This is a genomic window from Paracraurococcus ruber, from assembly GCF_004353985.1.
Classification (GTDB): domain Bacteria; phylum Pseudomonadota; class Alphaproteobacteria; order Acetobacterales; family Acetobacteraceae; genus Paracraurococcus; species Paracraurococcus ruber.
The window spans coordinates 1-51,718 of record NZ_SMOA01000003.1 but is presented as its reverse complement, the minus strand read 5'-3'; the positions used below and the strand labels follow the sequence as shown (position 1 = coordinate 51,718).

General features: G+C 70.6%; 63 protein-coding genes (1 of these 63 cut by a window edge). 50 read left to right on the top strand and 13 right to left on the bottom strand.

Annotated features, from left to right (window positions below):
• The 28 genes from E2C05_RS01685 to E2C05_RS01560 form a co-directional block, all read left to right on the top strand.
• Positions 1-82, top strand: the final stretch of a protein-coding gene (locus E2C05_RS01685) for a GcrA family cell cycle regulator (RefSeq protein WP_133217864.1). 437 nt of this gene lie to the left of the window's left edge; only the last 82 of its 519 coding nucleotides appear in the window; its start codon lies beyond the left edge, outside the window; the stop codon is at positions 80-82.
• A gap of 20 nt (positions 83-102) precedes the next feature.
• On the top strand, positions 103-333 hold the full coding sequence (locus E2C05_RS01680; protein ID WP_158291880.1) for a hypothetical protein: 231 nt from the start codon (positions 103-105) through the stop codon (positions 331-333).
• 287 nt (positions 334-620) lie between these two features.
• Entirely contained in the window at positions 621-881 is a 261-nt protein-coding gene (locus E2C05_RS01675) for a hypothetical protein (protein ID WP_133217862.1), read from the top strand.
• A 4-nt stretch (positions 882-885) separates the two neighbouring features.
• Entirely contained in the window at positions 886-2,391 is a 1,506-nt protein-coding gene (locus E2C05_RS01670; protein WP_158291879.1) for a replicative DNA helicase, read from the top strand.
• On the top strand, positions 2,388-2,612 hold the full coding sequence (locus tag E2C05_RS01665) for a hypothetical protein (RefSeq protein ID WP_133217860.1): 225 nt from the start codon (positions 2,388-2,390) through the stop codon (positions 2,610-2,612). Before E2C05_RS01670 ends, E2C05_RS01665 begins: the two co-directional genes overlap by 4 nt.
• A complete protein-coding gene (locus E2C05_RS01660; protein ID WP_200305196.1) occupies positions 2,605-2,856 on the top strand; it encodes a hypothetical protein in 252 nt (83 codons plus the stop codon). Before E2C05_RS01665 ends, E2C05_RS01660 begins: the two co-directional genes overlap by 8 nt.
• Positions 2,857-2,881: 25 nt before the next feature.
• Positions 2,882-3,235, top strand: a complete 354-nt coding sequence (locus E2C05_RS01655; protein WP_133217859.1) for a hypothetical protein — start codon at positions 2,882-2,884, stop codon at positions 3,233-3,235.
• Positions 3,232-4,074, top strand: coding sequence for a hypothetical protein (locus E2C05_RS01650; protein ID WP_133217858.1), 843 nt, complete (start codon positions 3,232-3,234; stop codon positions 4,072-4,074). The genes E2C05_RS01655 and E2C05_RS01650 overlap by 4 nt, the downstream gene beginning before the upstream one ends.
• A 171-nt stretch (positions 4,075-4,245) precedes the next feature.
• Entirely contained in the window at positions 4,246-4,752 is a 507-nt protein-coding gene (gene nusG / locus E2C05_RS01645) for a transcription termination/antitermination protein NusG (RefSeq protein ID WP_158291877.1), read from the top strand.
• Complete coding sequence (locus E2C05_RS01640; protein WP_158291876.1) at positions 4,749-5,099, top strand: HNH endonuclease; 351 nt, start codon at positions 4,749-4,751, stop codon at positions 5,097-5,099. The genes nusG and E2C05_RS01640 overlap by 4 nt, the downstream gene beginning before the upstream one ends.
• A 169-nt stretch (positions 5,100-5,268) precedes the next feature.
• Positions 5,269-5,832, top strand: a complete 564-nt coding sequence (locus E2C05_RS01635) for a helix-turn-helix domain-containing protein (protein ID WP_133217855.1) — start codon at positions 5,269-5,271, stop codon at positions 5,830-5,832.
• Complete coding sequence (locus E2C05_RS01630; protein ID WP_133217854.1) at positions 5,829-7,514, top strand: terminase large subunit; 1,686 nt, start codon at positions 5,829-5,831, stop codon at positions 7,512-7,514. Before E2C05_RS01635 ends, E2C05_RS01630 begins: the two co-directional genes overlap by 4 nt.
• Before the next feature lie 9 nt (positions 7,515-7,523).
• Entirely contained in the window at positions 7,524-8,744 is a 1,221-nt protein-coding gene (locus E2C05_RS01625; RefSeq protein ID WP_133217853.1) for a phage portal protein, read from the top strand.
• A gap of 12 nt (positions 8,745-8,756) precedes the next feature.
• Positions 8,757-9,479: an HK97 family phage prohead protease gene (locus E2C05_RS01620; RefSeq protein ID WP_133217852.1), complete on the top strand. Its 723-nt coding sequence runs from the start codon at positions 8,757-8,759 to the stop codon at positions 9,477-9,479.
• A gap of 4 nt (positions 9,480-9,483) precedes the next feature.
• The gene (locus E2C05_RS01615; RefSeq protein WP_133217851.1) at positions 9,484-10,788 is read left to right on the top strand and encodes a phage major capsid protein; all 1,305 of its coding nucleotides are present in this window, start codon (positions 9,484-9,486) and stop codon (positions 10,786-10,788) included.
• 62 nt (positions 10,789-10,850) lie between these two features.
• Entirely contained in the window at positions 10,851-11,288 is a 438-nt protein-coding gene (locus E2C05_RS01610; RefSeq protein WP_133217850.1) for a hypothetical protein, read from the top strand.
• 2 nt (positions 11,289-11,290) lie between these two features.
• Complete coding sequence (locus E2C05_RS32725; protein WP_158291875.1) at positions 11,291-11,464, top strand: hypothetical protein; 174 nt, start codon at positions 11,291-11,293, stop codon at positions 11,462-11,464.
• A 10-nt stretch (positions 11,465-11,474) separates the two neighbouring features.
• The gene (locus tag E2C05_RS01605) at positions 11,475-12,083 is read left to right on the top strand and encodes a head-tail connector protein (RefSeq protein WP_158291874.1); all 609 of its coding nucleotides are present in this window, start codon (positions 11,475-11,477) and stop codon (positions 12,081-12,083) included.
• Entirely contained in the window at positions 12,083-12,403 is a 321-nt protein-coding gene (locus E2C05_RS01600) for a head-tail adaptor protein (protein ID WP_133217848.1), read from the top strand. The genes E2C05_RS01605 and E2C05_RS01600 overlap by 1 nt, the downstream gene beginning before the upstream one ends.
• The gene (locus E2C05_RS01595; RefSeq protein WP_133217847.1) at positions 12,400-12,999 is read left to right on the top strand and encodes a hypothetical protein; all 600 of its coding nucleotides are present in this window, start codon (positions 12,400-12,402) and stop codon (positions 12,997-12,999) included. Before E2C05_RS01600 ends, E2C05_RS01595 begins: the two co-directional genes overlap by 4 nt.
• Positions 13,000-13,002: 3 nt before the next feature.
• Complete coding sequence (locus E2C05_RS01590) at positions 13,003-13,440, top strand: phage tail terminator protein (RefSeq protein ID WP_133217846.1); 438 nt, start codon at positions 13,003-13,005, stop codon at positions 13,438-13,440.
• A 9-nt stretch (positions 13,441-13,449) separates the two neighbouring features.
• Entirely contained in the window at positions 13,450-14,400 is a 951-nt protein-coding gene (locus E2C05_RS01585; protein WP_133217845.1) for a phage tail tube protein, read from the top strand.
• Entirely contained in the window at positions 14,400-14,909 is a 510-nt protein-coding gene (locus E2C05_RS01580; RefSeq protein ID WP_133217844.1) for a hypothetical protein, read from the top strand. Before E2C05_RS01585 ends, E2C05_RS01580 begins: the two co-directional genes overlap by 1 nt.
• 116 nt (positions 14,910-15,025) lie before the next feature.
• Complete coding sequence (locus tag E2C05_RS32720) at positions 15,026-15,163, top strand: hypothetical protein (RefSeq protein ID WP_158291873.1); 138 nt, start codon at positions 15,026-15,028, stop codon at positions 15,161-15,163.
• Positions 15,160-17,061: a hypothetical protein gene (locus E2C05_RS34125; protein WP_200305194.1), complete on the top strand. Its 1,902-nt coding sequence runs from the start codon at positions 15,160-15,162 to the stop codon at positions 17,059-17,061. The genes E2C05_RS32720 and E2C05_RS34125 overlap by 4 nt, the downstream gene beginning before the upstream one ends.
• A 1-nt stretch (position 17,062) precedes the next feature.
• Entirely contained in the window at positions 17,063-18,253 is a 1,191-nt protein-coding gene (locus E2C05_RS01570; protein ID WP_133217843.1) for a phage head spike fiber domain-containing protein, read from the top strand.
• On the top strand, positions 18,253-18,849 hold the full coding sequence (locus tag E2C05_RS01565; protein WP_133217842.1) for a hypothetical protein: 597 nt from the start codon (positions 18,253-18,255) through the stop codon (positions 18,847-18,849). The genes E2C05_RS01570 and E2C05_RS01565 overlap by 1 nt, the downstream gene beginning before the upstream one ends.
• Complete coding sequence (locus E2C05_RS01560) at positions 18,846-19,277, top strand: DUF6950 family protein (RefSeq protein ID WP_133217841.1); 432 nt, start codon at positions 18,846-18,848, stop codon at positions 19,275-19,277. The genes E2C05_RS01565 and E2C05_RS01560 overlap by 4 nt, the downstream gene beginning before the upstream one ends.
• On the opposite strand, the gene E2C05_RS01555 is transcribed toward E2C05_RS01560, so the two are convergent.
• Positions 19,274-19,633, bottom strand: coding sequence for a hypothetical protein (locus E2C05_RS01555; protein ID WP_133217840.1), 360 nt, complete (start codon positions 19,631-19,633; stop codon positions 19,274-19,276). The two genes, E2C05_RS01560 and E2C05_RS01555, sit on opposite strands and share 4 nt — an antisense overlap.
• Positions 19,634-19,695: 62 nt before the next feature.
• Here E2C05_RS01555 and E2C05_RS01550 point away from each other — a divergent pair, with 62 nt between their 5' ends.
• The 10 genes from E2C05_RS01550 to E2C05_RS01505 are packed head-to-tail and all read left to right on the top strand — an operon-like array spanning position 19,696 to position 27,705.
• Positions 19,696-21,984 (top strand): phage tail protein, encoded by a 2,289-nt coding sequence (locus E2C05_RS01550; RefSeq protein WP_133217839.1) that lies wholly within the window; start codon positions 19,696-19,698, stop codon positions 21,982-21,984.
• Positions 21,984-22,223 (top strand): hypothetical protein, encoded by a 240-nt coding sequence (locus tag E2C05_RS01545; protein WP_133217838.1) that lies wholly within the window; start codon positions 21,984-21,986, stop codon positions 22,221-22,223. Before E2C05_RS01550 ends, E2C05_RS01545 begins: the two co-directional genes overlap by 1 nt.
• Complete coding sequence (locus E2C05_RS01540) at positions 22,220-22,801, top strand: hypothetical protein (protein ID WP_133217837.1); 582 nt, start codon at positions 22,220-22,222, stop codon at positions 22,799-22,801. The genes E2C05_RS01545 and E2C05_RS01540 overlap by 4 nt, the downstream gene beginning before the upstream one ends.
• Before the next feature lie 21 nt (positions 22,802-22,822).
• Positions 22,823-23,419, top strand: a complete 597-nt coding sequence (locus E2C05_RS01535) for a hypothetical protein (RefSeq protein ID WP_133217836.1) — start codon at positions 22,823-22,825, stop codon at positions 23,417-23,419.
• Positions 23,420-23,436: 17 nt separating this feature from the next.
• Positions 23,437-23,871 (top strand): hypothetical protein, encoded by a 435-nt coding sequence (locus E2C05_RS01530; RefSeq protein WP_133217835.1) that lies wholly within the window; start codon positions 23,437-23,439, stop codon positions 23,869-23,871.
• A gap of 3 nt (positions 23,872-23,874) precedes the next feature.
• Entirely contained in the window at positions 23,875-24,204 is a 330-nt protein-coding gene (locus E2C05_RS01525) for a hypothetical protein (protein ID WP_133217834.1), read from the top strand.
• Positions 24,205-24,216: 12 nt separating this feature from the next.
• Positions 24,217-25,020: a hypothetical protein gene (locus E2C05_RS32715; protein ID WP_158291872.1), complete on the top strand. Its 804-nt coding sequence runs from the start codon at positions 24,217-24,219 to the stop codon at positions 25,018-25,020.
• The gene (locus E2C05_RS01515; protein ID WP_133217833.1) at positions 25,017-25,616 is read left to right on the top strand and encodes a hypothetical protein; all 600 of its coding nucleotides are present in this window, start codon (positions 25,017-25,019) and stop codon (positions 25,614-25,616) included. The genes E2C05_RS32715 and E2C05_RS01515 overlap by 4 nt, the downstream gene beginning before the upstream one ends.
• Positions 25,617-25,624: 8 nt before the next feature.
• Positions 25,625-27,259 (top strand): hypothetical protein, encoded by a 1,635-nt coding sequence (locus E2C05_RS01510; RefSeq protein ID WP_133217832.1) that lies wholly within the window; start codon positions 25,625-25,627, stop codon positions 27,257-27,259.
• Positions 27,259-27,705 carry a hypothetical protein gene (locus E2C05_RS01505; protein WP_133217831.1) on the top strand — a complete coding sequence of 149 codons (447 nt, stop codon included), beginning with the start codon at positions 27,259-27,261 and terminating at the stop codon, positions 27,703-27,705. The genes E2C05_RS01510 and E2C05_RS01505 overlap by 1 nt, the downstream gene beginning before the upstream one ends.
• A gap of 181 nt (positions 27,706-27,886) precedes the next feature.
• On the opposite strand, the gene E2C05_RS01500 is transcribed toward E2C05_RS01505, so the two are convergent.
• From E2C05_RS01500 to E2C05_RS01490, 3 genes are all read right to left on the bottom strand, one after another.
• Positions 27,887-28,111 carry a hypothetical protein gene (locus tag E2C05_RS01500; protein ID WP_133217830.1) on the bottom strand — a complete coding sequence of 75 codons (225 nt, stop codon included), beginning with the start codon at positions 28,109-28,111 and terminating at the stop codon, positions 27,887-27,889.
• Positions 28,112-28,320: 209 nt separating this feature from the next.
• Positions 28,321-28,614, bottom strand: coding sequence for a helix-turn-helix domain-containing protein (locus E2C05_RS01495; RefSeq protein WP_133217829.1), 294 nt, complete (start codon positions 28,612-28,614; stop codon positions 28,321-28,323).
• Positions 28,615-28,850: 236 nt separating this feature from the next.
• Complete coding sequence (locus E2C05_RS01490) at positions 28,851-29,246, bottom strand: helix-turn-helix domain-containing protein (protein ID WP_133217828.1); 396 nt, start codon at positions 29,244-29,246, stop codon at positions 28,851-28,853.
• Between the two features lie 20 nt (positions 29,247-29,266).
• On the opposite strand from E2C05_RS01490, the gene E2C05_RS01485 reads away from it, so the two are divergent.
• From E2C05_RS01485 to E2C05_RS01465, 5 genes are all read left to right on the top strand, one after another.
• Complete coding sequence (locus E2C05_RS01485) at positions 29,267-29,527, top strand: hypothetical protein (protein ID WP_133217827.1); 261 nt, start codon at positions 29,267-29,269, stop codon at positions 29,525-29,527.
• Between the two features lie 632 nt (positions 29,528-30,159).
• On the top strand, positions 30,160-30,987 hold the full coding sequence (locus E2C05_RS01480) for a dienelactone hydrolase family protein (RefSeq protein WP_133217826.1): 828 nt from the start codon (positions 30,160-30,162) through the stop codon (positions 30,985-30,987).
• Between the two features lie 1,173 nt (positions 30,988-32,160).
• A complete protein-coding gene (locus tag E2C05_RS01475; protein ID WP_133217825.1) occupies positions 32,161-33,003 on the top strand; it encodes an IS5 family transposase in 843 nt (280 codons plus the stop codon).
• Between the two features lie 113 nt (positions 33,004-33,116).
• Positions 33,117-34,385, top strand: coding sequence for a sensor histidine kinase (locus E2C05_RS01470; RefSeq protein WP_133217824.1), 1,269 nt, complete (start codon positions 33,117-33,119; stop codon positions 34,383-34,385).
• A 651-nt stretch (positions 34,386-35,036) separates the two neighbouring features.
• On the top strand, positions 35,037-35,321 hold the full coding sequence (locus tag E2C05_RS01465; RefSeq protein WP_133217823.1) for a hypothetical protein: 285 nt from the start codon (positions 35,037-35,039) through the stop codon (positions 35,319-35,321).
• Positions 35,322-35,554: 233 nt separating this feature from the next.
• On the opposite strand, the gene E2C05_RS01460 is transcribed toward E2C05_RS01465, so the two are convergent.
• Positions 35,555-36,274 (bottom strand): response regulator transcription factor, encoded by a 720-nt coding sequence (locus tag E2C05_RS01460; RefSeq protein ID WP_133217822.1) that lies wholly within the window; start codon positions 36,272-36,274, stop codon positions 35,555-35,557.
• 294 nt (positions 36,275-36,568) lie between these two features.
• Here E2C05_RS01460 and E2C05_RS01455 point away from each other — a divergent pair, with 294 nt between their 5' ends.
• From E2C05_RS01455 to E2C05_RS01435, 5 genes are all read left to right on the top strand, one after another.
• The gene (locus E2C05_RS01455) at positions 36,569-37,825 is read left to right on the top strand and encodes a cation:proton antiporter (RefSeq protein WP_133217821.1); all 1,257 of its coding nucleotides are present in this window, start codon (positions 36,569-36,571) and stop codon (positions 37,823-37,825) included.
• Positions 37,826-37,881: 56 nt separating this feature from the next.
• Positions 37,882-38,478, top strand: a complete 597-nt coding sequence (locus E2C05_RS01450; RefSeq protein WP_133217820.1) for an HdeD family acid-resistance protein — start codon at positions 37,882-37,884, stop codon at positions 38,476-38,478.
• A gap of 98 nt (positions 38,479-38,576) precedes the next feature.
• A complete protein-coding gene (locus tag E2C05_RS01445) occupies positions 38,577-39,146 on the top strand; it encodes a chromate transporter (RefSeq protein ID WP_133217819.1) in 570 nt (189 codons plus the stop codon).
• A complete protein-coding gene (locus E2C05_RS01440; protein ID WP_133217818.1) occupies positions 39,143-39,667 on the top strand; it encodes a chromate transporter in 525 nt (174 codons plus the stop codon). The genes E2C05_RS01445 and E2C05_RS01440 overlap by 4 nt, the downstream gene beginning before the upstream one ends.
• Positions 39,668-40,364: 697 nt before the next feature.
• On the top strand, positions 40,365-41,363 hold the full coding sequence (locus E2C05_RS01435) for an aspartate-semialdehyde dehydrogenase (protein ID WP_133217817.1): 999 nt from the start codon (positions 40,365-40,367) through the stop codon (positions 41,361-41,363).
• Between the two features lie 52 nt (positions 41,364-41,415).
• On the opposite strand, the gene kdpC is transcribed toward E2C05_RS01435, so the two are convergent.
• The 4 genes from kdpC to kdpF all read right to left on the bottom strand — a co-directional run bounded on the left by kdpC (position 41,416) and on the right by kdpF (position 46,023).
• Positions 41,416-42,003, bottom strand: a complete 588-nt coding sequence (kdpC, locus tag E2C05_RS01430; protein WP_133217816.1) for a potassium-transporting ATPase subunit KdpC — start codon at positions 42,001-42,003, stop codon at positions 41,416-41,418.
• A 2-nt stretch (positions 42,004-42,005) separates the two neighbouring features.
• Positions 42,006-44,102, bottom strand: coding sequence for a potassium-transporting ATPase subunit KdpB (kdpB, locus tag E2C05_RS01425; protein WP_240046509.1), 2,097 nt, complete (start codon positions 44,100-44,102; stop codon positions 42,006-42,008).
• A gap of 132 nt (positions 44,103-44,234) precedes the next feature.
• Positions 44,235-45,932 carry a potassium-transporting ATPase subunit KdpA gene (kdpA, locus tag E2C05_RS01420; protein WP_133217815.1) on the bottom strand — a complete coding sequence of 566 codons (1,698 nt, stop codon included), beginning with the start codon at positions 45,930-45,932 and terminating at the stop codon, positions 44,235-44,237.
• Positions 45,933-45,936: 4 nt separating this feature from the next.
• Positions 45,937-46,023, bottom strand: a complete 87-nt coding sequence (gene kdpF / locus E2C05_RS01415; RefSeq protein ID WP_133217917.1) for a K(+)-transporting ATPase subunit F — start codon at positions 46,021-46,023, stop codon at positions 45,937-45,939.
• 224 nt (positions 46,024-46,247) lie between these two features.
• On the opposite strand from kdpF, the gene E2C05_RS01410 reads away from it, so the two are divergent.
• Positions 46,248-48,908 carry a sensor histidine kinase gene (locus E2C05_RS01410; RefSeq protein ID WP_133217814.1) on the top strand — a complete coding sequence of 887 codons (2,661 nt, stop codon included), beginning with the start codon at positions 46,248-46,250 and terminating at the stop codon, positions 48,906-48,908.
• Positions 48,905-49,603: a response regulator gene (locus tag E2C05_RS01405; RefSeq protein ID WP_133217813.1), complete on the top strand. Its 699-nt coding sequence runs from the start codon at positions 48,905-48,907 to the stop codon at positions 49,601-49,603. Before E2C05_RS01410 ends, E2C05_RS01405 begins: the two co-directional genes overlap by 4 nt.
• A 133-nt stretch (positions 49,604-49,736) precedes the next feature.
• Here E2C05_RS01405 and E2C05_RS01400 read toward each other — a convergent pair whose 3' ends face one another.
• From E2C05_RS01400 to E2C05_RS32710, 4 genes are all read right to left on the bottom strand, one after another.
• Positions 49,737-50,315, bottom strand: coding sequence for a hypothetical protein (locus tag E2C05_RS01400; RefSeq protein WP_133217812.1), 579 nt, complete (start codon positions 50,313-50,315; stop codon positions 49,737-49,739).
• A 256-nt stretch (positions 50,316-50,571) separates the two neighbouring features.
• Entirely contained in the window at positions 50,572-50,913 is a 342-nt protein-coding gene (locus E2C05_RS01395) for a hypothetical protein (protein WP_133217811.1), read from the bottom strand.
• A gap of 78 nt (positions 50,914-50,991) precedes the next feature.
• A complete protein-coding gene (locus E2C05_RS01390) occupies positions 50,992-51,426 on the bottom strand; it encodes a hypothetical protein (protein ID WP_133217810.1) in 435 nt (144 codons plus the stop codon).
• Between the two features lie 74 nt (positions 51,427-51,500).
• A partial coding sequence (locus E2C05_RS32710) for a hypothetical protein (RefSeq protein ID WP_158291870.1) occupies positions 51,501-51,718 on the bottom strand: 218 nt, incomplete at its 5' end.

The following is a 51,718-nucleotide window of genomic DNA, read 5'->3' as shown; positions in this document are numbered from 1 at the left end:
CGCGCCGCGGGTAGAAGGCCGCCCCTACTGCGCGGCCTGTTGCGACCTGGCGTATCCGTTCTGGCGGGCCCGCGCGGCATGAGCGGCGCGCCGGATCCCGCCGTGTTGCGCGCGGTCGGCAAGGCCCTGGCACCGCTGATGCGCCAGCACCCGCCGATGGAGGTGGTGCGCGCCCTCGCCTGGACCCTTGGCGGCTGCATGACCGTCCCCGTGCGCGGCGGTGTCATCGGCGCCGATGCGGTGACGGAATGCGTCGCCGAGATGATCGAAGGCGGCATGTGCGCCGAGGTGGTGACGCATCTGGCCGGCCAGGCGCCGGCGGGGCACGCCTGATGGACTCGCTCTTCTCCCAGACACGTCGCGCGGCCCCTGCCCCCGCGCGGCGTGGGGTGTCGCCCGGCCCGCGCAACGCGGGCGGCACCTCAGGCGGCCGGCCTTCCTCCTCGGGGCCGGCCGCCTCCCTCTTCGCCCCGCAAGGGGCACAGCAGCTCGGGCGCGCAGGTGCCCGGGACGGTGCGCCGGCCGTTTCTCCGGCGTCCTTGGACGTTTCCTCCCTAGACTGCGCCGCCGGGGTCAGTTCGCCGGCCTCGGCGGCGGCTTTTTCCGGGGCAGAGACGTACATGCCCTGGCCGCTGCCGCCGCTGCTGCGCGTGGCGATCGCCGGCTGGGCCGCGGCGGCTGCCGCCGGTGACCATGTCGTCTACCTGCGCGGCGACGCCGCCACGCTGCAGCGCCTGGCGGTGTGGAACGCCCTGCTGCCGCTGGAAGCCCTGATGCTGGCCAATGCGGCCGAAGCGCAGGCCTTGGCCGATACCGGCACGCTGCGCCTGCTGCGCCGCCGGGTTTGGGGCGCGACCGAATACGTCGCGGTCCGGGTCTAGGGCGATGGACGGCTACCGCCCCGGCCAGGCGCCAGTCAGCATCGCCATGCGTGCCATGCCGGCGAACCTGCAGGCGGAGCAATCGCTGCTCGGCGGCCTGATGGTGAACAACAAGGCTCTGGACGGGGTCGCGGAGTTCCTGGCGGCGGACCACTTCGCCGATCCCGTGCACGCCGCGATCTATGCCGCGATCCAACGGCGAGTGGAGGCCGGGCAGACCGCCGACGTCATCACCCTGCGGCCGGAGTTCGAGGCAGCGGGCACCCTCTCCCCGGCCGGCGGCGTCGCCTATCTGGCCGAGCTGCTGGTGCACAATGTCAGCGTCCGCAACGTGCCGGCCTATGCCCGGCTGGTGCATGATGCCTGGCTGCGGCGGCAGCTGGCGCGGGCCTGCGATTCCGCCATCTCCCAGGCTCTGGGCGAGGGCGGCGAGATTACCGCGCCGGAGGTGCTGGACGGCCTCGAGGAATCGTTGACCGCGCTGGCGGACAAGCGGCAGGGGCGGGAGGCGTCGGCGGGCGGCGACGTCGCCACCCAGGTGATCGAGGAGATGTTCGGCGCCATCGCTCGCCGCGGCGGCCTGGCCGGTATCACCACCGGCTATCGCGGCCTGGACCGCATGACGGGCGGGCTGCGCGGCGGCCAGATGGTGATCCTCGGCGCGCGGCCGGCCATGGGCAAGACGGCGCTGCTGGCCGGCATCGCGGCGCGAGCCGCGGCGGCCGGCGCCCGGGTCTATTTCTGGGGCGGCGAGATGCTCGCCTCCGCCGTCATGGCGCGGCTGGTGGCGGCCGCCGCAGACCTGCCGCTGGAAGCGGTGACGCGCGGCGCCATGCCGGAAGGCGAGAGCCTGCGGCCGCTGCGGACGGAAGACGAGGAAACCTACCGGCTGCGGCAGCAGGCGCTCCGCGTCGGCGCCCTGCCGATCGCCTGGGATGACCAGCCGGCCCTGCCGGTGGCGGTGTTGCGGCAGCGCCTGCGGCGGCACAAGCGCCGGCACGGGCTGGACCTGGTCTGCGTCGACTATCTCGGCCTGCTGCGCGGCGGCGCCGATGCCCAGCGCCAGAGCCGCTATGCCGAGATGTCGGAGATCAGCCGCGGCCTGAAGGCCATCGCCATGGAATTGCAGGTGCCGGTGGTTGCGGCTGCGCAGCTGAACCGCGCGAATGAGGGGCGGGAGAACAAGCGGCCGCAGCTCAGCGACCTGCGCGATTCCGGCGACATTGAGCAGGACGCCGACATGGTCTGGTTCCTGCACCGGGAACACTACTATCTTCAGAACGGCCGCCCCCGCCGCGCCTCCCACAAGTCGGAGGAGCAATACTTCGCCGCCCTCGGCGAATGGCAGCGGCAACTGGAAGCCGAAGAGGGCAAGGGTGAGCTGATCATCGCCAAGCAGCGCCAGGGCCGCGTCGGGCCGGTGCGGCTGCGCTGGCTGGCGGAACAGACCTTCTACCTGGACGAAAGCGATGCCGACGGCGCCCTGCCGGCGGCGGGAGGGGCGGGTTGAGCGATTCGAAGACGACCATGGCGCCGTTACGCGAGATGGAGTGGCCCGACCTGCGATCCCGGCTCCTGCCGATTCGCGTGCTGCGTCTGGCGGCGTGGGAATGGCCAAACGCGGGCGGCCCCGATGCCTACTTCGGCCATTGGTGCTGGGTGGCCGTCGGGCGATGGGTGATCTGCTTCGGCCATGGCAGGTATGTCTTTGGGAGCGGCTTCTATGGCTGATCCGCAAACCACGGACGGGCTGCGGCCCGTCGAGGTTTACGCATTGCTGCGTAAACGCATCCGGGAGGCCGGCGGGCCCAGCGCCTTCGCGCGGCAGGCCGGCGTGTCGCCGCAGCTCGTCTCGGATGCCGATTGCGGCCGTCGCTTCCCTGGCCCGTCGCTGCTCGCCGCGCTCGGCCTGCGGCGGGTGGAGGTTGTGCGCTACGTGCCGCTCGGCGGGCAGGCGGGCGCCGGCAATGGCTGACCGTCGCCCCTGGCCCGTGCCGGCCATGCCGGCGCGGCCGCGCCTGGACAACGCGCTGGTGCGCGCCAAGGCCTTCAAGGCCTCCGACCGCGAGATGCAGGCATTCCTTCGCGGCCTCCAGGTGGCCGAGGCCACCTGCCTGGATGTGGTGGAGGAAATCTACAACCGCGCCGACGCCGCCAGTGGCGGCGATCGGAGCGACCTGAATCGCGCCGCCGCCGGCGCCAAGGCCTGCGCCAGCCATATCGAGGCGGTGTTCGATGCCGTCGCGGAGGCCTCCGGCCAAGCGCCGACCCGGCGGGGCATCAAGGCCCTGCTGTCGCGGCTGCTGCCATCCCAGCCCGCCGCCTCCTCTACCGCCGCCGGAGATCCCGCATGAGCCGCCGCTGCACCTGCGCCCGCCTGCTCGCCGCGCTCGGCGCCGATCCGCGGCTGCGCACCCTGCCGCTGGCCGCGCGAGCGCTCTGGCTGCTGATCGCCGAGGCCGCGCTGGCGACCGGCGGGGTTCTGCCATTCTCGGGTTCCGCCCGGGTTTCGCTGCTGGTTGCCGCGCCGGAAACCGAGATCGAAACCCAGCTGGAAACCCTGATCGCAGAAGGGCTGCTGGTGCGGGAGGGCGATGGCCTGGCCGTGCCGCTGCTGGCGGATGTGGCGCCGGCGGTCGCCAGCAGCAGGGCGAATGGGGCGCGCGGCGGGCGGCCGCGGCGGGGCGAGACGCCCGAGCAGGCCCGGCTGCGGCGTTCGCAGGGCAGCATGGTGCTGCCGCTGCCGGGCGGCGCCGGAAACCCGGCGAAACCCGGCGCGGAAACTCCTGATCATGATGATGATGGACAATCATCATCCTCTTCCTCTCCGTCCCCTACCGCGCGCGTGGAACCCGCCCTGGCATTGGCGAGGGAGGTGGCGGAGATGGCCGGCATGGATCCCGCCCGCTCCGCCTGGTCGGCGCGGGAGGTCCAGGGCTGGCTGCAGGCCGGCGCGACGCCGGGGCTGGTACGCGCCACGGTCGCCGACGTCATGACCCGGGCGAGGGGCGTGCCCAGCACGCTTCGATACTTCACCCAGGAGGTGGAGCGGGCGGTGCGGGAAGGGCAGCGATTCGCGCCGGCAGCCGCCGCCGACACGCCGCAGGCCCGCTGGGCTGCGGCCTTCGCGGAACACTGCGACCGCGGCGGTGATCCGCTGCGCTTCCCGAAGCCCGAAGCCTTCGCCGCCTGACGCCGGGAGCATCGCCGCATGAACGCGCTAGCGAAACGCCTTGACCTGGTCCGAGACATGCGGGTAACGAACGCGTGCGGGCACACCAACTCTGCAAGCGTCGCGGCAGAGTGCGGACCCGCCGCCGGGCCTGAGGGCTCCGCGTCGCCTCAGGTGCCGAAAGCACCTGGAGTGCGCAAGCTATCCGAACCTCGCTGGTACTGCGTCGAGGCCTACCCGAACCAGCAGCGTGAAGTGCGGGCCCGGCTGGTGCAGCTGGGCTTCGAGGTGCTGATGCCGCTGGGCTGTCGTGTCCTCGGTAGCGGCGTGCTGGTGACCCCGCTGTTTGGGCAATACCTGTTCGTCCGGTTCGACGCGGTGAAGGGCGCCTGGCGCCGCATCTGCTACACCCGCGGCGTGCGGCGCATCTTCGGCTCGTCGCCTGAGGCGCCGCATCCCATGGACCCGGCGCACATGCGGCTGATCCAGGGCCTTCCGGTCCGAGGCCTGGACATGATGGCCGTGTGTGCTGGTGGCATGCCGGAGATCGGCCAGCCTTTCCGGATCGTCGCTGGGCCATGGCGTGGATGCGTGGGTATCTGCCTGGATGTCGTGGGTGGTGGCGTGCGCGCCCTCGCGTTCCTTCGGGCCGGGCCGGGCGAGGTGGAACTGCCTGCGAAGTGGTGCCGCCTGGCATGACCCGCCGTCTGTCGGCCATCCCCGCTCGTCTGGGCAGGCTGGCCAGCCGCACCGCTTCGGCCGTCACGGTGGGAACAGGCTTCGCCCGCACCGACCGCAGCAGTTCCACCGCCCGCGGCTATGGGCAGGACTGGCGAAGGGTGCGGGAGCAGGTGCTTGCAGACGAACCGCTCTGCCGCTTCTGCCAGGCCAAGGGCAGGGTCACTGCAGCTACGGACCTGGACCACATCCGCAGCTTCCAGGGCCTGGACGACCCACTGCGGCTGGACCGGAGCAACCTGCGGCCGCTGTGTCAGCCCTGCCACATGGCGCGGACGGCTCGGCAGGCGGCCGGGGCTTACGAGTGACTGGCAGGGGGGTGGTCGAAAGTCTGGGCCGCGAAGGCTTCAGGACCGCACCCAAACCCATCCGCAGGTTTTTTTTCGGCCGGAGCAAGAAATGGAGGGCCAGGAAGGAAAGAAACCCGGCCGCCGTGCCTATGCGCCGTCGGATGCGGATCGGGAGACGGTGCGGCGCATGGCCGGCGCCCGCCATGCCGACATCGCCAAGGTGCTGGGCATCAGCGTCCCAACACTTCGCAAGCGGTTCGCCAGCGACCTCGCCGCCGGGAAGGCGGAAGACCTCTTCACCGCCGAGGCCGCGCCGCCGACCCCGCGGCAGCGGTCGGTAGCAGGCGGCCGAAAGCCGCTGCGCCCGGACTTCGGCCAGCGCCGCCGGGTGATGGACCTGGCCGCCTGCGGCAAGCCACCGAAGGTCATCGCCCGGGTCCTGGGCGTGTCGGAGCCGACGCTGCGCAAGCACTACGCCGAGGAGCTGGCGACCGGCGCCGAGCGGGTCGAGGCCGAGGTCATCTCCGCCCTGATGTCGAAGGCCCGGAGCGGCAATGTCTCCGCCCTGAAAGAAGCCCGGGCCATCATCTCGCAGGCCCGCCTGGATGAGATGCAGGAGGCGCTGACCGCGGGCCACGCCCCGGCGAAGCCGCCGAAGGCAGAGACGCCGGGCAAGAAGCTGCAGGCGGCGCGTGAGGCCGCTGATGTCATCGCCACCGCCGACTGGGCCGCGCATCTGAGGCCGAATTGACCGTCTGGCAGTTCGCCGTTCCCGATTGGTGGGAGAGGTTGCAGGCCGGCCGGTCGCTGCTGCCCGACCTGCCGCTGGACCACGCCCAGGCGGCGGTGGCGGTGGACATCTTCAACCGCATCCGGCTGCCGGATGTGGAGGGCCAACCACCGCTGGCGGAGGCTGCCGGAGAGTGGTTCCGCGACGTGGTGCGGGTGATCTTCGGGTCGCGGGATCCGGAGACCGGCCTGCGGCGGGTCCCCGGGGTCTTCCTCGAGGTGCCGAAGAAGAACAGCAAGACCACCAACTCCGCGGCGCTGATGCTGACGGCGCTGCTGATGAACGTCAGGCCGAACGCGCAATTCGGCCTGTTCGGCCCAACGCAGGAAATCGCCGATCTCGCCTTCTCCGCCGCCGCCAAGATGATTGAGGCGACGCCGGATTACTCGTCGGTCTTCGACGTCAAGGACTACAACAAGACGATCGTGATGAAGGCCGGCAAGGGCAAAGGGTCCTGGCTGAAGATCACCACTTTCGACATGCAGACCGCGACAGGCGGCAAATATGCCGGCTGGCTGCTGGACGAGCTGCACCTGCTGGGCAAGGTCCACTATGCGTCCCGGGTGCTGGGGCAGCTGCGCGGCGCGGCCTCGGCCATCCCGGAGCAGTTCGGGGTGATCATCAGCACCCAGTCGGATGAGCCGCCGGCCGGGGCCTTCAAGGAAGAGCTGACCTATGCCCGCGCGGTGCGGGATGGCCGGGTGCCGCGGCCGAGCGTACTGCCGATGCTGTACGAGTTCCCGCGCCAGGTGCAGGCGGACGAAGCCAAACCCTGGCGCGACCCGGCCACCTGGCCGGCAGTTCTGCCGAACCTCGGCCGGTCGGTGTCCCTGGATGTCCTGCTGCGGGACTACGAGACCGCCCGGGAGAAGGGCGAGGCCGAGGAACGCCGCTGGGCATCGCAGCATCTGAATCTGGAAATCGGCCTGGCGCTGCACGCGGATGCCTGGGCCGGCGCCGAGCACTGGGCCCCGAACGCCGAGCCTGGCCTGACCCTGGATGCGCTGCTGGCGCGCTGCGAGGTGGCGACCATCGGCATCGATGGCGGCGGCCTGGACGACCTATTCGGCCTGGCGGTGGTGGGGCGGGAGACGGGCACGCGCCGCTGGCTGCACTGGGGCCGGGCCTGGGCGCACCCGATCGTGCTGCAGCGTCGGAAGGCGGAGGCGGCGCGGCTGCGGGACTTCGCCCAGGATGGCGACCTGATGCTGGTCGAGCGCATGGGCGACGACCTGGCCGGCGTGGTGGAGGTGGTGCGCGCCGTCCGCGATGCCGGCCTGCTGCCGGAGAAGCACGCGGTGGGGCTGGACCCCGCCGGTATCGGCGCCGTGCTGGACGCGCTGGCCGAGATCGGGATCGAGGGCGAGCAGGTCGCCGGCGTCTCCCAGGGCTGGCGGCTGAATGGTGCCATCAAGACGACCGAGCGCCGGCTTGCGGAAGGCGAGATGCGCCACGCTGGCCAGCCGCTGATGGCGTGGTCGGTCGGCAATGCGAAGGCGGAGCCGAAGGGCAACGCGGTCAGCATCACCAAGCAGGCGGCCGGCTCTGCGAAGATCGACCCGCTGATCGCGCTGTTCTGCGCGGTCGAGCTGATGGCGCGGAACCCGGTGGCGCGGAGCGGCGCCGACCAGGTCTTCGTGTGAGGAGCGTGGATGTCTCTATTCTCCCGCCTTGCCGCGCGCCTCGGCTATGTCCGGCAGGGCTGGGCGGAGCACCTTGCCTGGATGCTCGCCGGCGGGATGGCGACGCGGTCCGGCGTAGCGCTGAGCAACGAGAAGGCCCTACAGGTCGCTGCCGTGCTGGCCTGCGTGCGGGTAATTGCGGAAGGCATAGGCGCCCTGCCGGTGGCGCTGCGGCAGCGCACCGCGGAAGGGGCGGAAGACAACACCTCGGCCGACGCAGCCTGGCTGCTGCAGGAACCGAATGCCTGGATGACCTGGCAGGAAGTCGCCGAGACCTTGACCATGCATGCTGCGTTGACGGGGAACGGCTTCGCGCTGATCCAGCGCGGCGTGCGCGGCCAGCCGATCGGCGTGCTGCCGCTACTGCCGAGCTGGGTGCAGTGGAAGCAGACCGCAGACTGGTCCATCGAATACCGGGTCACATGGCCGGGCGGTCGGCAGCAGCTGGTCGGCCTGATCGACATGTTCCACCTGCGCGGCCCGTCATGGGATTCGGTCGCTGGCCTCGAGGTGGTGCGGCTGGCGCGGGAGAGCATCGGGCTGGCGGCGGCCATCGAATGGACCCAGGCAGGCCATTTCGGCAAGGGCGGCACGCCCAGCGGCGTGCTGACCCTGGAAGGGCGCGTCTCCCAGGAACAGGCGGAGGATCTGCAGACCCGCTGGCAGCGCGCCTACACCGGCGAAGGCGCCGGCAAGATCGCGGTGCTGGGCAATGGCGCCAAATTCCAACCCTATGAGCTGAACTTCGCCAGCCAGCAGACCCTGGAGACGCGGCGGCAGCAGGTGGAGGAGATCTGCCGCGCCTTCCGCGTCTTCCCGCAGATGGTCGGCTTCGGCGACAAGGCCACGACCTATGCCTCGGCCGAGGCCTTCTTCGTCGCGCATGCCGTCCACACCCTGGGCCCCTGGGCCCGGCGGTGGGAGCTGACGCTGGGCCGGGACCTGCTGGCGCCGCGGCAGCGCGCCACCGGCCTGTTCTTCCACGTCAACACGGAAGCCATCCTGCGCGCCGACACCAAGGCGACGGGCGAGTTTCTGCGCCAGATGGTGGATGGCGGGATCATGAGCCGCAACGAAGCCCGCCGCCGGCTGGGGCTGAATGCGGTGCCGGGCGGCGACACGCCGACGCCGGCGGCGAACATCGGCGGCTCTGCCACCCGCCCTGCGGAACCGGCGCCCGCGGCGCCCTGAAGGACCCCGACCATGCCCGATTGCTTCGTCCCCTGGACGGTGCAGCTCGCCGCCGGCGAGGGCTCCGCCATGACCTTCTCCGGCATCGCCGCCGTCTATGGCCGCCCCGATGATGGGCGGGACTACACCTTCGCGCCCGGCGCCTTCGATGGCGCGGTGCGGCAGATGCGGGCGGGCAAGCGGCCGGCGATGCTGCTGCAACATGGCGGCTGGGACTTCACCGCGGACGACATGCTGCCGATCGGCCTCTGGACCGACCTGCAGGCGGACGAACAGGGCCTGAAGGTATCCGGCAAGCTGGCCGACACCGCACGCGGCCGCGACATCTACGCCCTGCTGAAGATGGACCCGGTCCCGGCCATCGATGGCCTGTCCATCGGGTTTCGCGCCACGAAGCGCCAAGTGAACGACGCTGCCGCCCCCGGCGAGCCGCGCGTCACCATCCAGGAGATCGACCTGGTCGAGATCTCCGTCGTCACCTTTCCCGCCATGACCGCGGCGCGCGTCACCAGCGTGCAGAGCGGCCTGTCGGTGCGCGATCTGGAGCGGAGGCTCGTGCGGGATGCCGGGCTGTCGCGCCGGGAGGCCCAGGCGCTGCTGCGCCGGGGCAAGGCCGGCCTCGAGGCCCTGCGGGACGCGGGCGAGGCCGGAGACCAGGGCGACGACCCGTCGCCCGATGCGCTGGCCGCGCTGGCCGCGCAGATCGAACGCAACATTCGGACGATGAAGGGCTGACCCCGTGTCCTCTCTCGATACCCTGAAGGATCTGCTGGAGAAGCAGAATCAGACCTTCGAGGCCTTCAAGCAGGCCAATGACGACCGCCTGAAGCAGCTGGAGCAGAAGGGCGCCGCCGACGCCGTGACGGTGGACAAGGTGGAGAAGCTCTCCGCCGAGCTCGACCGCCTGGGCGACAACTTCAAGGCGCTGGAACGGCTGGCGACCCTGCCCGGCCGCGGCGTCGACCGCGCCTTCGAGGAGAAGCAGGCGGCGCGCCTGGCCACCGCCAACCTGCACCTGCAGTCCATCGCCGGCCTGGCGGGCCGCCAGACGAAGCTGTTCGATGCCGAGCAGCTGGCGAAGTACGAGACCGACTTCCGCGAGTTCCTCCGCTCAGGCCGCGACCACGAGATGCAGTCCTGGCACCGCCAGGACTTCCAGATCACGGTGGACGGCGATGGCGGCTTCCTGGTGCCGCCCGACATGTCCGGCCGGTTGGTGACCCGCCTGTATGAGCGGTCGGACATGCTGCCGATCGTCAACGTCCAGCAGGTCACCGCCTCTGAGATGGAGGGGATCATGGACACCGCGGACGTCGACGCCGGCTGGCGCGGCGAGACGGAGCCGGTGACCGACAGCACCAACACCTCGGTCTCCCGCTACTCCATCCAGGTGGAGGAGATGTGGTCGCAGCCCCGCGCCTCCACCCGGCTCATCGCCGATGCGGCGGTGAATATCGAGACCTGGGTGGCGGACAAGCTGGGCGACCGCTTCGCCAGGCTGGGCAATGCGGCCATCGTCGCCGGCGACGGCATCAAGAAGCCGCGCGGCTTCCTGTCCTACCCGTCCAACACCACCGCGGATGCCAGCCGCACCTGGGGCACGCTGCAGCGCCGCGGCACCGGCGCGTCCGGCGCGATCGGGACCAACCCCTTCGATATCCTGATCGACCTGACCATGGATCTGAAGCCAGCCTATCGCCGCAACGCCCGCTGGGTGGCGGCGCGTGCCACCTTTGCGCAGTACCGCAAGGCGAAGGACACCACCGGCCAGTACCTGTGGCAGCCGCCGGTGCAGGCGGGCATGCCGGCCACCATGCTCGGCTACCCGATCACCGAGGCCGAGGACATGCCGGCGCTGGCCGCCAACAGCGACAGCCTGGCCTTCGGCGACTTCCAGGAGGCCTACACTGTGGTGGAGCGGGCGGGGATCACCATCCTCCGCGACCCCTACACCGCCAAGGGCTGGGTGCGGTTCTACGCCACTAGGCGCATGGGCGGCGGCCTGGTGAACAGCGAGGCGCTGAAGATCCTCCGCGCGGCCTGACCGGCCTGGGCGGCGCTGCGGCGCCGTCCTTCCCCTGAACCCCAGCCCGAAGGGCTCTCCCCATGCTGCGAACCATCTCCACCCGGCTCGCGCCGGCGATCACCCTTGCCGCGCAGACGGCGGCCGCGACCGTGACCGGCACCTCGGTCGACTTGCAGGGCTTCGGCGCTGTCAGCTTCCAGCTCGCAATCGGTGTCGGCGGCATCACCTTCACCGGCACCAACCGGGTGGACTTCAGCGTCGAGCATTCCGACGACAACTCCACCTGGGTGGCGGCGACGGCGGCCGAGGTGAACCTGCCGGGCGGCTTCACCTGGGCCACCGGCGGCATCGTCCGGTCGCTGACCGCGGCCAAGGCGGCAGCGGACGTGCAGGAAATCGACTATATCGGCAACCGGCGGTATGTCCGGCTGACAGCCACCTTCGGCGGCACGCATGCCACCGGCACGCCGATCTCCTGCCTCGCGGTGCGCGGCCTGCCCGAACTGATGCCGGCCTGACGATGGAAGCGATCGTCACCGTGCCCTTCCTGGGCGTGCCGGACGGCGTGGTCTACCCGAAGGACTATGCCGTCGGCGACCTGGTCACCGGCGACCTGGCCGAGCTGGCCGTGCGTGAGGGCTGGGCCAAGCCCGCGAAGGCGGCACCCAAGCCGCCCGCGCCCCCGGCCGGCTAAGCCCGCCGCCATGGACCTCCGCCTGATCACACCCGCGACCAGCGAGCCCCTGTCGGAGGCCGTGGCGATGGACCATTGCCGCGCCAATGCCGAAGCGGACGGCGGCGCCGAGTTCGGCCTGTTCGGCGCGCTGATCACGGCTGCGCGGGAGCAGGTGGAGGCCATGACGGGCCGGCTGCTGCGGGTGGAGGAGTGGGAGCTGCGGCTGCCCTGCTTCCCCGCCTGCGGCCGCCCGATCCAGGTGCCGCACGCGCCCTTCGTCTCGCTGACCTCGCTGTCGACGGTGTCCGCGGCCGGCGTCACCACCACCCTGGCCGGCACGGCCTACCAGGTCGAGGCCCCGACCGGCCCGGCCGCGCTGCCGGCGACCATCTGGTCGGCGGCGAACACCGCCTGGCCCAGCACCGACGCTGGCGTCCGCGGAGCGGTGCGGGTGCGCTACCGCGCCGGCTATGACACCCCGCCGAAGGCGCTGCTGCAGGCCATGCTGCTGCTGATCGGCGCGATGTACGAGAACCGCGAGGCGGAGGTCGAGACCCGCGCCAGCGCCGCCCGGGCGCTGAACAGCAACCCGGCCTTCGATCGGCTGATCGCGCCCTATCGGATCCTGGCGGTCTGATGGGCGCGGGGGAGCTGCGGCACCGCTTGGTGCTGGAACAGCGCGCCCAGGAGGCCGATGCCGGCACGGGCCTGGCCGAGACCTACACCGCCGTGGCGGAGGTCTGGGCGAAGATCGAGGCCAGCAAGGGCGCGCTCTACATCGAGCGGGTGCAGGTCGGCGAGGGCCCGACCCACCGCATCACCATCCGCTGGCGGCCGGGCACCGGCTTCACCCATTGCCGCGACCTGGCCGGCCGTCGCTGGCGCGTGCGGGATGTGCGGGACATGGACGGCGACCGGCGCTGGTTGGTCATCGGCGCGGAGGAACTGACCGCATGATCGACCTGAAGGTGACCCAGGGGCGGGAGACCTTCCTCGACCTGGTCATCGCCGGCCGCCGGCTGGACGAGACGCTGCGCCAGACGGTCCGGGAGACCGCCCAGGAATATCAGGCCCGCCTGAAGGCGGACCTGCGGGCGGCGAAGTCGGGCAAGCTGTACGGCGCGCGCGCTGGCCGGCGGACCTTCCGCCGCGTCACCCGGAAGACCACCGTCTTCGGCCGCCAGGCGTCCTACCGCACGGTTGCGGCGGTGGCGCGCAACACCCGCGCCTATCGCGCCTCCGCCCCCGGCCAGGCGCCGGCGGTCTTCACCGGCGCCGAGCTACGGGCCGTGAAGCTGAAGTTTCCGGCCAAGGAGAAAGGCTACGGCGCCAAGGTCTTCGCCGACCGCGGCGTGGCCTTCTACCGCCATTTCCTGGAGTTCGGCACCCGCGACCGCGTCCAGCGCCGGGGCGCCGGCGGCAAGGCGGTGAACCGCTTCGTCGGCCGGATCGAGCCCCGCCCGGTCTTCTCCCCGCTGCAGGCGCAGCTGGAAGCCGAGATGCTGCGCCGCGTCGGCCGCGCCGCCGACCTCTTCGCCGCCTTCCGGGGCTGACGCATGCGCCCCTCCGCCGTCATCCCGCGCCTGAAGGCGCAGTGCCCAATCTTCTCCGGCCGCGTCGCCGGCGCGATCGACTACAAGCGCGCCATCCAGGCGGACGAATTCCCCGTGCCCCATGCCTTCGTGCTGCTGGCCGGCATCACCCCGGACGGCGACGACCAGCTGTCCAGCCTGGACCAGGGCATGCAGGTCCAGCTTTCGGTGGTGATCGCCGTCTCCACCGCCGCCGATGACCGCGGCCAGGATGCGTCGGAACGGTTCATGGACTGCTTCGTGCAGGTGCGGGACGCGCTGCTGGGCTGGACCCCGGACCCTGCCTTCGGGCCGATCCTGATGGACGGCATGACGCTGTCCGAGGGTGAGACCTTCACCCGCGCCCGCGCCTGGGCGCAGATCGACATCACCGCTGCGGCCATGGTCCGCGATCTCGCATAGGAGGCTGCCATGCCTGTCGGCGCACAGGGTTCAAGCTTCAAGCTCTACGGCAAGATCGAGACGACGGAGAACGTCGCCCCGACCGGCAACTGGGACCAGTATCCCTGCTTCAGCTTCACGCTGGGCGGCGACCAGGAGCTGTCGCAGGACGAGATCCTTTCCGCGAACCCGAACGCCGACGCGGCCGATCCCTACTACGGCAAGCTGGCGGTCACCGGCGATGCGCGGGTGCCGCTGGATACGGTCCATTTCGGTCGCTGGCTGCGCAAGCTGATGGGCAGCCCGACCACCTCCGGGTCGGTGAACTTCACCCACGTCTTCAAGTCGGGCTCCACTGCCCTGCCGTCCTGGGGCTTCGAGAAGGCTTTCCCGGACATCACCCAGTTCGAGCGCATGCTGGGCGCGCGGGCGAACAGCATGGAGATCGCCATCTCCGACACCGGCGCCGCGGATGCGACCATCGGCCTGCTGGCGATGCAGGAGGTGACGGCCGCCAGCTCCGGCGCCGGCACGCCGGTGAACACCAGCTTCCGCCGCTTCCAGCGCCCGACCGGCACCATCAGGCAGGGTGGCAGCACCCTCGGCGCGGTCACCGGCGGCACCATCCGCTTCACCAACAACATGCAGTTGGTGAACGATACCGTGCGGTCGGACAACCAGGCCGAAGGCATCGACTTCGGCCAGCGGCAGGGCAGCGGCGAGCTGACGCTGCGGTTCAGGGACTACACCCAGGTCACGCTGGCCACGAACGGCACGGCAACCAGCGTGGAATACTCCCTGACGATCGACGCCAACACCTCGATCACCTTCCTGTACCCGCGGGTCTTCTTCCAGCGGCAGAAGCGGCCGGTGGACGGCCCGCGCGGGATCAGCATCAACCTGCCCTTCATCGCCGCCTATGACAGCACGGCGCAGTGCCTGCTGCAGGTGACGCTGAAGAACCAGGTGGCGTCCTACTGATGCTGCGCCTGACCGTCGCCCGGGGCGAATACTGGCTGCCGGCGCTGCCCTACGGCGTGCGGGTGAAGGTCCGCCCGCTGACCACCGCCGTCCGCGAAGCGGCGCTGGCCGAGGCGACCACCCGCGTCGCCGAGTTGAAGCGGGAGGCGGAGGATGCGGCCAAGGCCGGCACGCCGCATGACCCGAATGGCCAGACCGGCGCGAACGCAGCCTGGCTGCAGGGCCTGGTCTGGCAGTTCACCCTGGAAGCCATGGCCCGCTACGGCATCGTGGAATGGGAAGGCATCGGCGGGGACGATGGGCTGCCCCTGCCGCTGACGCCCGCCGCCTGCGCCGCCTTCGCGGCGGAGCCGCTGGTCGGCCGCGCCTTCTTCCTGGCCTACAGCGAACCGCTGGATGCGCTGAGTGCGGAGGGAAACGGCTCCGGCGCTTCTGCCAGTGGCGGTACGGCAGGGGCGCCGAATCCTGCGCCGGCTGCCCCGGCCGCCCCGCCTGGCCCGGCGGCGTAGGGGAACCCGCCACCTGCGCTGACTGCCCTGGCGACCAGGACCGGCCGCGGTCCCCCGAAGGTGCGGCCTGCCTGCGCGCCGCGGAGACCTGCCTGGCCGGCGGCGGCTGGACGGCGGTGACGGTGGACATGGCCGGCGCGGTGGCGCTGGCGCGGGCGGCCGGCGTGCCTAGCCAGGTGGCCGCCGTACTGCTGGCGGCGGCGGCTGACGGCATCATGGCCGGGCGGGCGGAGCGGACGGAGAAGACCGAATGAGCGGCTCCACCCGGGCGATCACCCTGACGCTTTCGGTGCGGGACGCGGAGAACGTCCAGAGCACGTTGCGCAGCCTGGGCACGGCCGGCGAGGAAAGCCTGCGCCGGCTGGAAGCGGCGGCGCAGCGGGTCGGCTCGCGCAGCAGCGGGCTGCCGGCGATCTCGGAGGCGGCGAAGGAGGCGGAGACCCGCTTCAGCGGCCTGGGCCGCACCATCGGCAGCGCTGGCTTCCAGATCCAGGACTTCGCCGTCCAGGTGCAGTCGGGCCAGTCCGCGCTGACGGCGCTGAGCCAGCAGGGCAGCCAGTTCCTGGGCGTCTTCGGCACCGGCGGCGCGATCGCCGGCGCCGTGCTGACCGTCGGCATCCTGGCGGCGCAGTTCCTCGGCCTAGGCAAGGACGCCGATGAGGCGGCCAAGCGGGTGGAGGCGCTGAACAAGGAACTCGGCGCCACGGCGGCCGAGCAGTACGCCCTCGGCATCCAGCGCGCCGGCACCGCGATCAAGTCCTACACCGAGCTGGTCGAGACGGCGACGCAGCGCACCGCCCGCCTGCGGGAAGAGCAGTTCAAGTCGGTCCAGGACTCCACGAACCTGGAAGCCGCCCGGGCCGGCCTGCAGCTGCAATCCCTGCAGCAGCAGCGCGGCAGGATCGTGTCCGACATCACGGGCACCTTCGACGCGACCGACCCGGGTGAGCTCCGCCTTGGGCAGCGGGAGGTTCGGCGGCGGGCGGACGACCTAGCGCGCGTGGGGCGGCAGATCGCCGCCCAGGAAGACCTGGCGCGCCGGCTGAATGAGCAGGCCGCGGCCCTGAACTCCCGGGTCCGCCCGGACGGCACCGTGAACTTCGGCGGCCTGGGCTTCGGGCAGGACAAGCCGGAGGATAAGCCGGAGCGCAGCCCGCGGGAGCGCAGCGCCCGCGCCACGCGCGAGCCCGGCGACCCGCTGGCTGGCTTCGAGGATCTGCAGCAGCGCATCGCCCGTGAGGCCCAGGCGGTGGCGAACAGCGTGGATCCGGCTGCGGCTGCCTTCCAGCGCCTGACCGACAGCCTGGCCAAGGTGAACAGCGCCGGGAACCTGTTCCTGCAGACGCAGGACCGGGAAGGCGGGCCGCTGGGCCTCTCGCCGGAGCGGGTGCAGGAAGTCACCCGGCTGTTGCAGGACCAGTACATCGAGACGCTCGACAAGCTGGATAAGAAGAACCAGGAAGTCGCGGTCTCCGGCCGGGAAATCGCCACCGTCTTCACCTCCGCCTTCGATGGGATGATCACCGGCAGCGGCAAGGCCGGCGACGCGCTGAAGCGGTTGGAGCAGGGTGTTGCGCGGCTGATCGAGCGGGCATTCATCACCCGGCCGCTGGAGCAGGCGCTGAATAACTCCCTGGGTGGGTCGGGCGGATCGGGCGGCCTGAGCGGCGTGTTCAACAGCCTGTTCAGTGACTTGTTCGGAAATGCATTCGGCGGCGGCTATACGGCGGGCGGCTTGCCGACCAGCAGCACGCTGAACAGCCTGAGCAACCAGGCGAGTAGCTTTGCCTCCCAGGGATTCGCCTTCGCCCGCGGCGGCGTGATGACGCCGCTGGGCCCGCTGCCGCTGCACAGCTACGCGGGCGGCGGCGTCGCACGGTCGCCGCAGGTCGCCATCTTCGGCGAGGCGCGGCGTCCCGAGGCCTATGTGCCGCTGCCCGACGGCCGCAGCATCCCGGTGACGATGGATGGCGGGGGCGGGGGCGCGGTGATCCAGATCGACGCCCGCGGCGCCGAGGCCGGCGTGGAACAGCGGATCGACGCCGTGCTGGCCCGCCGCCTGCCGGCCATCCTGGCGGCCAGCGAGGGCAACTTGGCGGCCAAGGTCAACCGCGGCGGCAACCTGGCCAAGACGTTCGGGCGGAGGGTCTGAGATGCCGATCGTCGCCTTCCCCGCCGCCATCCGGAACCCGAACAGCATCCGGTTCGGCCTGGCCGCCAACACCCAGTCCGGCGGCCGCAGCCCCTTCGATGGCACGGAACAGACCCTGGCGCTGCCCGGCGCGAAATGGGCGGCAGAGGTCCGCTGGAACACCCTGCCGGAGGCGCAGTGGCGCATCATGCAGGCCTTCCTGGCCGGCCTGCGCGGCCGCGCCGGGCGGTTCACCTGGGGCCCGACGCACATGCCCCGGAAGGGCGACGGCGGCGCGGACAGTGTCGGCCGCCGGGTCCTCTCCGGCAGCCAGACCGGCGGCACGCTGCTGGTGACCGGCTTCGATGGCGGCAGCTTCGCCTTCCGCGCCGGCGATATCTTCGGCTGGACCGGGCCCGATGGCCGGCCGCAGCTGCGCATGGTGACGGACGACGTCGCCATGACCGACCGCACCAGTACCAACCTGCTGCTGCAGTCCAATGCCCTGGACAATGCCGCCTGGACGAAAAGCGGCACCATCACCGCCACGGCGAACACCTCGGCCGGCCCGCTGGGCCCGACCACCGCCGACACGCTGACCTGCACCAGCACCAGCGGCGGCTTCGCATCCCAGGCCCGCACCATCACCGCCGGCGCCACCTACACCTTCTCCGCCTGGCTGAAGGCCGGGACGATGGGCTGGGCCTATATCCAGCTGTCCAACGCCGGCCAGACCAATGGCATCCGGCAATGGGTGAACCTGTCCACCGGCGCCCTGGGCACCACCAGCACCCTGGGCACCGCGACGCTGGTGGACGTGCAGACGCGCTCTGTCGCCGGCGGCTGGTATCGGTTCTGGGTCACCTGCGTGGTCGACAGCAGCACCACCAGCGCGGTCAGCTGGATCGTCCCGGTCACCGCCAATGGCGGCAGCGCCCAGACCAGCAGCGGCACCATCCTGACCGGCGGCGCGCAGCTCGAAGCCGGCGCGGTCACCCTCTACATCGACACCACCACCGCCACGGTCACCCGGACGCAGTCCCTGGCGGTGCCCATCACGCCGGACATCCGCCGCAGCCCGAATGCCGACACGCCGCTGGAGCTGCTGGCGCCGAAGGCGGTCTGGATGGTCACGGATGACCAGCTGGGCATGGAGTACGAGCGAGGGGTGTTCGCCAGCACGACCCTGCAGATGGAAGAGGCGCTGTTCTGATGCCCCGTTCCATGACCACGGCGGTGTCGACCGCCATCACCTCCGAAACCCCGGCCCGCACCGTCGCCGTGTCGCTGGACTTCCCCTCCGGCTTCGTCCGCATCAACGGCAGCCCGTCGGACATCACCATCGGCGGGCAGATCTTCCTGGGCGTCGGCGGCCTGGGCGCGATCTCCGTGGTCGAGGAAAGCGCCGAGCTGCGCGCCTATGACCTGTCGGTCTCCCTGTCAGGCGTGCCGCGGGACAGCGTCTCGATCGCGCTCAACCAGGAATACCAGGGCCGCGCCGGCGTGGTGTACGAAGTGCTGCTGGACCAGGCGACCTGGCTGCCGCTGTCCGACCCGCTGGTGGTCTTCCGCGGCCGGATGGACATGCTCGACATCCGCATGGGCGAGACGGCGACGGTCAGCGTGAAGCTGCTGAACCGGCTGGCCGACTGGGAGCGCCCGAAGGTCCGCCGCTTCACGCCGGAGGATCAGGAACGGCTCTACCCCGGGGACAAGGGCTTGGCCTTCGTCCCGGCCACGGTGGAGAAGGAGCTGATCTGGCCCAACCGGTCCTGGTGGGAAGCCGACGCGAAGGGCAAGATCAAATGAGGCTGCCCCCCACCCGCGCCCGCCTGCCGGACTGGCCGGAGAGGCTGGCGGATCTGCTGGACGCCCGGCGCGACCAGCCCTTCTGGTATGGCGGCCAGGACTGCGGCTCCTTCGCCGGCGACGTCGCCCTGGCGCTGACCGGCGAGGATCCCATCGCCTGGCTGCGCGGCGCCTACGGCAGCGAAGCCGAGCTGGACGCCATCCTGCGCGACCTGGGCGGCTTCGAGGCCGCGGCGGAGCGGACCATGGCGGAGTTCGGCTCGCCCGAGATCCCGCCGGCCTTCGCCCAGCGCGGCGACTGGGCGCTGGTCGAGGCCGGGAACATGCTGCTGCTGGGTGTGGTGGTGGACCACCGGGTGGCGGTCACCGGCCTGGACGGGCTGCGCTACGTGCCGCTGCGGATGGCGCGGCGGACCTGGGCGATTTAGAGCCGGGTCTCCTCCACGGCGCCGGGCGGCGGGGTCCGCTCGATCCGGCCGGCCGACCGCTCCGCCATTAGGATCAGCGCCGCGCCGCTGCGTTCGGCGCAGACCGGCATGGGGACGGCGGCCAAGCTGTCCCGGACCACCATGTGGCCACAGTAGAGCGTCACGCCATCGGCGCGGCGGCGGTCTGCCACAAGGGCTGATCCGGCGGGGAATTCCAGCACGGTCAGCCCGACCGGCCCATCGAACCGCACGGTCTCCACGAACCGGACAGCCGGATACCCGCCGGTCGGCCTGGCGACGAGATCGGTCGCCATGGCGCAGCCGCAGAGCGGCAGCAGAGCCAGCAGCAGGCGCATCGGGGCCTCCGAGAGGACAAGCAGCCTATCGCCGGTCGCCACGCCCGCGCAACGGAGTTCTCATGCCGCCCATTGCCATCGCCGTGGTCGCCGCTGCGGCCTCCGCCATCGTGGCGACTGCGCCCGCCGTCATCGCCATCCTTGGGGTGCAGGGTGCCATTATCGCTGGCGCCGTGCTTGGTGCCGTCATCTCGGTCGGCCTCGGCATGCTTTTCCAGGGCAGCCAAAAATCGGTCCAGCAGAACGCCCAGGACAGTAAGCAGCTGATCCGGTCGCCTGTGTCGCCACGCCGGGTGGTCTATGGCCGCGCGAAGATCAGCGGCAGCATCGTCTATGCGTTCTCCGGCGGCGTCTATCAGGAGAAGCTCTGGCTGGTCATCGCCCTGACGGCGCACCCGATCGACGCCTTCGAGGCGATCCACATCAACGATGAATCCTTCTCCCTGCTGGACGGCAGCATCTACAGCGGCGGCACCATGTCGGGCGGCCGGTTCGGCGGCAGCAAGACGGGCAAGTTCGTCCTCGGCCTCTATGACGGCACCCAGACGGTCGCCGATGCCGGCCTGATCTCCGCCAGCCCCGATGGCTGGTCCAGCGCGCACAAGCTGCAGGGCTGCGCCTATGCCATCGTCAACCTGACCTTCGACAAGGATCTGTTCCAGAACGGCATCCCGAATGTCAGCTTCACCATCCGCGGCAAGAAGGTGTTCGACCCGCGCAGCAGCAGCACCTACTGGACCGACAACTGGGCGCTGTGCATCCGGGACTACCTGACCAGCAGTGATGGCCTGGCCTGCGCCAGCGGCGAGTATGACGACGCCACCATCATCGCCGCGGCCAACATCAGCGATGAAGCGGTCCCGCTGAACCTGTCCGGCACGCTGACCCAGCCGCGCTACAGGCTGAATGGCAGCTTCACGCTGGACGAGAAGCCGATCGACATCATGGAGCAGATGCTGACGGCCGGCGCCGGCGCGCTGACCTACGTCGCTGGCGCCTACCAGCTCTTCGCCGGGGCCTATGTCTCGCCCTCCGCCACCCTCACGGCCAGCGACTTCGCCGGCACGATCGAGGTACAGACCAAGCCGACCCGGGCCGAGCTCTTCAACGGCATCAAGGGCACCTATGTCGAGCCGCAGAAATACTGGCAGGCAGCGGAATTCCTGAACATCCAGGACAGCACCGCCCGGGCCGCGGATGGCGAGGACATCTGGCGGGAGGTGGAGTACCGCTTCGTCATCAACCAGGACCACGCCCGCCGCCTCGCGCTGCAGACCCTGAAGCGCATGCGCGCGCCCTTGGTGGTAAAGGCGCCGCTTCGCTATGCCGGGCTGACGCTGAAGGTGTGGGACACCGTGGCGCTGACGCTGCCGGACTTCGGCTGGTCGGCGAAGCCGTTCCGGGTCGTCGCCTGGTCCTTCGATCCGGCCCAGGGCACCGTCAACGCGACCTTCCAGGAGGAACAGGTCGCCGCCTACGCCTGGACCTATGACGTCGCCGCCGGCGTGCCGAACGTGCCGACCACCACGCTGGTCGACCCGCTGACCATCCCTGCCCCCACCGGCCTGACCATCGCCGCCACCACCGCGCTGCAGGGCGATGGCGGCACGGTGCCGGCGCTGGCGGTGTCCTGGACCGCCGCGGCGCACCCCTTCGTCACCGCCTACGAGGTCAACTGGCGCGTCACCGGCAGCACGCCATGGGCGACGGTGCAGGTCGCGGATCCGTCGACCCGCTTCGTCATCGCGCCGGTCCTCTCGGGCGTCGGCTACGATGTGCGGGTGCGGGCCATCGCCCAGCTCGCCAGCAGCCCCTGGACCGGCACCGCCACCGCCACCGGCGCGCCCGACACCACGGCGCCAGGCGCGCCGACTGGCGCGACCGTCACGGCCGTGCCGAAGGGCTTCGTCATCCGCTGGACCAATGCGGCCGACGCGGACCTGGACAATGTCGAGGTCTGGGAGAGCCCGACGACCAGCGGCTATTACCAGGTCGCCCGCAGCCGGACGAACTTCATCACCCTCAGCGGCTACAACCCGGCCGATGTGCGGTACTTCGCCATCCGGTCGGTGGACCGCAGCGGCAATACCAGCGGGTTCGCCTTCATCGGTCCGGCGACCGTGCCGCGGAACGCGACGAACGACATCGCCAGCAACGCCATTACGGGTTCGGGCAATGTCGCCCTGACCGCCGGCATCAGCTTGACGCGGCCAGGCAGCGGCTACGCGTTTGGCAGCTTGGGTGGGCTGACCATCACCCTGAACGGCGACGGCCGGGCGATCATCTTCGCCCGCGCCCCGTACCTCAATGGCAGCACCGGCTCCGGCAGTGGATCGGGAGGCTCCGAGTAATGGCGATCCCGTCCTTCTTCACGACGTCGCAGGGCCTCGCCCTGATGCGGCAGAACACCACCACGTCCGAGTGGTTCTTCGTGGCTTGGGTCCGCGACATCAAGATCATCGATGACGCACCCGGAAATGGCACTTGGCGGTACGAGCTTTGGCTGGTCCTCGGCTCTTCGGCGCCGGATTGGCTTTTCGCCGACTATTTCGGCCGCGCCGACCTCACCGTGCAAAGCCTCTACCGATGACCGGCATCCCCTTCGCCGTCATCGCCGCCAATGGCGCGGTGGTCGCGGCCGGCGCCTGCGCGCCGGATGACCTGCCCTTCCAGGCCAGTGGCGGCCAGATGGCCATGGAGATCTCCGCCGCCGAGCTCGAGGCCCTGCGTGCCTCCCTGACCGGCTGGCGCCTGGTGAATGGCGACCTGGTGCATCAGCCGCCCGCACCGCCCCTGGCGGCGCTGCAGGCGGATGCGCTGGCCGCGGTGGACGCGGCGGCCGAGGCGGCACGGCAGCGGTTCATCACCCCCGGCGCCGGCCAGGCGCTGACCTACCAGCAGAAGGAAGCCGAGGCGCGGCGCTTCACCCCGCCCGGCACCACGGCGGACTATCCCTTCCTGGCCGCGGAGCAGGCGGCCCAGGCCTCGGTCGGGCTGGCCGTCACCCTGGCCGAGGTCGCCACCCTCACCCTGGCCCAGGCGGATGCCTGGATCGCCGCCGGGTCCGAGATCGAACGGCTCCGCCGCGGCGCCAAGCTGGCGATCGCCGCCGCCACCACCGCCGAGGCCGTGCGCACCGCCGCTGCCGTGACCTGGCCGGTTCCCTGACCACACCTGAAGGACCCCGACATGGTGATGCAGTTCTCCCCCGCCGTGCGGAACGCGGCGCTGGATGCGATGGAGACGGCTGCCGGCACGGCGCCGACGCTGGAAATCCGCAGCGGCGGCCCGCCGGCCAACACCGCCGCGGCCGATACCGGCACCGTGCTGGCGACGATGACCCTGCCGTCGGACTGGCTGGCGGCGGCCTCGGCCGGCAGCAAGGCGCTGCTGGGCACCTGGCAGGACCCCTCGGCCGACGCCACCGGCACCGCGGGCCATTTCCGCATCAAGCAGGCCGGCACCACGCATTTCCAGGGCGTCTGCGGCCAGACGGTGGCGCTGACCACCAGCGGCGCCACCGCGGCCGCCGGCGCCGTCCTGACCTTCGCCAGCACCACCGGCGCCGCGGTCGGGATGCTGGTCACCGGCACCGGCGTGCCGGCCAACACCTACGTCATCGCGCTGACCAGCACGACGGTCACCATGTCCCAGGCCAGCTCCGCCGGCGTGTCCAGCGGCGCCAGCATCACCTTCAGCCCGGACCTGGCGATCGACAACGCCAGCATCGCCGCGGGCCAGCAGGTGACCGCCACCTCCTTCACCCTCGCCGCCGGCGGCGCCTGATCCAGGGAGAGACCGACATGCCCATCTATTGCGTCTACAAGATCGCCACCGGCGCGCTGCTCTCCACCACGCGCGACCAGAACGCCGTGGCGCGGCAGGGCACGCTGGACGTGCTGGGCGCGGCTGTCGCCATCCGCCCGGACAGCGAGGCCGGCGGCGTCTGGGACCCCGTCCTGCTGCGCTTCGTGCCGCCGCCGCCGCCCAAGAAGATCCCGGTGGTGGCCTTCTGGCAGATCCTGACCCAGGACGAGCGCATCGCCTTCCTGGCCCAGGCCGAGACCGACCCGCGGGTGAAGGACTGGATCCGGCTGATCGACCTGTCCGACTCCCTTGCGCTGGACGATCCCAACTCCTCCAACCTGCTGGCGCTGATGACCGACCGCCAGGTGATCTCGGATGCGCGCTACAGCGAGATCACGCAGCAGATCGCCAACGCGATCGCGGCGCTCTGACCCATGGCGGTCTCCGTCGCAAGTAGCGGGTCCGTCACGCCGGCTTCGGCCGGCACCGAGACCGACCTGGCTACAGTCACCACCGCTGGCGTCTACCAGCTCGCGGTGGACGCCGCGAACCTGGTGGACGGCGACGTGGTCTTCCTGCGCGTCTACGGGAAGGCGCGGTCCGCCGACACCGAGCGGCTGCTGTATGTCTCCAGCTTCGCGCATACCCAGGCCGCGCCGCTGAAGCACAGCCCGGCCATCCCCACCGCGCACTATCTCCGGTTCACCTTGACGCAGGCCGCCGGGACCATGCGCGCATTCCCCTGGGCCGTCAGCAGCCTGTAGGAGCCTCCGGGCATGTCCAACTGGTCGATGCCGGCCGCCAGCCGGATGGAGACGCTTGGCGCCGGCACGGGCGAAGGCGTCACCGTCACTGCCAGCGCAGCGGCAAATGCAAAGGGCAGCTACGCCACACTCGGCACGGCCGGCCTCTCCTACAGCGGCTTCGTGCTGCAGATGCTGCCGGCCAACAGCGGCAAGTACCGCGTTGATGTTGCCATCAACACCGGCGGCTCGGACCAAGTCATTGTCGAGGATTGGCTGATTGACGCCACCTCCAGCGGCGCCAGCCGATCTGTGCAGAACCTGTGGTTGCCGATTGCCATCCCATCGGGGGCCGCAGTCAAGGCGCGGTGCCAGGCGGCGACCGGATCGCATGCGCTGCGGGTACTCCTGACCGGCTATGCCCAGGATTTCCCGGGCTTCCCCGGCTTCCGGGCGCTGCGCAGCCTGACGACATTTTCCGCGACCGAGGCGCCGACGGTCACCCAGAACGGCACCACGCAGACGGCCACCTGGCAGGAGTTCTCAGCCACACCGTTGGCCGAGCCGGTCGCGGCGCTCTACTTCGCGGTCAGCACCGGCGGCGACAACGCGCGCACTACCTCCCGCTGGCTGGCGGAGGTCGCCAGCGGCGCGTCTGGATCTGAGGTCAGCCGCCTGATCCTCCAGGGTGCGCAGAACACCACCGACATCACGCCCGGCGTCTGGGGCCCGTTCCCGGCCATGCTGCCGCCCAGCACACGCCTGTCCTTCAAGGTGCAGTGCCAAGCGGCGGCCGTTGATACCTTCGGGCTTGCCGCCTACGGCCTGATCCCGTGAGCTGGCTCCGCTACCAGGCGGCGCTGGTCCCGCAGGATGCCGGGCCAGCGAGCGCCACCTTAACCGGCGCCGGTGTCCTGCCGCTGTTCGGCGCTGGCGCCGCGGCGGTTCGGGCCGCGGCCACCGGGGCCGGCCTCCTGGGGCTGACCGGAGCTGGCACGGCCACGGTAGCGGTGCGCGCCACCGGCGCGGGCTTCCTGCCGCTGGGCGGCACCGGCACCGCGGTGGTCGGCACCATCGCCACTGCCAGCGGCGCCGGCCTGCTGGGCTTGTTCGGGGCCGGCACGGTGGCGGTGCGCGCCGCGGCCGCGGGCGCCGGCCTGGTGCCCCTGTTCGGGGCCGGCGGCGCGGCGGTGGCGGTGCGGGCGACCGGCGGCGGCCTCCTGCCGCTCTTCGGTGCGGGCACGGCCACCAACGGCAGCGCGCCCGTCAGCCGCACGGCCAGCGGCGCCGGCTTCCTGCCGCTCTTCGGCGCGGGCGTCGCCTACACCGTCCTCAGCACCGCCATCGCCGAGGGCAGCCTGGCCCGCCCGGTCGCCGCCGATGGCGCGCTGTCCCGCCCCATCGCCGGCACCTCCAGCTTCACCCGACACTGAGGCCCCGCATGTCCCTCGAACGCTATTACGTCGGCGAGACGGCGCGCCTACGCATGACCTTCGCGGATGAGGCCGGGGCGGCCACGGACCCCACCGGGCTGTCCGTCCAGGCCCGCCCGCCCAGCGGGCCGGCGCTGGGCGGCTATGCCGTGGTCCGGGAGTCTGCCGGGTCCTATTACGTCGACCTGCCGGTCACCCTGGCGGGCGCCTGGGCGGTGACCTGGTCCTGGACCGGCCCGGTCCCTTCCGTCACCGCGCAGCGGTTCCTCGCCGTGCCGGTTGCCGAGGCGGCGGCCGGCGGCACGGTGACCCCGACCCCGGACGTGTTCGACCGATGGGTGACCGCCTGGGATGCCGCCGCGCTCCCGAAGGATTCGGCCCTCTTCCAGAAGATGGCGGAGGCCGGCGGCTGGCCGGCGGCCTTCTTCGGCGTGACGCCGGACACCGAAACCGACCAGGGTGCGGCGCTGCGCGCCTTGATGCTGCAGGTCCAGCAGGCCGGCGGCGGCGTGATCGACCTGCCGCCGGGCGTCATCACCACCTCGCGTCTCGACCCGCTGAATGGCGTCTTCCTGCGGGCCCAGACGCTGGGCGCCGTGACGCTGAAGGCGGTGGCCGGCGGCGGCGGGGTGATCTTCGGCAACAGCAATTTCGCCAGCCTGGTCGGGACCGACGATTTCTCCGGCTTGGCGCCGCACGACTTCGGCCTGATCAAACTGACCTTCGACGGCAATGCCGCGCAGCAGTCGGTCGCCTCCGGGCAGCGGGACTTCGCCTGCCCGGTCCAGGTCTACGGCTACCGCTTCCTGATCGACGGCTACCGCTACCAGAACGTGGTGGGGCACGGCCTGCGCACCGCCTGGGGCCGGTTCGGGGAGCTGGAGATGGCGGCCCAGATCCGCGACGTCGGCGGCTTCTTCGCGCCGCGCTGCGGCTTCTGGTTCCAGGGCCCGCACGACAGCTTCATCGAGAAGATCGTCCCGGTGGACTCTTCGCAGGAAGCCGAGGCGGGCTGGGAGCAGATCCGCGCGGGCGACACGGCGACCTGGGTGGACTGCCACACCTGGCACACCTCCTTCAGCACGAACAAGGCCAGCTATGGCTTCACCTCGGCCGGCAACTCCCTGACCCGCAACCTGGTCTGCGAAGGCAGCCGCGCGCTGCTGAAGATGGGCGCCGGCGACCAGATCGACGGGCTGTTCTTCGCCGCCACGGGCAGTCCGGGGAAGTGGGCAGTGGAGGTGCTGGGTTCCGCGGCCTCGATCAGCGGCGGCACGCGCATCATCAACACGACGGCCGCGGACATGTGGGGCATCCGCCTGGGCACTGCTGGCTCGCCGGTCGGCGCGGTGATGATGCCGGGCCTGATCATCGGCGGCTGGGGCCGGGGCGCGGTGGACTTCGCCGGCGACGGCGGCGCCTCCCGCATCACGGCGACCGGCTACGGCAACGGCACCACCCGGCCGGCGCCGAACCTGCGGACCTATGTGCAGTTCGACTTCAACACGCCGGACCTGCTCTACCAGAAAAACCAGTTCCACCCCGGCCCCTTCGCCAACCAGGCCGCGGCCTCGGCCGGCGGGGTGCAGTACGGGCAGCTCTGGCTTGCGGCAGACGGCACCGTCCGGTGGAGCACCAGCTGATGCCCCCGGCCCCGATCGCCGTCCGCGACCGCCTGGTGGCGATCGCCACGCCCCTGGCCGTCACCCTCATCAGCGCCATCGCCGGCGCCGCCGGCGCAACCTGGCTGAACGCGCGGGACCTTCGCCGCGACTTGGACCAGCACCGGGCCGAGACCGCGGCGAACATCGAAGCCGCCCGGCGCGACGCGGCGCGCGACCTGGCCAATGCCGTGGCCATGGCCCGGCGGGAGCATCAGGCGGTGGAGGAGCGACGGGCGGCCAACGATGCCGACCACACCGGGCAGCTGCGGGATCTGCGCGGCCTGGTCGACGGGCTGCGGACCGACGTGGCCGAGATCAAGACCATCCTGCGCCTGATGCTGCCGCCTGGCGCCCCGGTGCCGCGGCGGCAGGCCGATGATGGCGGGGGAGCAGAGGCGCGGGTGCTCGAGGCGCGGGTGGATTGAGGCCGCGCCGGCTTCCCAGTGGTGCTGAGAATGGTCTGCGCGGGCGAAAGCGGCAGGTGACCCCGGGAAGAATCACCTGCCGCCGCCGGGTTACAGTGCCCCAGGGTGCTCCCGCCTGGTGCTCGAACACCCTACTGCGACCGGATGAATCGGGCGTTACCTCGGCGTCGGTTTCGCGCGATCAGTTTAGGGTCGCTGTCAGCTGCTGGTCGATCCTCGCGCGGGCAAGGAGGATCAGATCCTCGGCCTCGAGCCGATCAAAGAATTCCGAGAGCACCGCTAGCTCTTTCAGCAGCGCCAACAGATAGGCTTGGTCGTCCTGCACCCCGCCAAGCTCTTCCTGTAGTGCGATGTCGAATTCCTCCATGACATCGGCCGTGTTGCTGGCAGGGAGTGCACTCGCCATCGCTTTCTCCGATGCGCCGGGATGCCGCGCTCACCCCACTATCGACCGGCCCGAGTTACGATTTCGGTAAGACGGTTCACGTTCCCAGCCGCGCGGCGCTTCGACGTGGGCGCCGCCGCCCTGGGGGTGATGCCGCGGCGGCAGGCGGATGACGGCGCCGGGCCCGAGGCGCGGGTGCTGGAAGCGTGGGTGGAATAGGCGCCCGGCGCCTACTCGTCGTCTTGCACCAGGTCCTCGATCCGGATGCGGAGGGCTTTCGCCAGCCGCGCTAGCAGCCGCACATCGCCGGTTCGGCTGCCGGCTTCGATCTGCGCCAGGTAGGGCTGCGAGATGCCGCCCGCCGTCGCCAGCGCAGCCTGCGTCAGGCCGCGATGCCGGCGCCAGAAGGCGAGAGGAGTCGCCGCGGCTAGGTAAGCGTCCAGCTCGGCCTCGCTCAACGTCTCCATGGCGCCACCGGAGACATCGCGCAGCACCACCGCGGCGCCGCGCAAGGAGACCGCCACAAGAGGCCGGCCTTCCGCCGCTGAGGGTTCCGGCGCGGCCTCTCCGTCGTCCGCTATGGCGGCCAGGATGCTCGCCAGGGCATCAGCGCCGCTTGCCAGGGCCTGAGCTCGGTCTAGCCCGCAACCGATGGCGCCGGGCACGTTCGGGGAAGGTTACGGTCACACCGTCGGCCGCCTCTTCGACCTCGGCAGGGTAGGCGTAGGGCATGCGCTCTCCGTCAGGTCAGTCCCAGCCGCTACTCGCTGGCCGGCACCAGGTCCTCGACCGACAAGCGGAGGGCGCGCGCCAGCCGCAGCATGGCGGCTAGGCTGCCGGGCTTCCGGCCAGTCTCGATGTTGCTGAGATAGCTCGGCGGCATGTCGCCCAGCTCGGCCAGCCCCCGCAGCGACAGACCGCGGTGGGTGCGCCAGACCCGAATCGGATGCTCGCCGGCCAGCAGGCGGTCAACCAGCTCTGCCGGCAGGTAGTCTGCGCGCGCAGCGGCGGCGCCCTCGCTGGCCTCGCGGGCTTCCTGGGCGTCCACCGCGGCGTTGTCGGCCGCGTCCTCGCGGGCACTCAGCAGAGCCTCGAAGTCGGCGCGGGACAGGGTGACGGTGTCCGGCGTCTCCGCCAGCGGCATGATGCGGCCCATCAGTCGTAGACCTCCCTGCGGTGGCCGATGACGTCGACCAGGACGTCATCGCCTTCGATGCGGAACGCGGCCTGCCAGTCGCCCTGCTGCACCCGAAGCCGGCCCGCCGGCGCGCCCTGCATGGCGGTGACGCCAGGGTGGCGGTCCTGCGGGACGGCGGCGATGGCAACCAGCCGGCAAGTGTCAATAATCCAATGGATAACACTGATCCCCCGCCGTCGGGGTTTGGCGGCACAGCGATGGAGGTGGCGATGCACGACACGACCAGCACCGGGCAATGACCTAGTCGCTGCGGCTGCATGTCTTCAGCGCAGGCCGGCTTGAGTGGGCGAGCCGGCTCGCACCGCCGGCGGCGCCGATCGCTTGAACCGGCCAGAGCGCGTCGGGTATCGTGTCCTTCCTACGGTCAGCCCCCGCTGATCGCAGGCGTGGCGAGGGCGAAAGCCTCAGGAGCCGCTCGGTCGCAAGGCCGGGCGGCTTTCTTTTATCGCCGCGGGCGAGAGGCGGCGGGCACCGCCGCTCATGGCACCCGCCGCCCCCGTGTGGCGCCCCGATGTCGAGTTTGGGCGCCAAGGCGATCTACAGCGTCGAGCTGAACAGGTGGTTAGCGCGTCTTGGGCGCTGTCACGCGATAGCCGGATGCCCTTCACACCGACTATCCCCTACCCGCTGCTCCGGCTGAATCGGCGTCGTCCTGCTACTTGAAGCCGCCATCTGCCCAAAGAGTCGCCATGAATGGCTCAAGCATAGCGTTGGGAGACGAATGGGCATGCCAAGTGGGCATGTGAGCCATGCGCGCGTTTCCAGCCGGCCGACGCGCGGCCAACCACCCGACTTGTGCTTTCGGACATAGGCACGAAGGGGCAACTTTTGCCATGATGCAGCAACCCAGGTTGCAGCAATGAGGCAGGCGATGCGCGCATGGTTCCGGATGGCAAGTCAATCCCTAGCCCTCGCTTCGCCGTTGTTGCTGGCCAACCCTGCGACGGCAGGGGCCCCACGACTGGAGGACTTGGTTTCCCTGGTTGCATTAGGCAGCCATGATGCCGGACTGCTGACCATGCCGGCCGCCGGCCGGCCGGACCGCCCGGCACCAGTCGTCGTCATCTTGCCGGATACCGATGGCGCAGGCCCGCGAACCGGCATCTATGCCCAACGGTTGGTCGAGAACGGGTACGCGGTACTGGAGGCAAGCTTCGGCGGCAATGACCCGGAGGAGGGGCACGAAGCAAGCGTCGCCCTGCCTGACCATCTGCCGCTCGTCCTGGCCGCCATCGCGGCAGAGCCGCGGCTCGACCTGTGGCGCATAGCGGTTGTCGGACTGGGGCAGGGCGCAAGGGCGGCGGTGTTCGGCTTGGCCAAGGTGCCGGATGTGCCGGTCGCCGGGGTGGCACTGCTTTATCCCGGCTGCGATGCGGCATTGGCCGCTGCAGCGCGGTCTGTAGCGCAGGCGCCGCGCATCCTGCTGCTGCACGGCGACGAGGACACGGGAAACGATCCCGGCGCCTGCGCCACAGTAACAAGCGCCTTCCCGGTGCAGGATCACGTAAGGCAACGCGTTCTGGCCGGTGCTACCTTTGCCTGGGACGCCTATGCCCTGGTGCGGCCCGGCGGCAGGGCGCTGCTGCCGCATCCGGCAGCCACGGGGCGCCGGTCCTGGGTCCAGCCCGATCCAGGGGTGACGACGATGGCGGCCGACCAAGTGCTAGCTCTGGTGGTGGCAACGCTCGGTCGGCCCTGACATACGCGCCCGAAGGCGAGGCGTGCGGAACGGCGGTAGGGGGTGCGCCCGTTCGCACCGCCGGCGGCGCCTATCGCTTGAAGCAGCCAGTCGCGACCGTATACGCTGATCTTCTCTGGTCCGGTCGGGCCGGCCGTAGGGGACGATGGTCTGTGAAGCCGCTCGGTCGAAAGGCCGGGCGGCTTTAGCCTCTATGGGGCGTGGGCCTGCTGCATGTTCCTGCGTGCCTTTTAAATCGACGCTTCCAAGCCAGCCGCCTGGGACCCGGCAAGCTCCGCGTCAATCTGCTGTGCAACAATGCCGGCTATGAGGTCATCGCAAGCCTGCCCAGCGATGACGGGTGATCCTGATCCAAGGGTCGACCGAGATCCGGCTGTCGCTAGGGGAGATAGATGGGCTTCGGCTGTGGCCGCACGGCTGGGACAAAGGACTGGATGCCGAGCCGCGATGCGGCTTACGAGGACGAGACAGGCTTTCTTGCCAAGTGACGCTTACGGCCGTCCAAAGGCCGAAGCGAGAGCCTGTTGCTCGCGATTTTATGTGGCCATGGCGCTAGATTGCAAAGTCGTATTTTCTTTTTGATGTATCAATCGAGAGTTATAAATTCCGCGTGCGCGGGGTCAAAATGCAGCTCGCATTTTTTCAAAAGTGGATGTGCGCGTGGCAGTGACGATGATAAGCCCAGCGAAGCGGCAACTATACGGATGCGGACGTCTGCGGTTTACGCTGCGGTCGCGCCTAATACTGCTTGTCGTTGCGGTGGCTCTGCCTCCACTCATAGTTAACCTTGCTGTCGTCCACTCAGGATATCGCAATGCCCGAGAGAGAGCGATCTCAGAGGCCTTGAATGTTGCACGTGGACTTGCGCTTGCGCTGGAAGGAGATCTGCGGGGCTTGGCAATCGCCCTTGAGGTGTTGGCCACGTCCCGTGCTTTGGTGGACAATGACCTTGATCTTTTTCGCGCTCAGGCAGAACAACTAGTTTCAAATCGAATACCTGGAGCCAACGTTCTACTTTTAGAGCGTGATGGTCAGCAGCTTATGAACACAGCTGCACCTCGTGGCGCTGCGCTTCCTAAGAACCCGTTTTGGAAGGTCTGATGGTCCTGGCCTGACGGCCTGATCCTGTCGCCTTGCGCGGCGTTGCGGGCGGTTTCCGACTGGGATGCCGCCATGTGGACGCTGGCTGATCGCGCTTTGGTTGGGGATTTCGGGTCCGGCCAGGCGATGACCGATGAGCAGTTCCGGCTGCTCGAGCCTCTGATCCCACCCGCCAAGCCCGGCGGGCGGCCACGCTCGACGGATCCCCGCAACCTGCTGGACGGGTTGTTCTACCTGGTCCGCACCGGGTGCCAGTGGCGGCATCTGCCGCCACCACCGGCGTTCCCACCATGGCAGACGGTCTATGGCTACCTGCGCGCGTTCCTGCGGGATGGCGTGTGGGAGACCATCCGCCACCACCTCATGGTCATGCTGCGCGAGGGCGGAGGCCGGGAAGCCAGCCCCACGGCAGCGGTGGTCGACACCCAGAGCGTCAAGACCACGGAGGCGGGCGGCCCGCGCGGCTGGGATGGTGCCAAGCGCCTGAAGGGGCGCAAGCGTCACGTGGCGGTGGATGTGGACGGGCTGCTGCTCGGCGTCGTCGTGCATGCAGCCGACATCCAGGACGCCGACGGCCTCGGCGACCTGCTGAAGCGCGTGACGCCGCTCTATGCCTGGCTGCGCGTCATCTTCGCCGACAGCATCTACAACCGGCTCGCCGCCCTGCTCGCCTGCTTCCTGGCCGGCCTAGCGCTGATCATCGTCCGCCGCCCCGCCGGCACAAGGGGCTTCGTCGTGCAGCCGCGGCGCTGGGTCGTCGAAAGAACGCTCGGCTGGTTCGGCCGCTGGCGCCGCCTCTCCCGCGACTACGAGGGCCTGCCCGAGGTTTCCGAGGCGATGGTCACCTTGGCCGCCATCCGCCTCATGCTCCACCGTCTCGCACATCCCAACCGCCGCCGGCTGCCAGCGCCGTGACTTCGAAAACGGGCAGTAAGCGTGCATTCCTAGACAACCATTTGCGGGTCATCGCTACGGGAAAACCGGCGGCTTCTGACGTTTATTTTGGTCTCGTTGTGTGTCGCCAAGTCGTGGCAATCGACGTGCCGGTACCGCATTCAGATGCTTCGGCCTCCTCAGTGCTGTCAATTAACCCCCCGCTCGACGCATTCGATGCTTTGATCCGACGTCAGCAACCTGGTCCTGAATGGATCACTGCAATTTTCGATCGCGCTGGAGTGCGTATAGCACGAGTTCCTGACCCTGATCGCTTTGTCGGCCAAACTATTACCTCAGACGTACTTGAGCACTGGAAAAACGGAGCTGTGGAGGGCATCTTCAACGCAATCAGTCCGGATGGGGTACGGGTACTGACCGCGTTTGTCCGCTTACCGGAGCCTTATGGTTGGGGCGTCGGAGTTGCGGTGCCTGAATCGTCTCTCACCGCTCCGGCGGTCAAAACAGCCGGCCTCCTCTTCGCAGTCGAGTTGGCTATGCTTGCCATTGGCGTATTTTTGGCACGACGCATTTCGCTCAGCGTTCTGCGACCGATCACTGAGCTTCTTCGGTTTGCCGCCAGACCTGATACGGCCGATCCCGCCATCGCTATGCCCCCACACAGCCTGCCAGAGGCAGACAGGCTCGCGGAAGCGTTGCTCGATGAGGCCCATCAGCGCCGAGCCGCTACCGCCTCTCTCCTCGACAGCGAGCGGCGAATGCAACTGGTGGTGGCGGAACTTAATCATCGTGCTAAGAATGCTTTGGCCACGGTGCAGTCGCTAGCGATGCAGACCGCCCGAGGTTGCCCAGACAACGATCTCAGGCGGTTCATTGCAGCGTTCACGGGGCGGCTGCAATCACTTGCTCGTGCTCATGACCTGCTAACAGCCTCGGCTTGGGAAGGCGCACCGCTCGATGCTGTGGTTCGCGCAGGTCTTGCAGTATGGATTGGCGAAAGCGAACGGGACAGCAACTCGCGCATTGCGTTTCACGCTGCGACCAACACGCCAATGCCACACCTGGCACCGGGTCAGGTCCAAGCGCTCATCATGGGGCTGCACGAATTGGCGGTAAATGCTGGGAAATACGGCGCTCTCTCCGTGCCTGGCGGACACGTCCAGGTCAGCTTCAACACCGATCCCGGCACACTAGCGGCTATTGTGGAATGGCGTGAGGTAGGTGGCCCTTCCGTTCTGAAGCCGCCGGAAAAGCGCGGCTTCGGGACTCGCCTATTGGAGCGTGCGTTGGCTCATGACCTTGGCCCCGGGGCAAAGGTGACCCTTGAGTTCAGGCTGGAAGGTCTGCACGCGGCCATCCGCTTCGTGCCTCGGCCTGCAGTCCATGCGGCCGATGTGCTTTAGGGGCGATCCAAGCCTCCGCAGAAAACTTCAAACTCAGGGCTTTTGTTCCCGCACCGTTCAGGTGTGAATTGTTTGAAGTAATCGAACGGAATCAGGGCTCTCCCGCGCTTTACAAAACCGCTGCACGGGTGTCGATCGCCGTCATGTGTGACGTCTGGCGCTTGTTGCCGTTTGACCCGGAAGCGGACCGCTACGGTTTCCGATCGAGTACCTTGTTGCGCAACAGACCCCCTGAAATTTCAATGATTGTCCGACAATTCCTAATCTGGGGGCCGTGGGTTCGAATCCCGCCGGGGACACCATTTACCTGTGCTGTTGCCGGCCACGCGGTCGCAGGCCAGGACTGGCACACCGCGCGCGACCGCCAGGCACCGGCCGCTCCCTGGCCGCCGTCCCAAGCGCTTTCTGGCGATCGGCCTGCCGAGATCGGGCAGATGCGGACGGGACCCAGGCCCAGGGATTGACCATGGGCACGATCGATTGTCCGGGCCGAAAGCTGGATCAGGACGGGCCGCGGAGTTCGGAGCGACCCACGGAGCCACAGGCTCAAGCAAAGCGGCGTCCGGTTCTGGACGCGATCCGCCCGGTAAGCGACCAAGTGGGCGGACAAGGTGCGGATGCATCATCGCGCGGCGTGAAAGTATAACCGGCATGGAGCGACTGTTCGGCCGCATCGACAGCGGCAATATCGCTCGCCCCCCGGCCATCATGCTGACCAGCGGCAAAGACCCGAAAAGGGTGAGGGCTGACGGCTTGGTGCCCGGGCCAGGATGCGCGCAGGGATGGGCGGCCGGAGCTGACATCAGCACAGGCCGCAGGATCTCGGCACGGCGCTGCCTCGATGCCCAGGGCACCACACATCAGGCGACACCGATTATGCGGCAACCGCGTCTGCCGCAGCAGCATCGCGTGTCGGGAAATAGCCCGGCTCGCTGACTGGTAACCGCAGCGCGTCGGCACATGCCGGCTTGTCCAGCCTTGCCCACCGCCGCAGCCAGCCCGGTTCCACGCCTTGCTTGGCGCGAACCGGCCCTCGGCAATCCGCGGACGGGATCCGCGAGGGTACAAGGGCCTGAGCCATGGATGCACCGGATCCACGCGGGATCCGGCCTCGCCGCGGGACGGAACCCCGGTGGCGCCGGGCGCCATTCCGCGCCCGGCGGTCGTCTTCAGGCCGCCAGCCGCTCCGGCATCCGCGGCTCCAGCCGGTAGGCGCCACGATCCGTCAGCAGCAGTTTCGGGTTGGCCGGGTCGGACTCCATCTTCTGCCGCAGCCGGTAGACATGCGTCTCCAGCGTGTGGGTTGTAACACCGCTGTTGAAGCCCCAAACCTCGGCCAGCAGGGTCGCCCGGTTCACCGGCGCGGAGTTGGCGCGCAGCAGGAACTTCAGGATCCGGCATTCCTTGTCGGTCAGCCGCACCTTGCGGTTCTTGGCCGGGTCCAGCAGCAGGCGGGCGCTGGGACGGAACTGGTACTGGCCGATGGCGAAGGTTGCGTCCTCGGAATTGTCGAACACCCGCAACTGCGCCCGCAGCCGCGCCAGCAGTTCGGATAGCCGGAAGGGCTTGGCGACATAGTCGTTGGCGCCCGACTCCAGGCCACGAACCACGTCGCCCTCGGCATCGCGGCCGGTCAGCATGATGATCGGCATCCGCTTGCCGTCGCGCCGCAGCGCCGCGCACAATTCGCGCCCGTCGCCGTCCGGCAGGCCGATATCCAGGATGACGGCGTCGAAGCGCGTGTCGGCATCGGCCAGCCGCGCAACGGCCTCGGCAGCGCTCGCCGCCGTTTCGGCCGAGAACTCGCCGTCCATCGCAACCTGCTCCGCCAGGGTCGCGGCTAGCTCGGCATCGTCCTCAACGATCAAAATCGGTCGCGCCAGCGTCATCGAAATCTCCTCGCGAACACAATCAGGTCTGTCGCTCCGGCGATGAAATCCGCCCCGGACGCTCAACCCTGAAGATTTAATACGGGATTCCTCCCGCACCGCACCAACGAATACTGGCATGCCGATATACACGATGCTGTGCGTCAGCACACATCTGCTGCCAGGTTGGGACCTTGTTAACTCATGCAGTGCGGATGCGGTGCGGCGGGGAGAAGGCGATCGCATGGCATTCCACCGCCGCATCCTATTCGGACCTGTCGCGTTCCCGCCCGGCCGCCAAGGATCAGCAGCTGCATGGACCCCTACATCGCCCTCCTCGCCGGGACGGGCGCGCTGATCCTCCTTGTGGCCTGGCTGCCGATGGCGCTGAAGGAATTGCCGCTCTCCCTGCCCATGTTCTGCGTCGCCTTCGGCTATGTCGCCTTCACCCTGTCCGGCGGCGACACCCCCAGCCCGCTGGCCTATCCCGCGGTGACCGAGCGGCTGACGGAACTGGTGGTGATCGTCGCCCTGACCGGCGCCGGGCTGAAGCTGGACCGGCCCTTCGGCTGGCGCCGTTGGGCGCTGACCTGGCGGTTGCTGGGCATCGCCATGCCGCTGTCCATCGCCGCCATTGCCCTGCTCGGCCACTGGCTGCTCGGCCTCGGCGCCGCCGCCGCCCTGCTGCTGGGCGCCGCTTTGGCGCCAACCGACCCGGTCCTGGCCTCGGACATCCAGGTCGGCCCGCCCGGATCGGGCGAGGAGGACGAGGTCCGCTTCACCCTGACCGCCGAGGCCGGGCTGAATGATGGCCTCGCCTTCCCCTTCGTCCTGCTCGCCATCGACCTGTCCCTGAACGATGCCCTGCCGGGCGGATGGGTCTGGGAATGGCTGGCGCGGGACCTGGTCTGGAAGCTCGGCGCCGGCATCGGCGTCGGCCTCGCGGTCGGGGTGGCGCTGGGCTGGGTCAGCTTCCACATGCCCAACCGCGCCCGTCTGTCCCGCACCGGCGACGGCTTCGTGGCGCTGGGCGTGACCTTCCTGGCCTATGGCATCGCCGAACTGGTGCATGGCTACGGCTTCGTCGCGGTCTTCGTGGCCGCGGCTGCCATGCGCGCCGCCGAACGCAACCACGCCTATCACGACCGGCTGCATGACTTCGCCGAGCAGACCGAGCGGCTGCTGATGATGCTGATATTGGTGCTGTTCGGCGGCGCCCTGGCCGGCGGGCTGCTGGATGCGCTGGATTGGCGGGGAACGGCGCTCGCGCTGCTCACGCTCTTCCTCGTGCGGCCGGTGGCCGGCGGCCTCTCCCTCGCCGGCGCGCTTCCCTCCTGCTGGGAGGAGCGGTCGGCCATCAGCTTCTTCGGCATCCGTGGCATCGGCAGCTTCTACTACCTGGCCTATGCGATGAACCACGCGCCCTTCGAGGAGGACGCCCAGCTCTGGTCCGTCCTCGGCCTCACCGTCCTGGTCTCCATCGCGCTGCATGGCGTGACGGTGACCCCGGCGATGCGGTTGCTGGACGAACGCCGGCGGCCGCAGGGCGTCCTGCCCCTCGGCAGCAGGTGAGCCGCCTCGTTGCCCCCCAGCCAGGCATCCCGACCAACCGACAGGGAGATGCGAGCATGACCGCCACCCCGGCCCCCCCGCCCAGCCTCGAGGGGCGCTTTCCCATGGCCCGGCGCATGGCGTCGGGGTGGTGGGTCTTCGTTCTGCGCGGCGCCGTCGCCATCCTGTTCGGCCTGCTGGTCACCGCCATCCCCGGCCTCGGCATCGCCTCCATCCTCGGCGTCCTCGCCGCCTGGATGGCGATCGACGGTGCCACCACCCTCTATCAGGCGGTGAAGGGCCCGCCGGAACGGCACGGGCTGTGGTTCTGGGTGGACGGGGTCGTCTCACTCCTCGCCGCGGTCGCGGTGCTGCTGGCCCCCATGATCTCCGCCATCGCCCTTGTCTATGTGACCAGCTTCTGGAGCATTGCCAGCGGCGTCTTCCGGCTGATCCTGGCCTTCCGCCTGGGCAGCGTGCTGATGGGCGTCTTCGGCGCCATTGCCGTGTTCTTCGGCGCCTGGCTGCTGCTGAACCCGCTGGCCGGGCTGATGGCGCTGATCTGGATCGTCGGGCTGCAGGCGCTGTTCGCCGGCTTCGTCATGATCGCCTTCGGCTGGCGGTTGCGGCGGATCCACCACGATCCGCATGGGCCGGCCATGGGCAGGGGATAAGCAGGCGCCCTGGCCTCCCACCGGCTCAAGGCCTGCAGGCCCCTGGAACCCTTGGCCCGGCGGGTGGACCGGCGGCGCGAAGCCGGCGAGCATGGGGCATGGCAGACACCGTGGTCCCCACCCGAACCGAGCTTTTCACCGGCTATCTCAAGATCGGCCTGTTCGGCTTCGGCGGCGTCGCCGCCTGGGCCCGCCGCGTCATCGTCGAGGAACGCCGCTGGCTGACCGAACGCGAATATGCCGAGGTGCTGGGCCTGGGCCAGGTGCTGCCCGGGCCCAATGTCGGCAACGCCGCCGTCATGATCGGCCGCCGCTTCCACGGCCTGCCCGGCGCCCTGCTGGCCACCGCGGGGATCTACTGCGCGCCGCTGCTGATCCTGATCGCGCTCTGCCTGCTCTATGACCGCTACGGCCAGTTGCCGGCCGTCGCGCCCGCCATGGCCGGCATCGCCGCCGCTGCAGCCGGCATGGTCATCGGCACCGCCATCAAGATGGTGGTCAAGCTCAAGCTCGCGCCGGAGGCGGTCGGCATCCTCAGCCTGGCCGCCTTCGCCGCCGCCTGGCTGCGCCTGCCCCTGCCGGTCATCGTCCTGGCGCTGGCGCCCATCTCGATCGCCGCATCGCTCTGGCGCGCCGGGCTGCTGCTGCGGGACGAGGCGGCGCGATGACCCTGCTGCTGCAGATCCTGCTCACCTTCGGGATCCTGTCGCTGGTGGCGGTGGGCGGGGCAAATGCCGTCCTGCCGGAGATGCACCGACAGCTGGTCGAGCTGCGCGGCTGGCTGGACGACGCCACCTTCGCCCAGCTCTACGCCCTGGCGCAGGCGGCACCGGGGCCGAACATCCTGGTGGCCAGCGTCATGGGATGGCGCATCGGCTCCTGGGGCGGGATGGCGATGGCGACGCTGGGCATGCTGCTGCCGGCGGCGGTGCTGGCCTGGGGCGTCGCCGGCCTGACCCACCGCCTTCGCGGCGCACCCTGGCTGAAGCCGGCCCAGGGCGGGCTGGTGCCGGTGGCCGTCGGCCTGCTGCTGGCCGCCGGGTTGGTGATGGCCGAGGCATCCAGCCAATTCGGCCTGCTGCCGCTGGTGATCGTCGTCATCTCCACCGTCTTCGTCTGGCGGACCAGCTATTCCCCGCTCTGGGTCCTGGCAGGCGGCGGGGTACTTGGGCTGCTGCTGCTGCGTTAGAGCGGTTTCCGTTCGCCACGGCTCACGGCAACCGCTCCAGTCATTTGAATCGACGAGCATCTTCACCCGCTCAGGTGAGTTCACCTGATCCGGATCTGCTCTAGGCGGGCGGCGCGTCCGCCGCAGCGCGTAGGCCGCGCCAGGCCGTCGCCTGTCGGATGGATGCGGCCTCCCCCGCGGCGTTCCTGCCGTTCCGGCACGACGGGGCCGCCCGGCATCGGGTGGCGGTCTCGTTTCATGCCGGCCGCGCGGGCGGCGGGAACGATGTGATCGAACAGCGGCCGCCTGGTGCCAGGACGAACGCCCGGCAGGCGCATCGATGATGGCGGCGCCCGAACCTGGCCAGGAACAGACCCCGCCGCGGATCCGGATCCTGCACGGCACCATCCATGTCACGCTCCGCCGCCCCAGGCCCGCCGCTGAAGCACCGCGGCGGCACAAGGACCGTGTCCGGGTGGGTGGCGGGCCGTGGACCGGACGCGCACGCATGGTGACCGGCGGATCTGCCAGGGTGGCTTGCGACGCGACCCGAACTCGGCGCGCAATCGATGGCCCGGAGCCGCCTGCGGCGTCGGCTGAAGGGGCAGACCGCCCTGGCCGTCCGGCCCCCGCCGCAGGGCTGCCATGGCCAAGGAATGGTGGCGATCGCGTGATCGACAGGCTAAACGGCCCATCCCCCATATGAGGAAAGGGTGTCATGCGGGTCGGCGTGATCGGGGCTACGGGTGCGGTCGGCAAGGAACTGGTGGAGGTGCTGGCCAAGCGCCGCTTCCCGGTGACCGACCTGAAACTCTTCGCTTCCGCCCGCAGCGCCGGCACCCGCCAGGCGACACCCTGGGGGGAGGTGGCGATCGAGGAATTCACCCCGGCCGCCGCCCGCGGGCTGGACCTCGCGCTGCTCGCTGTGTCGGGCGACTTCGCCAAGGCGCATGCCCGGGGCCTGGCGGCCGAAGGCGTGGCGGTGGTGGACAACTCCTCCGCCCTGCGGCTGGAGGCGGATGTCCCGCTGGTGGTGCCGGAAGTGAACGCCGCGGCCATCGGCAGCCACAAGCTGATCGCCAACCCGAATTGCACCACCGCCATCCTGGTCGTGGCGCTGGAACCGCTGCGCCGGGAGTTCGGCCTGAAGCGGGTGATCGTCTCCACCTATCAGGCGGCCAGCGGCGCCGGCGCCGAAGGCATGGCGGAGCTGGAAGCCGAAAGCCGCCGTGTGCTGCTGGAAGGCGGCCAGGCCGGCCATTCCGTCTTCGCCCACCCGCTGCCCTTCAACGTCATCCCGCAGATCGATAGCTTCCAGCCGAACGGCTACACGCGGGAGGAGATGAAGGTCGCCTGGGAAAGCCGGAAGATCATGGGCATGCCCGATCTGCTGGTCTCCTGCACCGCGGTCCGGATCCCCACCTTCCGGGTGCATGCCGAGGCGGTCACGATCGAGACCGAGCGGCCGGTGACGCCCGAGGCCGCGCGTGCCGTGCTGGCGAAGGCCGCCGGCGTGAAGCTGGTGGACGACCCCGCGCAGCAGCGCTACCCGATGCCGATCACCGCCACCGGCCAGGATGCTGTCGAGGCCGGGCGGATCCGCGCCAATCCAGTCTTCGGCGATTGCGGCCTCGACCTGTTCCTGTGCGGCGACCAGCTGCTGAAGGGTGCGGCGCTGAACGCGGTGCAGATCGCCGAGCGGATGAAGCTGGGCTGACAGCCGCGGCGTCGGCGGCCGCCTGCCGCCGACGCCGCCCGCCTGCGCCGCCCTACCGCAGCGCATCGAGCGCCAGGTTCAGCCGCAGCACATTGACCCGCGGCTCGCCGAACAGGCCGAGCTCGCGGCCTTCCGTCTGCTGGGCGACGAGTTGCGCCACGCGCGCCTCCGGCAGGCCGCGGGCCTCGGCGACCCGGCGGATCTGCCGTGCCGCATTGTCCGGGCTGATATGCGGGTCGAGGCCAGAGCCGGACGCGGTTGCGGCATCCGCAGGCACCGGGCCGCCCCCGAACGCCGCGACGCGCGCCTGCACCGCCTCCAGCAGCCCCCCCGAGGTGGGGCCGAGCTGCGACGCGGCGGAGGCAGCCGCGTTGTAGGGCGCCGGCCGGGTCGCGCCCGGCGTCGCCGGATCCGGTTCGGTGGTCGCCGAGGGGCGCGGCTGGAAGTAGCGCGCCCCGGCGAATTCCTGGCCGATGAGCGCGGAGCCGATCACCTTGCCGTCGCGCTGCACCAGGCTGCCGCCAGCCTGGGTCGGGAAGGCCAGGCCGGCGAGGCCGGTGAAGCCGACCGGCACCGCGAGGCCGAGGAACAGGGTGAGCAGTGCGACCACCGCGAAGGCGGGGCGGAGAATGGCGATCATGGTCAGGCAAGCCCCAGCAGGACGAGAAGGACGTCGATGATCTTGATGCCGATGAAGGGGGCGACGATGCCGCCCAGGCCGTAGATCAGCAGATTGCGGCGCAGCAGCGCGGCGGCACCGACCGGCACGTAGCGGACGCCGCGCAGCGCCAGCGGCACCAGGGCGACGATGATCAGCGCATTGAAGATCACCGCCGACAGGATGGCGCTCTCCGGGCTCGCCAGCCGCATGACGTTCAGCGCCTGCAGCTCCGGGTAGGAGGCGACGAAGATCGCCGGCAGGATGGCGAAATACTTCGCCACGTCGTTGGCGATGGAAAAGGTGGTCAGCGCACCGCGGGTGATCAGCAGCTGCTTGCCGATCTCCACCACCTCGATCAGCTTCGTCGGGTCGCTGTCGAGGTCGACCATGTTGCCGGCTTCCCGCGCGGCCTGGGTGCCGGTCTGCATGGCCAGGCCGACATCGGCCTGGGCCAGCGCCGGCGCGTCATTGGTGCCGTCGCCGGCCATGGCGACCAGCCGGCCTTCCGCCTGCGCGCGACGGATATAGGCAAGCTTGTCCTCCGGCGTCGCCTCGGCGATGAAGTCGTCCACCCCGGCTTCGGCGGCGATGGCGGCGGCGGTCAGCCGGTTGTCGCCGGTGACCATCACCGTCCGGATGCCCATGCGGCGCAGCGCGTCGAAACGGGCGCGCATGCCGGTCTTCACGATGTCCTTCAGCTCGATGACGCCGAGCAGCCGCCCGTCCTTCGCCACCGCCAGCGGCGTGCCGCCGGCACGGGCGATGCGGTCCACCGCCTCCCGCATGGCCGGCGGCGCGTCGGGCTGGACGCCCGCCTGCGGCGCTGCGCCACCCAGGCTGCGCAGCAGCGCATCCACCGCGCCCTTGCGGTAGGCGCCGTCCGGCAGGTCGAGGCCCGAGATGCGGGTCTGCGCCGTGAACGGAATGACCCGCGCAACGTCCGGCACTGCCGGCGCGGCGATGCCGAAGCGCTCCCGGGCGAAGGCGAGGATCGACCGCCCCTCCGGCGTCTCGTCGGCGAGGCTCGACAGGACGGCCGCCTCGGCGACCTCGCGCTCGGTCACGCCGGATGTGGGGATGAAGCCTGCCGCCTGCCGGTTGCCGAGGGTGATGGTCCCGGTCTTGTCGAGCAGCAGCACGTCCACGTCGCCGGCCGCTTCCACCGCCCGGCCGCTGGTCGCCAGCACGTTGAAGCGCACCAGCCGGTCCATGCCGGCGATGCCTATGGCCGAGAGCAGGCCGCCGATCGTCGTCGGGATCAGCGTGACCAGCAGCGCCGCCAGCACCGCGACGGACGGCGGCTGACCGTTCCAGCTCGCCAGCCCGACCAGCGTGGCGACGGCGATCAGGAAGATGATCGTCATGCCGGCCAGCAGGATGTCGAGCGCGATCTCGTTCGGCGTCTTCTGCCGCGCCGCGCCCTCCACCAGGCCGATCATGCGGTCGAGGAAGGTGGAGCCCGGGGCCGCGGTGATGCGCACCACGATCCAGTCGGAGACGACGAGGGTGCCGCCGGTGACGGCGCTGCGGTCGCCGCCGCTCTCGCGGATCACCGGCGCGCTTTCGCCGGTCACCGCCGCCTCGTTCACGCTGGCGATCCCCTCCACCACCTCCCCATCGGACGGGACGAGGTCGCCGGCTTCGACCAGCACGCGTTCGCCGACACGCAGTTCGGTCGCGGCGCGGGGCTGCCACAGCGTGCGGTCATCGCTGCGGAGCAGGAGCTTCGCCTGGGTCTCGGTACGGGCACGGCGCAGACTGTCCGCCTGGGCGCGGCCACGGCCCTCCGCCACCGCCTCGGCAAATGTGGCGAAAAGGACGGTGAGCCAGAGCCAGGCCGCGATGCCGGCCTGGAAGGCCCAGGCTTGCCCGAGCACCAGGGCGCGGATGGCGAGGACCGTGACGAGGATCGCCACGACCTCGGTGACGAAGATCACCGGGTTCCGCACCAGGCGGCGCGGATCGAGCTTGGCGAAGGCGTCCAGCGTCGCGCGCCGGAGGATGGGGCCGGAGAGGAGGGCGCCGCCGCGCGTGGTGCGGCGGACCTCCCCGGCCTGGATGGTGGGCATCATGTCCATCTTGCGCTGCCTCAGAAGGAAATGCCGTTCGATCCAGACCAGTGCGCCTGCGGCGCGTCGGTCATCGGGCGGCTGGAGCAAGGGCCGGCCGATTCAGACCTGTGCGCCTGCGGCGCGTCGGTCATCGGGCGGCTAGAAGGTCTTGCCGGCGGCGAGCACGAAATGCTCAGCGACCGGGCCGAGGGCGAGGGCGGGCATGAACTGCAGCCCGCCAAGGATGAGGATCACGCCGATCAGCAGGCCGATGAAGAGCGGCCCATGCGTCGGGAAGGTGCCGGCGGAGGCGGCGAGCTTCGGCTTGGCGGCGAGCGAGCCAGCCAGCGCCATCACCGGGACGACATAGGCGAAGCGGCCGAGCAGCATGGCGATGCCGAGCGTCACGTTCAGCCAGGGCGTGTCGGCGGTCAGCCCACCGAAGGCCGAGCCGTTGTTGCCGGCGGCCGAGGTGTAGGCATAGAGCGTTTCCGTCAGCCCATGCGGCCCCTGGTCCTGGATCGAGGCGATCGCCGCGGGCAGCACCAGCGCCACCGCCGTGAAGCCGAGGATCGCGGCCGGCAGGACGAGCACGGCGAGCATCGCCAGCTTCACCTCCCGCGCCTGCACCTTCTTGCCGAGGTATTCCGGCGTGCGCCCGACCATCAGCCCCGCCACGAAGACCGCGAGCAGGGCGAAGACCAGCATGCCATAGAGCCCCGAGCCGACACCACCCGGCAGCACCTCGCCAAGCTGGATCAGGAACAGCGGGATCATGCCGCCGAGCGGCGTGAAGCTGTCGAACATGGCGTTCACGGCGCCGCAGGACGCGCCCGTGGTGGTGGCGGTGAACAGGGCGACCAGGGCCTGGCCGAAGCGGAGATCCTTGCCTTCCATGTTCCCCATGGCGGGGTCGACGCCGAGGGCGAGATGCAGCGGGTTGCCCCCGGCTTCGGCGGCGTAGACGATCGCCGTGGCGACGACGACATAGGTCAGCATCACCGCCACCAGCGCGCGGCCCTGCCGGGGATCGCGGACGATGTGGCCGAAAGCCAGCGCCAGGGCGAAGGGAATGACCGCCTGGCACCAGGTCTGCAGCGCCGTCGCCAGCGCCGAAGGTCCCTCGAATGGATGCAGAGAGTTGACGCCGAAGAAGCCGCCGCCGTTGGTGCCCAGATGCTTGATGGCGATCTGGAAGGCGGCTGGGCCGAGCGGGATGGTCTGCGTCGCGCCTTCCAGCGTCGTCGCCTCGGCATAGGGGGCGAGGGTCTGCGGCATGCCCATGGCCACGAAGACGAGCCCCACCAGCACGGCCAGCGGCAGCAGCACGTAAAGCGCCATCCGGACGAAATCCGCCCAGAAATTGCCGAGATCCTTCAGCCCGCCCGCCGCGAAGGCGCGCGCCACGGCCAGCGCCAGCGCGATGCCGGTGGCTGCGGAAGTGAAGTTGTGGACCGCCAGGCCCCACATCTGGCTCAGGTAGCTCATCGCCGCCTCGCCGCTATAGGCCTGCCAGTTCGTGTTGGTGGTGAAGCTCACCGCGGTGTTGAAGGCGAGCCAGGGCGAAAGCCCGTCGAAGCCCTGCGGATTCAACGGCAACAGCCCCTGCAGCCGCAACTGCGCATACAGGATCAGGAAGCCGATCGCATTCGCCGCCAGCATCGCCAGCGTGTAGGCTTGCCAGCCCATGCCGCGCGCCGGATCGACGCCGCCTGCCGCGTAGATCGCCCGCTCGAGCGGCGCGAGGAAGGTGACGCGGCCCGCCGCGACGGCCGCGATGTAGCGCGCCAGCGGGATGGCGGCCGCCACGACGGCGGCGAGCACGAGCGCGATCTGCGCCCAGCCGATCAGGGTCATGGGATCAGAGGTCCTCGGGACGCAGCAGCGCCCACAGCAGGTAAAGGAGGAGACCGGCGGTCACGAGACCGCCAAGGATCAGCTCGGCCATGGCGGTCACACCCGCCCGCAGCCGGCGACATAGGCGGCCATCAGGCCGAACAGGCCGACGCCGAGCGCCAGCAGGAGAACGTCAACCACGCACAGCTCCGATCATGCGGTCGGACCGGGCGTAGGCCCGGGGCGCGTAAAGGCTCCATCCGTGAACCGGGCGGCGGGCATAAAGACCGCGTAAAGACGCGAGCGGCGGCGCATCGGTCCTGCTATCGGACCTCCATGACGGCGCCACCCGACCGCCCCGACCCGGATGCCCTGCTCACGCTCGCGCGCCGGGAAGGGCGCGGCCGGCTGAAGGTGTTCCTCGGCGCCGCCCCGGGCGTGGGCAAGACGATGGAGATGCTGGCGGAGGCGCGACGCCGCCTGGCAGGCGGCACCGATGTGCTGGTCGGCATCGTCGAGACCCATGGCCGGGTCGAGACGCAGGCGGCGATCGGCGACCTGCCGATCCTGCCGCGCTCTCGCCTCGCCTATCGCGGCCAGGAATTGGAGGAATTCGACCTGGATGGCGCGCTGGCGCGGCGGCCGGGCATCCTTCTGCTCGACGAGCTGGCCCATAGCAACGCGCCCGGCAGCCGCCACCCGAAGCGCTGGCAGGATGTCGAGGAGCTGCGAGAGGCCGGCATCGAGGTCTGGACCACGATGAATGTCCAGCATCTCGAAAGCCTGTCGGAGGTGGTGGCCCGGATCACCGGCGTGCGCGTGACGGAGACGGTGCCCGACCGGGTGCTGGCCGAGGCCGATGCGGTCGAGCTGATCGACATCCCGCCCGCCGAGCTCATCGAACGCATGCGCCAAGGCCGCATCTACCGGCCAGACCAGGCGAACCGCGCACTGCGCGGCTTCTTCCGCGAGGGCAACCTGGCGGCGCTGCGGGAAATGGCACTGCGCCGGACGGCGGAGCGGGTGGATGCCGACGTCACTGGCTATATGCGGGCGAATGCCATCGCCGGCCCCTGGCCCACGGCGGACCGGGTGATGGCGCTGGTCGGGGCCGACCCCTCGGCCGAGATCGTCCTGCGGGAAGCCCGTCGCATCGCGGACTCGCTGAAGGCGCCGCTCGTCGCGCTGCATGTCGAGCAGCCGACGGCGGATCCCGCCGGCAGTCCGGGCCATGCTCTCCGCCTCGCCGAGGCGCTGGGCGCCGAGACCGAGACCGTGGTCGCCAGCGACCTGCCCGCCACCATCCTGCGGCAGGCGCGGATGCGCAACGTCACCCGTCTCGTCATCGGTCGTGGCCGGCCGGGATGGTGGCGCCGGGTCACCGGGCGGACGCTGTCGGCGGTGCTGCTGCGCCGGGCGACGGAGTTCACCCTGCACCTGGTGCCCGAGCCGGCGGGCGCGCCGCGCTCCCTGCCGCCTGAACGCCGCGGGTTGCCTGCCTGGGCCGGCTGGGCGGCGACACCGGCGCTGGTCGCGGCGGCGACGGCGGTCGGCCTCGGCTTCGATGGCGTGGTGCCGGACGGCGCGCTCGGCATGCTCTACCTGGTGCCGATCGTCGCGGCCGCCGTTGGATTCGGGCCGGTGCAGGGCGGGCTGGCGGCCACTCTGTCGTTCCTGGCCTGGAATTTCCTGTTCCTGCCGCCGCGCTACACCCTGACCATCGCCGGGCCGCAGGATGTGGTGGGCGTGGTGGTCTTCGCCCTCGTCGCCCTGCTGCTGGCTGGCACCACCGGCGGCCTGGGGCGGTCGGTGCGGGCGGCGCAGGCACGCGTCGCCGGCCTGCGACGGCTGGTCGAGTTCAGCCGGCGGCTCGGCGCGGCGGGCGACAAGGGCGACCTGGTGCAGGCCATCGCCGAGGAAGCCAGGCGGCTCGCCGGCGGACCCGCCTGCGTGCTGCTGCTCCTGCCGCCGCTGCCGGGGGAGGCGGCGCCGGAGCCGGTGGTGCGCGCCTGCGTGCCGCTGGACGCCGAGCCGGACGAGGCGAGCATGGCCGCGGCGCGCTGGGCGGCCGCCAACCGGCGCATGGCCGGGCGCGGCACGGACACGCTGCCCTCGGTCGCCTGGCAATTCCGCCCGATGCGCACGGCGCGCGGGCTGGCGGGCCTCGTCGGCCTGCGCCTGCCGGACGCCGGCGGCATCCCCGATGCGGAGGCCAGCCGGGCGCTGCTCGCGCTGCTCGACCAGGCCACCATCGCGCTCGAGCGAGCCGAGCTCATGGAGGAACGGGCCCATGGCGAGGCGCGGGCGGAGACCGAGGCGTTGCGCACCGCGCTCCTCACCTCGCTCGGCCACGACCTGAAGACGCCGCTCACCTCCATCCGCGGCGCCATCGCCACCCTCCGCGCCTCCGGCCCCGCCCTGTCGGAAGCGACCCGCGCCGACCTGCTGGCAACGGCCGAGGAGGAGACCGCGCGACTGTCGCGCTGGATCGCCAACATCCTCGACATGGTGCGGATCGAGAACCGGCAGATCACGCCGCGGCGGGAGCCGGTGGACCTGGCCGAGGCGCTGGAGACCGCTGCCGCCCGCGCCGCCCGCGTCCATGGGCGGCAGGTGTCGCTCGATCTCGGTCCCCGCCCCATCGCGCCGCGCCTCGACCCGGCCCTGCTCGACCAGGTGCTGGCGAACCTGCTCGACAACGCGCTGAAATTCTCCGCCCCGCACGGCGAGGTCCGGGCCCGCATCGGGCGGGACGGGCCGGAAGTGCTGATCGCGGTGGAGGATGACGGGCCCGGCATCCCGCGCGGCGACCTGCATCGCGTCTTCGACCCCTTCTTCCGCGCCACCCGCACCGACCGTGTGGCGGCCGGCTCCGGGCTGGGGCTGGCGATCTGCCGCGGCCTCGTCCAGGCCATGGGCGGGCGCATCGCGGCGGAAAGCCCGGCGACGCCAACGGGCCGCGGGACGCGGATGCTGGTGCGGTTTCCGGACGCATGAGCACCCTGCACCCGCCCCGCATCCTCGTCGTCGATGACGAGCCGCAGATCCACCGCTTCCTCGGCCCGGCGCTGGAGGCGGCGGGCTATGCCCCGCTGCGGGCGGCGACCATCGCGGAAGGCCTCCGCCTGGCAGCCGAACGGGCACCGGCCCTGGTGCTGCTCGATCTCGGCCTGCCGGATGGCGACGGGAAGGCGGCGATCCCGAAGCTGCGCGGCTTCACCGCCGTTCCCGTGCTCGTGCTCTCGGCGCGCGACCAGGAAGCCGAGAAGGTCGCCGCCCTCGATGCCGGCGCGGATGACTATGTGGAGAAGCCTTTCGCGCTCGGCGAATTGCTCGCGCGCATCCGCGCCGCGCTTCGGCGCGCCGGCGCGGCCGCCGCGCCGGCGGCGGACAGCGTGGCCCGGATCGGTCCGCTGGAGATGGATTTCGGCCGCAGGACGGCGCGGGTCGATGGCGGCGAACCGCTGAAGCTGACGCCGCGCGAATGGGACCTGCTTGCCGCGCTGGTCCGAGGCGGCGATGGCCGCGTGGTGACGCAGCGCCAGTTGCTGACCGCCGTCTGGGGCCCCGCGCATGTCGAGGACGCGCAATATCTCCGCGTCTATGTCGGTCATCTCCGGCAGAAGCTGGGCCCGGCCGCGCACCTCATCCGGACCGAGCCGGGCGTGGGCTACCGCTTCGGAACGGACTAGAGCGAAACGCGGGAGGGCGTGAACGCCCGGACGCATGAATCAGATCTGCAATCAATAGGATGGAGCGGCTTGCGCGTTCAGAAGAGCGCGCAAGCCGCTCTAGTCTGGCCCCGGGCGTGATCCGCTGCGGGCGTCAACGCGGCCGTGATGCGCCAGCCGGCGTCGATTGCACGATGGACCCGTCGCCGCCGATGACGTTCACCGCGCCGCCGCCGTTGCGCAGCGTGCGGCCGCCGGTGGTCACTACCTGCTGCTGGGCGGTGGGTCCCTGCCCGCCCGCGCCCTGCAGCTGCACCACGTTGTTGCTGCCGGTGGTGACCGCGACCGGCGCCTCGAAGCGGTTCACCACCCGGGTGCGCTGGTCGAAGATGATGGCGCCGATGGATGGTTCGGGCGGCGGGGGCGGCGGCTGGCGGCTGGCCGCCCGCGGCTGGCCGAAGGCGAAGCCTTCCAAGAACCCGGCATCGCCGCGCAGCTTGGCGATCCGCTGCTGGTGCTGCTGCCGCCGCTCCGCCGGCGTCGGGCCGGCCTGCAGGTCGCCGGCGGTGATGCCGGGAAAGACGAAGGGCAAGGGCCGCGCCAGGCCGCGCGGGCCACCCACCGCCAGCGCCTGCGGCGAGAGGTCGAGCCCGCCGCTGTCCTGCGCCAGCGCAGCGGCGGGCAGCACGACGGTGGCGAGCAGTGCCAAGACGGGGATCAGTCGGCGGGTCATGACGGGCCTCCTTGCTGCGATGTGGCGGCAGCCTGCCGCCCGGCGCATCGCCGCGCTGTGGCGCGGGCCACACCCGCCGTGCTTCCTGGTGCCGGAGAAGTGGGGCCCGCGACGGGGCGCCGACGCTTCGTCGCGGGCGGCGTCACACCGGCAAGCATGAGTGCTGATCGGCATCATCATTGGGTTTGGCGCGCAGCCGCCACACCAACCCGGCGCGCGATACAGGCGCGCAGACGTCAGGACTCCTGCGCCGGTATCAGTCGTCGACATCGAGGTCGAGCCGGTCCGTGCGCAGGCGCAGCCGACCGCCCTCTCGCTCCAGCGTCAGGGCACCGGCCGGTCCCTGGCGTTCGATGCGCAGCCTGCGCTCGGCAAGCCGGCGCGCTGCCTCGGCATCGGGACGGCCGCCGAATTCCTGCACGATGCCGCCCTGGCCGGAGGTGCAGACCGTGCGGCCATCCACCCGCTGGCAGCTGGCCGCGCCGGATCCGGCGCAGGTGACGTTCCCGTTCACCGACTGGCAGCGCAGCGTCTCCGCGCGGGCGGGCAGCAGGCTACAGGCCAGGGCCAGCGCGGCGAATGGCAGGAGGCGGGTCATGGCGGGCTCCTCTCCGACAGGCAAAGCACGGCGGACGGGAATTGCTCCGTCCCGGGCGCGGCGCCGGGACGGAAGGGCTCACCGCACGGTCTGCGCTAGCACGCGCTGGCTGGCGGCGCTGCGGGCGCCGGCGGCGACGTTGACGCCGCGCGCCAGGGTGTTGGTGGCCAGCAGCCCGGCCGGGCCGCTGGCCTCGACCGACTGCTCGACCTGGGCGCGGCGGCCGATCGACAGGTTCACCCCCACCGCCGCCTGGGTGCTGACCAGCGGCCGGCAGCCGCCGCCGGCATCGGTGGCGACCTGCTGGCGGGCGCGGCTGTCGGTGCCGATCGCCTTGTTGACGCCCAGGCTGACGCTGGTCTGGGACAGGCGGCAGCCACCGCGGTCGAAGCTCTCGACCCGGTCCAGCACCGCCTCCGGCCCGCGCAGCCGCACGCCGCCCAGGTCCTGCGCCGTCGCGGGCAGCGCGGTGCAGAGCGCGAGCGCGGCGGCGGCGAGCATGGAACGCATCATGACGCAGTCCTCCTGGTTGCGCGTCGGGGCGTCCCGGCGCCCTCAGGTGGGGCCGGGACGCCTGGGGCTGGCGCTCACTGCGCGCCGATGGTGACGACCTGCTGGTCGGCGAAGGACCCCTTGCCGGTGGCGGCGTTGAGGTTGTGGCCGCCGAGCACCTGGTTGCGGGCGCCGCGGCCGGCGGCGCCGCCCATGGTCAGCACCTGCTGCTGCGCGGTGCTGTCGCGCCCGGTGGCGGCGTTCAGGTTCATGCCGCCGAAGACCTGGGACTGCGCGCCGCGGCCGATCGCCG

Excerpts from the sequence above, each read along its gene's own strand:
- E2C05_RS01675 (WP_133217862.1), top strand. The coding sequence starts at position 621 with ATGCCCTGGCCGCTGCCGCCGCTGCTGCGCGTGGCGATCGCCGGCTGG.
- E2C05_RS01670 (WP_158291879.1), top strand. The coding sequence starts at position 886 with ATGGACGGCTACCGCCCCGGCCAGGCGCCAGTCAGCATCGCCATGCGT.
- E2C05_RS01660 (WP_200305196.1), top strand. The coding sequence starts at position 2,605 with ATGGCTGATCCGCAAACCACGGACGGGCTGCGGCCCGTCGAGGTTTAC.
- E2C05_RS01655 (WP_133217859.1), top strand. The coding sequence starts at position 2,882 with ATGCCGGCGCGGCCGCGCCTGGACAACGCGCTGGTGCGCGCCAAGGCC.
- E2C05_RS01650 (WP_133217858.1), top strand. The coding sequence starts at position 3,232 with ATGAGCCGCCGCTGCACCTGCGCCCGCCTGCTCGCCGCGCTCGGCGCC.
- E2C05_RS01640 (WP_158291876.1), top strand. The coding sequence starts at position 4,749 with ATGACCCGCCGTCTGTCGGCCATCCCCGCTCGTCTGGGCAGGCTGGCC.
- E2C05_RS01635 (WP_133217855.1), top strand. The coding sequence starts at position 5,269 with ATGGCCGGCGCCCGCCATGCCGACATCGCCAAGGTGCTGGGCATCAGC.
- E2C05_RS01625 (WP_133217853.1), top strand. The coding sequence starts at position 7,524 with ATGTCTCTATTCTCCCGCCTTGCCGCGCGCCTCGGCTATGTCCGGCAG.
- E2C05_RS01620 (WP_133217852.1), top strand. The coding sequence starts at position 8,757 with ATGCCCGATTGCTTCGTCCCCTGGACGGTGCAGCTCGCCGCCGGCGAG.
- E2C05_RS01610 (WP_133217850.1), top strand. The coding sequence starts at position 10,851 with ATGCTGCGAACCATCTCCACCCGGCTCGCGCCGGCGATCACCCTTGCC.
- E2C05_RS32725 (WP_158291875.1), top strand. The coding sequence starts at position 11,291 with ATGGAAGCGATCGTCACCGTGCCCTTCCTGGGCGTGCCGGACGGCGTG.
- E2C05_RS01605 (WP_158291874.1), top strand. The coding sequence starts at position 11,475 with ATGGACCTCCGCCTGATCACACCCGCGACCAGCGAGCCCCTGTCGGAG.
- E2C05_RS01600 (WP_133217848.1), top strand. The coding sequence starts at position 12,083 with ATGGGCGCGGGGGAGCTGCGGCACCGCTTGGTGCTGGAACAGCGCGCC.
- E2C05_RS01595 (WP_133217847.1), top strand. The coding sequence starts at position 12,400 with ATGATCGACCTGAAGGTGACCCAGGGGCGGGAGACCTTCCTCGACCTG.
- E2C05_RS01590 (WP_133217846.1), top strand. The coding sequence starts at position 13,003 with ATGCGCCCCTCCGCCGTCATCCCGCGCCTGAAGGCGCAGTGCCCAATC.
- E2C05_RS01585 (WP_133217845.1), top strand. The coding sequence starts at position 13,450 with ATGCCTGTCGGCGCACAGGGTTCAAGCTTCAAGCTCTACGGCAAGATC.
- E2C05_RS01580 (WP_133217844.1), top strand. The coding sequence starts at position 14,400 with ATGCTGCGCCTGACCGTCGCCCGGGGCGAATACTGGCTGCCGGCGCTG.
- E2C05_RS34125 (WP_200305194.1), top strand. The coding sequence starts at position 15,160 with ATGAGCGGCTCCACCCGGGCGATCACCCTGACGCTTTCGGTGCGGGAC.
- E2C05_RS01570 (WP_133217843.1), top strand. The coding sequence starts at position 17,063 with ATGCCGATCGTCGCCTTCCCCGCCGCCATCCGGAACCCGAACAGCATC.
- E2C05_RS01565 (WP_133217842.1), top strand. The coding sequence starts at position 18,253 with ATGCCCCGTTCCATGACCACGGCGGTGTCGACCGCCATCACCTCCGAA.
- E2C05_RS01560 (WP_133217841.1), top strand. The coding sequence starts at position 18,846 with ATGAGGCTGCCCCCCACCCGCGCCCGCCTGCCGGACTGGCCGGAGAGG.
- E2C05_RS01555 (WP_133217840.1), bottom strand. The coding sequence starts at position 19,633 with ATGCGCCTGCTGCTGGCTCTGCTGCCGCTCTGCGGCTGCGCCATGGCG.
- E2C05_RS01550 (WP_133217839.1), top strand. The coding sequence starts at position 19,696 with ATGCCGCCCATTGCCATCGCCGTGGTCGCCGCTGCGGCCTCCGCCATC.
- E2C05_RS01545 (WP_133217838.1), top strand. The coding sequence starts at position 21,984 with ATGGCGATCCCGTCCTTCTTCACGACGTCGCAGGGCCTCGCCCTGATG.
- E2C05_RS01540 (WP_133217837.1), top strand. The coding sequence starts at position 22,220 with ATGACCGGCATCCCCTTCGCCGTCATCGCCGCCAATGGCGCGGTGGTC.
- E2C05_RS01535 (WP_133217836.1), top strand. The coding sequence starts at position 22,823 with ATGGTGATGCAGTTCTCCCCCGCCGTGCGGAACGCGGCGCTGGATGCG.
- E2C05_RS01530 (WP_133217835.1), top strand. The coding sequence starts at position 23,437 with ATGCCCATCTATTGCGTCTACAAGATCGCCACCGGCGCGCTGCTCTCC.
- E2C05_RS01525 (WP_133217834.1), top strand. The coding sequence starts at position 23,875 with ATGGCGGTCTCCGTCGCAAGTAGCGGGTCCGTCACGCCGGCTTCGGCC.
- E2C05_RS32715 (WP_158291872.1), top strand. The coding sequence starts at position 24,217 with ATGTCCAACTGGTCGATGCCGGCCGCCAGCCGGATGGAGACGCTTGGC.
- E2C05_RS01510 (WP_133217832.1), top strand. The coding sequence starts at position 25,625 with ATGTCCCTCGAACGCTATTACGTCGGCGAGACGGCGCGCCTACGCATG.
- E2C05_RS01505 (WP_133217831.1), top strand. The coding sequence starts at position 27,259 with ATGCCCCCGGCCCCGATCGCCGTCCGCGACCGCCTGGTGGCGATCGCC.
- E2C05_RS01500 (WP_133217830.1), bottom strand. The coding sequence starts at position 28,111 with ATGGCGAGTGCACTCCCTGCCAGCAACACGGCCGATGTCATGGAGGAA.
- E2C05_RS01490 (WP_133217828.1), bottom strand. The coding sequence starts at position 29,246 with ATGGGCCGCATCATGCCGCTGGCGGAGACGCCGGACACCGTCACCCTG.
- E2C05_RS01480 (WP_133217826.1), top strand. The coding sequence starts at position 30,160 with ATGCGCGCATGGTTCCGGATGGCAAGTCAATCCCTAGCCCTCGCTTCG.
- E2C05_RS01475 (WP_133217825.1), top strand. The coding sequence starts at position 32,161 with ATGTGGACGCTGGCTGATCGCGCTTTGGTTGGGGATTTCGGGTCCGGC.
- E2C05_RS01465 (WP_133217823.1), top strand. The coding sequence starts at position 35,037 with ATGGAGCGACTGTTCGGCCGCATCGACAGCGGCAATATCGCTCGCCCC.
- E2C05_RS01460 (WP_133217822.1), bottom strand. The coding sequence starts at position 36,274 with ATGACGCTGGCGCGACCGATTTTGATCGTTGAGGACGATGCCGAGCTA.
- E2C05_RS01455 (WP_133217821.1), top strand. The coding sequence starts at position 36,569 with ATGGACCCCTACATCGCCCTCCTCGCCGGGACGGGCGCGCTGATCCTC.
- E2C05_RS01450 (WP_133217820.1), top strand. The coding sequence starts at position 37,882 with ATGACCGCCACCCCGGCCCCCCCGCCCAGCCTCGAGGGGCGCTTTCCC.
- E2C05_RS01445 (WP_133217819.1), top strand. The coding sequence starts at position 38,577 with ATGGCAGACACCGTGGTCCCCACCCGAACCGAGCTTTTCACCGGCTAT.
- E2C05_RS01440 (WP_133217818.1), top strand. The coding sequence starts at position 39,143 with ATGACCCTGCTGCTGCAGATCCTGCTCACCTTCGGGATCCTGTCGCTG.
- E2C05_RS01435 (WP_133217817.1), top strand. The coding sequence starts at position 40,365 with ATGCGGGTCGGCGTGATCGGGGCTACGGGTGCGGTCGGCAAGGAACTG.
- kdpC (WP_133217816.1), bottom strand. The coding sequence starts at position 42,003 with ATGATCGCCATTCTCCGCCCCGCCTTCGCGGTGGTCGCACTGCTCACC.
- kdpB (WP_240046509.1), bottom strand. The coding sequence starts at position 44,102 with ATGGACATGATGCCCACCATCCAGGCCGGGGAGGTCCGCCGCACCACG.
- kdpA (WP_133217815.1), bottom strand. The coding sequence starts at position 45,932 with ATGACCCTGATCGGCTGGGCGCAGATCGCGCTCGTGCTCGCCGCCGTC.
- kdpF (WP_133217917.1), bottom strand. The coding sequence starts at position 46,023 with ATGGCCGAGCTGATCCTTGGCGGTCTCGTGACCGCCGGTCTCCTCCTT.
- E2C05_RS01410 (WP_133217814.1), top strand. The coding sequence starts at position 46,248 with ATGACGGCGCCACCCGACCGCCCCGACCCGGATGCCCTGCTCACGCTC.
- E2C05_RS01405 (WP_133217813.1), top strand. The coding sequence starts at position 48,905 with ATGAGCACCCTGCACCCGCCCCGCATCCTCGTCGTCGATGACGAGCCG.
- E2C05_RS01400 (WP_133217812.1), bottom strand. The coding sequence starts at position 50,315 with ATGACCCGCCGACTGATCCCCGTCTTGGCACTGCTCGCCACCGTCGTG.
- E2C05_RS01395 (WP_133217811.1), bottom strand. The coding sequence starts at position 50,913 with ATGACCCGCCTCCTGCCATTCGCCGCGCTGGCCCTGGCCTGTAGCCTG.
- E2C05_RS01390 (WP_133217810.1), bottom strand. The coding sequence starts at position 51,426 with ATGATGCGTTCCATGCTCGCCGCCGCCGCGCTCGCGCTCTGCACCGCG.